General features: G+C 70.0%; 51 protein-coding genes, 3 tRNA genes, 1 other RNA gene and 13 pseudogenes (2 of these 68 cut by a window edge). 18 read left to right on the top strand and 50 right to left on the bottom strand.

Annotated elements, in window-relative coordinates:
* From dacB to QQK29_RS03165, 15 genes and pseudogenes are all read right to left on the bottom strand, one after another.
* On the bottom strand, positions 1-626 hold the 5' portion of the coding sequence (gene dacB, locus QQK29_RS03100) for a D-alanyl-D-alanine carboxypeptidase/D-alanyl-D-alanine endopeptidase (RefSeq protein WP_284297702.1). It extends 127 nt beyond the left edge of the window; the window shows 626 of its 753 coding nt (coding positions 1-626); it begins with the start codon at positions 624-626; its stop codon lies beyond the left edge, outside the window.
* Positions 623-1,474 carry a D-alanyl-D-alanine carboxypeptidase gene (locus QQK29_RS03105; protein WP_284297705.1) on the bottom strand — a complete coding sequence of 284 codons (852 nt, stop codon included), beginning with the start codon at positions 1,472-1,474 and terminating at the stop codon, positions 623-625. Before QQK29_RS03105 ends, dacB begins: the two co-directional genes overlap by 4 nt.
* Positions 1,475-1,522: 48 nt before the next feature.
* Positions 1,523-2,506 (bottom strand): Gfo/Idh/MocA family protein, encoded by a 984-nt coding sequence (locus tag QQK29_RS03110; protein WP_284297707.1) that lies wholly within the window; start codon positions 2,504-2,506, stop codon positions 1,523-1,525.
* Between the two features lie 46 nt (positions 2,507-2,552).
* Entirely contained in the window at positions 2,553-2,870 is a 318-nt protein-coding gene (locus QQK29_RS03115; protein ID WP_284297709.1) for a hypothetical protein, read from the bottom strand.
* 695 nt (positions 2,871-3,565) lie between these two features.
* Positions 3,566-4,225, bottom strand: a complete 660-nt coding sequence (locus tag QQK29_RS03120; protein ID WP_284297711.1) for a GAP family protein — start codon at positions 4,223-4,225, stop codon at positions 3,566-3,568.
* Positions 4,226-4,260: 35 nt separating this feature from the next.
* Positions 4,261-4,336: transfer RNA gene (locus QQK29_RS03125), tRNA-Thr, on the bottom strand.
* 91 nt (positions 4,337-4,427) lie between these two features.
* Positions 4,428-5,354: an alpha/beta hydrolase gene (locus QQK29_RS17710; protein ID WP_348533787.1), complete on the bottom strand. Its 927-nt coding sequence runs from the start codon at positions 5,352-5,354 to the stop codon at positions 4,428-4,430.
* A gap of 62 nt (positions 5,355-5,416) precedes the next feature.
* Entirely contained in the window at positions 5,417-5,977 is a 561-nt protein-coding gene (locus QQK29_RS17715; RefSeq protein ID WP_348533788.1) for a hypothetical protein, read from the bottom strand.
* Positions 5,974-7,128, bottom strand: a complete 1,155-nt coding sequence (locus QQK29_RS03135; protein ID WP_284297713.1) for a DNA polymerase III subunit delta' — start codon at positions 7,126-7,128, stop codon at positions 5,974-5,976. Before QQK29_RS03135 ends, QQK29_RS17715 begins: the two co-directional genes overlap by 4 nt.
* 9 nt (positions 7,129-7,137) lie before the next feature.
* The gene (gene tmk / locus QQK29_RS03140; RefSeq protein WP_284297715.1) at positions 7,138-7,770 is read right to left on the bottom strand and encodes a dTMP kinase; all 633 of its coding nucleotides are present in this window, start codon (positions 7,768-7,770) and stop codon (positions 7,138-7,140) included.
* A gap of 1 nt (position 7,771) precedes the next feature.
* Positions 7,772-10,473 (bottom strand): annotated as a pseudogene (gene topA, locus QQK29_RS03145) (type I DNA topoisomerase).
* Between the two features lie 96 nt (positions 10,474-10,569).
* Positions 10,570-10,839 (bottom strand): helicase, encoded by a 270-nt coding sequence (locus QQK29_RS03150; RefSeq protein WP_284297717.1) that lies wholly within the window; start codon positions 10,837-10,839, stop codon positions 10,570-10,572.
* A gap of 82 nt (positions 10,840-10,921) precedes the next feature.
* A complete protein-coding gene (locus QQK29_RS03155; RefSeq protein ID WP_284297719.1) occupies positions 10,922-11,272 on the bottom strand; it encodes a TadE family protein in 351 nt (116 codons plus the stop codon).
* A complete protein-coding gene (locus QQK29_RS03160) occupies positions 11,250-11,441 on the bottom strand; it encodes a DUF4244 domain-containing protein (RefSeq protein ID WP_284297721.1) in 192 nt (63 codons plus the stop codon). The genes QQK29_RS03155 and QQK29_RS03160 overlap by 23 nt, the downstream gene beginning before the upstream one ends.
* Before the next feature lie 137 nt (positions 11,442-11,578).
* Positions 11,579-12,508 carry a type II secretion system F family protein gene (locus tag QQK29_RS03165; RefSeq protein WP_284297723.1) on the bottom strand — a complete coding sequence of 310 codons (930 nt, stop codon included), beginning with the start codon at positions 12,506-12,508 and terminating at the stop codon, positions 11,579-11,581.
* 92 nt (positions 12,509-12,600) lie between these two features.
* Between QQK29_RS03165 and QQK29_RS03170 the strand changes: the two genes are divergently transcribed.
* Positions 12,601-13,662, top strand: a complete 1,062-nt coding sequence (locus QQK29_RS03170) for a hypothetical protein (RefSeq protein WP_284297725.1) — start codon at positions 12,601-12,603, stop codon at positions 13,660-13,662.
* Between the two features lie 2 nt (positions 13,663-13,664).
* On the opposite strand, the gene QQK29_RS03175 is transcribed toward QQK29_RS03170, so the two are convergent.
* Positions 13,665-14,624 (bottom strand): TadA family conjugal transfer-associated ATPase, encoded by a 960-nt coding sequence (locus QQK29_RS03175; RefSeq protein ID WP_284297727.1) that lies wholly within the window; start codon positions 14,622-14,624, stop codon positions 13,665-13,667.
* A gap of 521 nt (positions 14,625-15,145) precedes the next feature.
* Here QQK29_RS03175 and acs point away from each other — a divergent pair.
* Positions 15,146-17,122 (top strand): acetate--CoA ligase, encoded by a 1,977-nt coding sequence (gene acs / locus QQK29_RS03180; RefSeq protein ID WP_284297730.1) that lies wholly within the window; start codon positions 15,146-15,148, stop codon positions 17,120-17,122.
* A 175-nt stretch (positions 17,123-17,297) separates the two neighbouring features.
* On the opposite strand, the gene QQK29_RS03185 is transcribed toward acs, so the two are convergent.
* On the bottom strand, positions 17,298-17,756 hold the full coding sequence (locus QQK29_RS03185) for a RidA family protein (RefSeq protein ID WP_284297732.1): 459 nt from the start codon (positions 17,754-17,756) through the stop codon (positions 17,298-17,300).
* Entirely contained in the window at positions 17,753-17,917 is a 165-nt protein-coding gene (sp36, locus tag QQK29_RS03190; RefSeq protein WP_284297734.1) for a Sp36 family protein, read from the bottom strand. The genes QQK29_RS03185 and sp36 overlap by 4 nt, the downstream gene beginning before the upstream one ends.
* Positions 17,918-17,970: 53 nt before the next feature.
* Here sp36 and QQK29_RS03195 point away from each other — a divergent pair, with 53 nt between their 5' ends.
* From QQK29_RS03195 to QQK29_RS03205, 4 genes and pseudogenes are all read left to right on the top strand, one after another.
* Entirely contained in the window at positions 17,971-20,109 is a 2,139-nt protein-coding gene (locus QQK29_RS03195; protein WP_284297736.1) for a transglycosylase domain-containing protein, read from the top strand.
* Positions 20,106-20,300: pseudogene (locus tag QQK29_RS18400) on the top strand (PASTA domain-containing protein); the annotation flags it as partial. The gene QQK29_RS03195 and the pseudogene QQK29_RS18400, both read left to right, overlap by 4 nt.
* A 182-nt stretch (positions 20,301-20,482) precedes the next feature.
* Positions 20,483-20,557: pseudogene (locus tag QQK29_RS18405) on the top strand (hypothetical protein); the annotation flags it as partial.
* Positions 20,548-21,518: pseudogene (locus tag QQK29_RS03205) on the top strand (metallophosphoesterase). The pseudogenes QQK29_RS18405 and QQK29_RS03205, both read left to right, overlap by 10 nt.
* Before the next feature lie 51 nt (positions 21,519-21,569).
* Here QQK29_RS03205 and QQK29_RS03210 read toward each other — a convergent pair.
* The 8 genes and pseudogenes from QQK29_RS03210 to QQK29_RS03245 all read right to left on the bottom strand — a co-directional run bounded on the left by QQK29_RS03210 (position 21,570) and on the right by QQK29_RS03245 (position 29,229).
* Positions 21,570-21,646: transfer RNA gene (locus QQK29_RS03210), tRNA-Pro, on the bottom strand.
* Positions 21,647-21,696: 50 nt separating this feature from the next.
* Positions 21,697-22,362 (bottom strand): thymidine kinase, encoded by a 666-nt coding sequence (locus QQK29_RS03215; RefSeq protein WP_284297740.1) that lies wholly within the window; start codon positions 22,360-22,362, stop codon positions 21,697-21,699.
* Positions 22,362-23,216: a response regulator transcription factor gene (locus QQK29_RS03220; RefSeq protein ID WP_348533908.1), complete on the bottom strand. Its 855-nt coding sequence runs from the start codon at positions 23,214-23,216 to the stop codon at positions 22,362-22,364. Before QQK29_RS03220 ends, QQK29_RS03215 begins: the two co-directional genes overlap by 1 nt.
* A gap of 93 nt (positions 23,217-23,309) precedes the next feature.
* A pseudogene (locus tag QQK29_RS03225) lies at positions 23,310-24,737 on the bottom strand (Rv2578c family radical SAM protein); the annotation flags it as partial.
* A 31-nt stretch (positions 24,738-24,768) separates the two neighbouring features.
* Positions 24,769-25,431, bottom strand: a complete 663-nt coding sequence (locus tag QQK29_RS03230) for a M23 family metallopeptidase (RefSeq protein WP_284297742.1) — start codon at positions 25,429-25,431, stop codon at positions 24,769-24,771.
* A 14-nt stretch (positions 25,432-25,445) separates the two neighbouring features.
* Positions 25,446-27,044: an ABC-F family ATP-binding cassette domain-containing protein gene (locus tag QQK29_RS03235; protein ID WP_284297744.1), complete on the bottom strand. Its 1,599-nt coding sequence runs from the start codon at positions 27,042-27,044 to the stop codon at positions 25,446-25,448.
* 244 nt (positions 27,045-27,288) lie between these two features.
* Positions 27,289-28,765, bottom strand: a pseudogene (gene mqo / locus QQK29_RS03240) (malate dehydrogenase (quinone)).
* Between the two features lie 38 nt (positions 28,766-28,803).
* Positions 28,804-29,229 carry a hypothetical protein gene (locus QQK29_RS03245; protein ID WP_284297746.1) on the bottom strand — a complete coding sequence of 142 codons (426 nt, stop codon included), beginning with the start codon at positions 29,227-29,229 and terminating at the stop codon, positions 28,804-28,806.
* A 54-nt stretch (positions 29,230-29,283) separates the two neighbouring features.
* Between QQK29_RS03245 and QQK29_RS18410 the strand changes: the two are divergent.
* Together QQK29_RS18410 and QQK29_RS03250 are read left to right on the top strand one after the other, a co-directional pair.
* Positions 29,284-29,472, top strand: a pseudogene (locus tag QQK29_RS18410) (MerR family transcriptional regulator); the annotation flags it as partial.
* 248 nt (positions 29,473-29,720) lie between these two features.
* On the top strand, positions 29,721-29,882 hold the full coding sequence (locus QQK29_RS03250; protein WP_284297748.1) for a hypothetical protein: 162 nt from the start codon (positions 29,721-29,723) through the stop codon (positions 29,880-29,882).
* 55 nt (positions 29,883-29,937) lie between these two features.
* On the opposite strand, the pseudogene QQK29_RS03255 reads toward QQK29_RS03250, so the two are convergent.
* The 10 genes and pseudogenes from QQK29_RS03255 to QQK29_RS18415 form a co-directional block, all read right to left on the bottom strand.
* Positions 29,938-31,007, bottom strand: a pseudogene (locus QQK29_RS03255) (aspartate-semialdehyde dehydrogenase).
* Between the two features lie 96 nt (positions 31,008-31,103).
* Complete coding sequence (locus QQK29_RS03260; RefSeq protein ID WP_284297750.1) at positions 31,104-31,301, bottom strand: hypothetical protein; 198 nt, start codon at positions 31,299-31,301, stop codon at positions 31,104-31,106.
* On the bottom strand, positions 31,292-31,489 hold the full coding sequence (locus QQK29_RS03265; RefSeq protein ID WP_284297752.1) for a hypothetical protein: 198 nt from the start codon (positions 31,487-31,489) through the stop codon (positions 31,292-31,294). The genes QQK29_RS03260 and QQK29_RS03265 overlap by 10 nt, the downstream gene beginning before the upstream one ends.
* The gene (locus QQK29_RS03270; protein WP_284297755.1) at positions 31,486-31,863 is read right to left on the bottom strand and encodes a hypothetical protein; all 378 of its coding nucleotides are present in this window, start codon (positions 31,861-31,863) and stop codon (positions 31,486-31,488) included. Before QQK29_RS03270 ends, QQK29_RS03265 begins: the two co-directional genes overlap by 4 nt.
* Entirely contained in the window at positions 31,860-33,479 is a 1,620-nt protein-coding gene (locus QQK29_RS03275; RefSeq protein WP_284297757.1) for an exo-alpha-sialidase, read from the bottom strand. Before QQK29_RS03275 ends, QQK29_RS03270 begins: the two co-directional genes overlap by 4 nt.
* 49 nt (positions 33,480-33,528) lie before the next feature.
* Entirely contained in the window at positions 33,529-34,104 is a 576-nt protein-coding gene (locus tag QQK29_RS03280) for a hypothetical protein (RefSeq protein ID WP_284297759.1), read from the bottom strand.
* Positions 34,092-34,568 (bottom strand): hypothetical protein, encoded by a 477-nt coding sequence (locus QQK29_RS03285; RefSeq protein WP_284297761.1) that lies wholly within the window; start codon positions 34,566-34,568, stop codon positions 34,092-34,094. The genes QQK29_RS03280 and QQK29_RS03285 overlap by 13 nt, the downstream gene beginning before the upstream one ends.
* Complete coding sequence (locus QQK29_RS03290) at positions 34,562-35,635, bottom strand: glycoside hydrolase family 43 protein (protein WP_284297763.1); 1,074 nt, start codon at positions 35,633-35,635, stop codon at positions 34,562-34,564. Before QQK29_RS03290 ends, QQK29_RS03285 begins: the two co-directional genes overlap by 7 nt.
* The gene (locus tag QQK29_RS03295) at positions 35,632-36,480 is read right to left on the bottom strand and encodes a carbohydrate ABC transporter permease (RefSeq protein ID WP_284297765.1); all 849 of its coding nucleotides are present in this window, start codon (positions 36,478-36,480) and stop codon (positions 35,632-35,634) included. Before QQK29_RS03295 ends, QQK29_RS03290 begins: the two co-directional genes overlap by 4 nt.
* 223 nt (positions 36,481-36,703) lie before the next feature.
* Positions 36,704-37,144: pseudogene (locus tag QQK29_RS18415) on the bottom strand (carbohydrate ABC transporter permease); the annotation flags it as partial.
* Between QQK29_RS18415 and QQK29_RS03305 the strand changes: the two are divergent.
* Positions 37,085-37,291, top strand: a complete 207-nt coding sequence (locus QQK29_RS03305) for a hypothetical protein (protein ID WP_284297769.1) — start codon at positions 37,085-37,087, stop codon at positions 37,289-37,291. The pseudogene QQK29_RS18415 and the gene QQK29_RS03305 overlap by 60 nt on opposite strands.
* Before the next feature lie 171 nt (positions 37,292-37,462).
* On the opposite strand, the gene QQK29_RS03310 is transcribed toward QQK29_RS03305, so the two are convergent.
* Both QQK29_RS03310 and QQK29_RS03315 read right to left on the bottom strand, forming a co-directional pair.
* On the bottom strand, positions 37,463-38,344 hold the full coding sequence (locus tag QQK29_RS03310; RefSeq protein WP_284297771.1) for an extracellular solute-binding protein: 882 nt from the start codon (positions 38,342-38,344) through the stop codon (positions 37,463-37,465).
* Positions 38,345-38,370: 26 nt separating this feature from the next.
* Positions 38,371-38,802, bottom strand: a pseudogene (locus QQK29_RS03315) (ABC transporter substrate-binding protein); the annotation flags it as partial.
* Positions 38,803-38,940: 138 nt separating this feature from the next.
* On the opposite strand from QQK29_RS03315, the gene QQK29_RS03320 reads away from it, so the two are divergent.
* From QQK29_RS03320 to QQK29_RS03345, 6 genes are all read left to right on the top strand, one after another.
* Positions 38,941-39,978 (top strand): LacI family DNA-binding transcriptional regulator, encoded by a 1,038-nt coding sequence (locus tag QQK29_RS03320; protein WP_284297773.1) that lies wholly within the window; start codon positions 38,941-38,943, stop codon positions 39,976-39,978.
* A 22-nt stretch (positions 39,979-40,000) separates the two neighbouring features.
* Positions 40,001-41,851, top strand: coding sequence for a glycoside hydrolase family 2 protein (locus QQK29_RS03325; RefSeq protein WP_284297775.1), 1,851 nt, complete (start codon positions 40,001-40,003; stop codon positions 41,849-41,851).
* 63 nt (positions 41,852-41,914) lie between these two features.
* Positions 41,915-43,081 carry an SPFH domain-containing protein gene (locus QQK29_RS03330; RefSeq protein ID WP_284297777.1) on the top strand — a complete coding sequence of 389 codons (1,167 nt, stop codon included), beginning with the start codon at positions 41,915-41,917 and terminating at the stop codon, positions 43,079-43,081.
* A 15-nt stretch (positions 43,082-43,096) separates the two neighbouring features.
* Complete coding sequence (locus QQK29_RS03335; RefSeq protein ID WP_284297780.1) at positions 43,097-43,492, top strand: hypothetical protein; 396 nt, start codon at positions 43,097-43,099, stop codon at positions 43,490-43,492.
* Entirely contained in the window at positions 43,474-44,442 is a 969-nt protein-coding gene (locus tag QQK29_RS03340) for a TFIIB-type zinc ribbon-containing protein (protein WP_284297782.1), read from the top strand. The genes QQK29_RS03335 and QQK29_RS03340 overlap by 19 nt, the downstream gene beginning before the upstream one ends.
* A gap of 9 nt (positions 44,443-44,451) precedes the next feature.
* Positions 44,452-44,721, top strand: coding sequence for a hypothetical protein (locus QQK29_RS03345; RefSeq protein WP_284297784.1), 270 nt, complete (start codon positions 44,452-44,454; stop codon positions 44,719-44,721).
* Between the two features lie 150 nt (positions 44,722-44,871).
* Here QQK29_RS03345 and QQK29_RS03350 read toward each other — a convergent pair.
* From QQK29_RS03350 to QQK29_RS18420, 6 genes and pseudogenes are all read right to left on the bottom strand, one after another.
* Positions 44,872-46,135 (bottom strand): annotated as a pseudogene (locus tag QQK29_RS03350) (aspartate kinase).
* 75 nt (positions 46,136-46,210) lie between these two features.
* Complete coding sequence (locus QQK29_RS03355) at positions 46,211-46,501, bottom strand: SemiSWEET family sugar transporter (RefSeq protein ID WP_284297786.1); 291 nt, start codon at positions 46,499-46,501, stop codon at positions 46,211-46,213.
* Positions 46,502-46,529: 28 nt separating this feature from the next.
* Positions 46,530-47,126, bottom strand: a complete 597-nt coding sequence (gene recR, locus QQK29_RS03360) for a recombination mediator RecR (RefSeq protein ID WP_284297788.1) — start codon at positions 47,124-47,126, stop codon at positions 46,530-46,532.
* 3 nt (positions 47,127-47,129) lie between these two features.
* Positions 47,130-49,315: pseudogene (locus tag QQK29_RS03365) on the bottom strand (DNA polymerase III subunit gamma and tau).
* Positions 49,316-49,360: 45 nt separating this feature from the next.
* The gene (locus tag QQK29_RS03370; RefSeq protein ID WP_284297790.1) at positions 49,361-49,858 is read right to left on the bottom strand and encodes a hemerythrin domain-containing protein; all 498 of its coding nucleotides are present in this window, start codon (positions 49,856-49,858) and stop codon (positions 49,361-49,363) included.
* Between the two features lie 178 nt (positions 49,859-50,036).
* Positions 50,037-50,306 (bottom strand): annotated as a pseudogene (locus QQK29_RS18420) (OsmC family protein); the annotation flags it as partial.
* A 63-nt stretch (positions 50,307-50,369) separates the two neighbouring features.
* On the opposite strand from QQK29_RS18420, the gene ffs reads away from it, so the two are divergent.
* Positions 50,370-50,466: signal recognition particle sRNA small type (gene ffs, locus QQK29_RS03375), an RNA gene on the top strand.
* A tRNA-Ser gene (locus QQK29_RS03380) sits at positions 50,464-50,548 on the top strand. The genes ffs and QQK29_RS03380 overlap by 3 nt, the downstream gene beginning before the upstream one ends.
* Before the next feature lie 189 nt (positions 50,549-50,737).
* Here the strand turns inward: QQK29_RS03380 and QQK29_RS03385 are convergent.
* The 4 genes from QQK29_RS03385 to QQK29_RS03400 form a co-directional block, all read right to left on the bottom strand.
* A complete protein-coding gene (locus tag QQK29_RS03385; protein ID WP_284297792.1) occupies positions 50,738-51,007 on the bottom strand; it encodes a hypothetical protein in 270 nt (89 codons plus the stop codon).
* Positions 51,008-51,964: 957 nt separating this feature from the next.
* Positions 51,965-53,248 carry a hypothetical protein gene (locus QQK29_RS03390; RefSeq protein ID WP_284297794.1) on the bottom strand — a complete coding sequence of 428 codons (1,284 nt, stop codon included), beginning with the start codon at positions 53,246-53,248 and terminating at the stop codon, positions 51,965-51,967.
* Entirely contained in the window at positions 53,245-53,544 is a 300-nt protein-coding gene (locus QQK29_RS03395; RefSeq protein ID WP_284297796.1) for a hypothetical protein, read from the bottom strand. Before QQK29_RS03395 ends, QQK29_RS03390 begins: the two co-directional genes overlap by 4 nt.
* The gene (locus QQK29_RS03400; protein ID WP_284297798.1) at positions 53,526-54,302 is read right to left on the bottom strand and encodes an ABC transporter ATP-binding protein; all 777 of its coding nucleotides are present in this window, start codon (positions 54,300-54,302) and stop codon (positions 53,526-53,528) included. The genes QQK29_RS03395 and QQK29_RS03400 overlap by 19 nt, the downstream gene beginning before the upstream one ends.
* A 62-nt stretch (positions 54,303-54,364) precedes the next feature.
* On the opposite strand from QQK29_RS03400, the gene QQK29_RS03405 reads away from it, so the two are divergent.
* Complete coding sequence (locus QQK29_RS03405; protein WP_284297800.1) at positions 54,365-55,003, top strand: hypothetical protein; 639 nt, start codon at positions 54,365-54,367, stop codon at positions 55,001-55,003.
* A 20-nt stretch (positions 55,004-55,023) separates the two neighbouring features.
* Here QQK29_RS03405 and QQK29_RS03410 read toward each other — a convergent pair whose 3' ends face one another.
* Together QQK29_RS03410 and QQK29_RS03415 are read right to left on the bottom strand one after the other, a co-directional pair.
* On the bottom strand, positions 55,024-55,650 hold the full coding sequence (locus QQK29_RS03410; protein ID WP_284297802.1) for a GNAT family N-acetyltransferase: 627 nt from the start codon (positions 55,648-55,650) through the stop codon (positions 55,024-55,026).
* Positions 55,647-56,197 carry the 3' portion of a saccharopine dehydrogenase family protein gene (locus QQK29_RS03415; RefSeq protein ID WP_284297804.1) on the bottom strand. 733 nt of this gene lie beyond the right edge of the window, so only the last 551 of its 1,284 coding nucleotides appear in the window; the start codon falls outside the window, past its right edge; the stop codon is at positions 55,647-55,649. The genes QQK29_RS03410 and QQK29_RS03415 overlap by 4 nt, the downstream gene beginning before the upstream one ends.

The following is a 56,197-nucleotide window of genomic DNA, read 5'->3' on the forward strand; positions in this document are numbered from 1 at the left end:
GCCGAGTTGAGGTAGCCCGAGAGCGTGTAGGCGGTGTCGATCCACCCGGTCTTCGCCCACACCTGGCCGCGGGCGACGGCGTTGTCGCCGCTGAACCGGCTCGCGAGGGTGCCGCTCTGTCCCGCGACGGGCAGGCCGTCGCGCACGACGTCGAGACCAGCAGCACCGTCGCGCACCTTGCGCATGAACTCGGTCATCGTCGACGCGGGAACCGCGTTGAGATCCGACAGCCCCGAGCCGTCGCGGATGGTGAGGCCGGTGGCGGGCACGTCGAACTGAACGAGCGCAGACGGAATCGCCTGCTGCAGCGACGCGGCCGATCCGTCCATGCCCGACTGCTTCGAGACGATGCGCGCGAGCATCTCGGCGAGGGTGTTGTCGCTCACCAGCAGCATCTGCTTGATCAGCACGCGCAGCGGCTGCGAGGTCACCTCGGCGAGCGTCGTGGAGCCGACGGCGTTGCCGATCGTGGTGTCGACCTCGGGGTCGACGACGTCGCCGGTGGGATCGGCCGCCTTGAGCGCGGCCACGAAGGCGGCCCCGGCACGGGCGATCGGGTCGGTCGAGCGCGGGCTCGTCGACGCGCGCGGGTCGGCCCGGTCGCCGTCGACCTGCAGCGCGGTCACCTCGGAGTGATACCCGGTGGTCTGCTCGGAGCGCTTCCAGCTGCTGTCCCACTTGTCGGCCGCGCTCCAGTAGCTCGCGTCGAGCACGACGTGCGTGATCGGCGTGCCGGGATAGCGCTGGGCGTACTGCGAGACGGCGTTCTCGGCGAGCGTCTGCAGCTTGGGCGCCCCGGGTAGAAGCTCTCCTGCCCCGCGGGCAGCGCCGACAGCGTCGCGTCGCCGCGGCCGACGAGCACGATCGTGCCGGGGCTCGACCCCTCGTAGACGCTCGTCGTGATCTGGAAATCCGGCCCGAGGCGCGCGATCGCGGCAGCCGCGGTGAACACCTTGAGCACGGATGCCGTGCGGGCCGGCGTGGAACCGCTGCGGTCGAAGAGCACATCTCCGGTGTCTGCTCGCACGACATATCCCTCGAGCGACATGAGTCGACCATCGGATGCCGGGCCCGCGACCGAGCAGGTGCGCAGGCGGTTGGCCGTGACGGGCTGGTCGGACACCGGGCGCGGAGGCTTCTCGGTCTCCGTGGGGCTGGTGACGGGCGCCGCGTCGGAGCGCGACGCCCACGCGACGCCCGCGAAGATCGAGCCGGTGCCCAGCAGCACGAACACGAGAGCTCCGGCCGAGACGATCCATGCGACGGGGTGCTTGCGCAGCAGCGCGGCGATGCCGCCCGCCTTCGGGGCGGGCGCACCGACGGGTGCGTCAGCGCTCGCATCGGCAGGAGAGTCGGCGGGCACGTCGACCGGCGCACCCGCGGGCACATCCGCAGGCGCCCCGCCCGGGGTCGCGGACGCCGCCTTCGCCGCTTCGCGGGCGGCACGGCGCGACATCGGTTGCTCGTCGGTCACCGCATCATGATAGCCAGCGTGCGCCCGAGTGCCCGGCTCCCCGACCGTTCATTCACCCGGGTAGCGCAGGCCGATCTGCCGCCGGATCTCGTCGAGGGTGCCCATGATCGCCACGCTCTGCTCGGGCGGCAGCACTTCCCCCGCCACGGTGCCCGCCGCCACGAGACGCTCGAGCTCGAATGCCTGGAACTGCATCCCTCGACCCGGTACCTCCTGCTCGAACCGCTCGATGACCGCATCCGAGGGGTCGATGAGCGAGAACGAGGTGGGGGTGTACCAGACGGGGTCGATCTGGATGCGGGCCTCGGTGCCGATGATGGCGGCCGTCGAGGGGCCGCGGGCGTCGAGCTGGGTGTGCAGCACCGCCTGCTCACCGCCGGGGTAGCCGAAGATGATCGCGGTCTGCCGGTCGACGCCGGTCGCGGTGGGCGAGGAGATCGCGTGCACGCTCGACGGAGCGCCGAACACATCCCATGCGAACGACACGGGGTAGATGCCGAGATCGAGCAGGGCCCCGCCGCCGAGCGCCGGATTCTGCAGGCGATGCTCGGGATTCACGGGCAGCTTCTGGTCGTGGTCGGCGAGCACTGCGCGCACCTCGCCGAGCGCACCGGAGGCGAGCAGCTCACGAACGCGCACCATGTGCGGCAGCCACCGGGTCCACATCGCCTCCAGCACCACGAGACCCTTCGCCGCCGCGAGGTCGACGACCGCGCGCGCCTCGGCGGCGTTGAGCGTGAACGGCTTCTCGACGAGCACATGCTTGCCGTGCTCGAGCGCGAGCCGCGCGCCCTCGGCGTGGAAGGGGTGCGGCGTCGAGACGTAGATCACATCGACCTCGGGGTCGGCCGCGAGCGCCTCATAACTGCCGTGGGCGCGCGGGATGCCGAACGCGGTCGCGAAGGCATCCGCGCTCTGCTGCGTGCGTGAGCCGACGGCCGTCACCGCCCGGTCGGTGAGGTTCAGGTCGGAGGTGAAGAGGCGGGCGATGCCCCCGGTGCCCAGGATGCCCCAGCGCAGTCGATCGGTCATGCCTTCAGCGTAGAGGCGCGACGCGGTCGCCTGACACCCGAAGGTCTCAGCAGCCACCCCAGCGCGCGGCCGCGCGCGTGAAGCCGTAGCCGTCGGCCGGAAGGCCGCCGTGCACCATCGCGAAGCAGATCACCACGCCGCCCGTCGAGCCCGCGTAGCTCGGGCGGTACAGCGACTTCTGGTGCGAGGCCGAGTTCCACCACTTCTGCGCGACGGTGGCCCCCGTGTTGCCGGAGCCGCCCGCGAGGTTGCCGTCGCATCCGACAGCGGGTGCACCGTCCGAGCGCGGGGTGCCGCTGTGGCCCCATGCGCTGTTGACGTCGGGGCTCGGGTCTTCCGCGATCCAGAACAGACGCTGCTCCATGCACGGGTCGTAGCGGAAGTTCGACATCGGCACCGGGTCGAGGCAGTTGGCGACCCGGATCGCGTTGTAGGTCGCCGCGAACGACTGCAGATCCGACGTGGTCGTTCCGCCGACGCCCCCGCGGAGGTGATGCCGGGCGCACCGCCGACCGATCCGCCGACGTTGCCCGGGCAGGCCTGGCCCGCTGCCTGGCGCGCTGCGACGCGCGCCGCGGTTCCGCCCCGCTTCGCCGCCGGCGTCTGCGGGATCACGATCGGCTTCGGCACCGGCTTCTGCGCGATGTGCTCCGAGTCGACCTTCAGGTTGCGGGTCTTCTCGGCCGCCGGGGCCATCGTCGGCGTCTCAGGCGCGAGCGTCACCGCGGCGAGAGCGGATGCCGTGTCGCCGATCCGCCCGGTCGTCGCGAGCGGCGAGGTGGCCGCCACCGGCAGCACATCGCCCTCGTCCGCGAAGGCGGAGGTACCGGATGCCGGTCCTCCGCCGCCGACGAACGGCAAGCCGAGAGCGAGCACGGCACCGAGTGCCGCCCCCACGAGAATCGTGCGCTTGACCACTCTTGAACCCCCAGTTCAAGAAGATTCCGTCTCCCCCCACAGGAGCCGGGTAGCGCTTCCCCCACAGGCTGCGCTACGCGTGTCAGGTTACGCCCGGCATTCCCGGCTGCCCAACCCCCTTCGGGGATGCCCTTCGCGGGGTCAGGCGAGCCCCGAGACGCCCTGACCGAGCAGGATCGCGCCGAACACGAGCAGCAGAATCGCCATGAGCACGGCGTTGTTGCGCTCGAGCCAGCCGCGGATGGCGGTGAGAACGGGCGCGGCGCGTTCCCGCATCACGGCCACAGTGACGAGCGGCGCCGCCACCCCGAGCACGGCGATCACCGTGTAGACGAGCGCCACCGCGAGGGCCGGCCCCGGCTCCGGGATGAGGCCGCCGATCACGAGGCCGGTCGCCGCACCCATGGCAAGCTCCTTGGGGTTCGCGATCGACAGCACGACGGCGAACCAGAAGGCGCGACCGGCCGAGATCCCCTCGAGGGATGTCATCCACCGCGGCGAGGTCGTCGTCGCGGAGCGGCGCACGAGCTTGCGCACGCCGACGATCGCGAGCACGAGACCGACCACGAGCTGCAGGATCGCCTCGAGCAGGGGCGGCATCCCGAGCAGCACGATCGCCTCGGCGAACAGCGTGAACACGGCGACCACGAGCACCACGCCGAGCACCCGCCCGGCGAGCAGCGCCGTGCCCCGTCGACCCGCATCCGCACCCAGCAGCACGACGATGATCGCGATGATCGGGGCGGGGCTGAGCGCGACCACGACCGCGAGCGGAAGCACCTGCCCGATCGCGTCCAGCATGACGCGATCCTAGGGGGCGAGCGGGAAAGAGGGGATGGAGCCGCCTGTGGGAATCGAACCCACGACCTTCTCATTACGAGTGAGACGCTCTGCCGACTGAGCTAAGGCGGCGCGCGCTGCATACAGCGGCACAGCGTTCGAGCATAGCCGAAGTTGACCGGCCGCCCGTACGCAGCTGCTGCTCAGCGGCGGATGCGACGGGTCAGCACACCGGGTCGGATGCCGGAACCCGCCCGTCGACGAGGAACGCGTCCACGACATCCGTCACGCACGTGCTCTCGCCGTAGGCCGTGTGTCCCTCGCCGCGATGCGTGACGAGGTGGCCGTTCTCGAGCTGCCCGGCGAGCGCCTTCGCCCAGACGTAGGGGGTCGCCGGGTCGTTCGTCGTGCCCACCACGAGGATGTCGGGCGACCCCGGCGCCGTGATGGGCGCCCGCTCGATGCTCGAGAGGAACGGCCACTGCGGGCAGAGTGTGCCGCCGTACGCCATCCAGGGACCGAACACGGGCGCCTCCTGCGCAAGCTGTGCCGCCTCGGTGCGCATCGTCGCCACGTCGCCGTCGCTCGGGTAGTCGAGGCAGTTGATGGCGAGGAAGGCCTCGCTGCCGTTCGAGCTGTAGCTGCCGTCGGCGTTGCGGTCGTTGTAGACGTCGGCGAGGAAGAACGCCGTGTCGGTCTTCCCTGCGCGCACCTCGGTGAAGAGGTCGTCGAGGTAGCTCCAGTTGCTCTCGTTGTAGAGCGGCAGGATGATCGCGCTGAACATCGTCGCCGCGCCGAGCAGGCGTCCGTCCTTGCCGGGCAGCGGATGCGCGTCGAGGTCACGCAGGAGCTGCGCGATGCGCGTGCGCGCGGCATCCGCACCACCCGTGAACGGGCAGTCGTCACGCGTGATGCAGTCGTCGAGATAGGAGGTGAGGGCGCTCTCGAAGCCGCGCGCCTGGGTGAGCGTCACGTCGAACTCGGTGGCCGCGGGGTCGATCGCGCCGTCGAGCACGAGACGTCCGGCCTTCTCGGGGAAGAGCTCGGCGTAGCGCGCGCCGAGGTAGGTGCCGTACGAATAGCCGAGGTAGCTGAGCGTCGTATCGCCGAGCGCGGCCCGCAACAGGTCGAGATCCCGCGCCGCGCTCACGGTGTCGATGTGACCGAGGAGCGGTCCGGTGTGTTCGAGGCAGCCCTGCCCGAAGTCGGCGTTCACCTGTTGCCGCGCGGTGATCCAGGCATCCGATCCGTACTCCCCGGAACGATGCCGTAGAGGTAGTCGTCGAGCTCGGCGTCGTCGTCGGTGCACGCGACCGGCGTCGAGGAGCCGACGCCGCGCGGGTCGAAGCCCACGACGTCGAACTCGCGCTGCAGCTTCTCGCTCGTGGCGAAGTCGATCGAGTCGCGGATGAAGTCGACCCCCGAGCCGCCCGGGCCGCCGGGGTTCACGAGCAGCGAGCCACGAGCGGTGCCACTCGTCGCGGGCTGGCGGATGAGCGCCAGCTCGATCGTGTCGCCGCTGGGGTCCGCCCAGTCCAGCGGCGCCGTGGCCGTCGTGCACTGCATGCCGTCGCCGCATCCCGTCCAGTGCAGCACCTGGTGGTAGAAGGGGGCGAGTTCCGCGGGCACGTCTTCCGCGGTCGGCGTCGAGGTGGTCGGCGGGCGCGGCGGCAGGAACCACGAGACGCAGCCCGCGAGCATGCTCGCTGCGGCGGCGAGGGCGAGGGCGACGAGCAGCGTCCGGGCGGTGCGCCCGGCGGTTCGAGGCCTCACCGGGTGCCCGCCGGGGCGCGGCGGATCGCGCGCACGAGCATCGCCTCGAGCGCGAGTGCAGGGGCCACGTTGCCCTCGATGCGGATGCGGGCCTCACTGATCGCGTCGAGCGTGGCGAGCGTCTGGGCGGGCGTGGATGCGGCGGCCGCCTGGCTCAGTTCGGCGTAGATCGCGAGGTTGACGGGCTCGAGCTCGACCCCGAGCTGCAGCAGCAGGATGTCGCGGTACAGCGAGAGCAGGTCGACGAGGATGCGGTCGATGCCGTCGCGCAGGCTGCGCGTCGCGCGGCGCTTCTGGTCTTCTTCGAGCGCCTTGAGCTGGGCGCGGAGCGCGGGAGGCACGGTGCCACCCGGGTCGACGCCGAGCGAGCGCAGCGCCTGCTCGCGCTCCTCGGCGTCACGGGTCTCGGTGATGGCCTTGGCATCCTGACCAGCGATCTCCAGGAACTCCGCGGCCGCGAGCACCGCCCCCGACACGCTGCGGATGCCGAGCGCGAGCTCCATGGTGCGGCGGCGGCGCGTGCGCGCGTGCTCGTCGGTGGCGAGCCGGTGCGCCATGCCGATGTGGGCTTGCGCCTCGCGCGCCGCGCGTTGCGCCTCGGGCAGGCTGATGCCGTCGCGGCGCGAGATCAGCTCGGCGACGTCGTCGACGCTCGGCACCCGCAGGCGCACCGTGCGTACACGCGAACGGATCGTCGGCAGCAGGTCGGCCTCGCTCGGCGCGCACAGGATCCAGATGGTGCGCTCCGGCGGCTCCTCAAGCGCCTTGAGCAGCACGTTCGACGTGCGCTCCGTCATGCGGTCGGCATCCTCGATGACCATGACGCGATAGCGACCCACGGCGGGCGAGAACTGGCTCGACGTGACGAGCTGGCGCACGTCGTCGATCTTGATGATGACCGCCTCGGTGCTGAGGACGGCGAGGTCGGGGTGCGTGCGGGCGGCCACCTGGGCGGCGGTGTGCTCGAGATCGCCCGGCACCTCCGCGCGTGCGAGCAGCTCGGTTGCGAAGGCGTAGGCGAGGGTGGAACGGCCCGACCCGGGTGGCCCCGTGATGAGCCAGGAGTGGGCGAGCCCGTCGCCTGCGGCCGCCGCGCGCACGGTGGCGATCGCCTCCGCCTGCCCGGTCAGCTCGTCCCAGATGCTGCTCACGATGGAAGGCTACGCGAGCAGGTCCGACACGCGTGCCCGGATGCGCTCGGCGAGCGTCTCGACGGGCTCGGTCGCATCCAGCACGAGGAAGCGGCCCTGCTCAGCGGCCGCGAGGGCGAGGTAGGCCTCGCGCACGCGGTGGTGGAACTCGGCCGCCTCCGCCTCGAGGCGGTCGTACCGGGTGCGGGCGTCGTCGAGACGCGCGCGCCCGGTCTCGATGTCGAGATCGAGCAGGATCGTGAGGTCGGGCAGCAGGTGCTCGGTGGCCCACAGCGACACGTCTCGCACCTCGGCGGGCTCGAGCACGCGTCCGGCGCCCTGGTAGGCGACGGACGAGTCGAGATAGCGATCCTGGATGACGATGTCGCCACGTTCGAGCGCGGGCCGCACCACGGTCGCCACGTTGTGCGCGCGGTCGGCCGCATAGATCAGGGCCTCCGCGCGGGGCGCGATGTAGCCGCGCCGATGCAGGATGATCTCGCGCAGTTCGAGCCCCAGCTCGGTGCCGCCCGGCTCACGTGCATGCACGACGGTGCGACCCTGCTGGGAGAGCCACTCGGTCAGCAGCGCCGACTGGGTCGACTTGCCCGATCCATCGCCGCCCTCGAAGGTGAGGAAGAGGCCGGATGCGGTGCCCGGCACCTCAGGCCTTCTTCTTCGCCGCGGGGCGCTTGGCGGGCGCGCGCTTGGCCTTCAGCTTGGCGGGTCCCTTGGCGCGCTTGTCGGCCAGCAGTTGAACGGCACGGTCGAAGTCGACGCCCTCGACGGTCTCGCCGCGCGGGATGGTGGCGTTCGTCTCGCCATCGGTCACGTATGGGCCGAACCGCCCGTCGCGGATGCGGATCGGCTTGCCGCTCGTGGGGTCGGCGTCGAACTCCTTGAGGGCGCTCGAGGCGCGACGGGCGCCGTACTTCGGTTGCGCGAAGATCTCGAGAGCCGCGGGCAGCTCGATCGTGAAGATCTGGTCTTCGCTCTCGAGCGAGCGCGAGTCGGTGCCCTTCTTCAGGTACGGGCCGTAGCGACCGTTCTGGGCGGTGATCGGTTCACCCGACTCCGGGTCCTCCCCCACGGTGCGGGGCAGGTCGAGCAGCTGGAGCGCCGTCGCGAGGTCGACCGTGGCCGGCTCCATGCTCTTGAAGAGGGATGCCGTGCGGGGCTTCGGGGCCGCGGCCTTCTTCGCGGCCTTCTTCTTGGGCTTCTCCTCGACGACCTCGCCGGTCGCGGCATCCGCGACGATCTCGGTGTCGGGCTCCGGCTCGAGCTCGGTGACGTACGGGCCGTATCGCCCGTCCTTCACGACGATCGTCTTGCCGTTCGCGGGGTTCTCGCCGAGCACGCGGTCGGTCACGATGGGCGCGTCGATGAGCTCGCGGGCCTTCTCGGCGGTCAGCTCGTCGGGGGCGAGGTCTTCGGGCACGTTGACGCGACGCGGCGTCTCGCTGCCGTCCTCCACCTCGAGGTAGGGGCCGTACTTGCCGACGCGCAGGGTGATGCCGTCGTCGATGCGGATGGAGTTGACGGCGCGCGCGTCGATGTCGCCGAGGTTGTCGACGATCTCGCGGAGCCCGGGGTGATCTCCTCCGCCGAAGTAGAACTGACCGAGCCAGTCGACGCGGTCGGCCTCGCCGCCGGCGATCTTGTCGAGGTCGTCTTCCATCTCGGCGGTGAAGTCGTACTCCACGAGCTCCGAGAAGTGGTCTTCGAGCAGGCGCACGACGCTGAACGCGATCCAGTTCGGCACGAGCGCTTGCCCGCGCGGGGTCACGTAGCCGCGGTCGATGATGGTCGAGATGATCGAGGCGTAGGTCGAGGGTCGCCCGATACCGAGCTCCTCGAGCGCCTTGACGAGGCTGGCCTCGGTGTAGCGCGGCGGCGGCGTGGTGTCGTGGCCCTTGGCCTCGAGTTCGGCGAGCGTGAGCGCCTGCCCTTCCTCGAGCGGCGGCAGCTTGGCGCTCGCTTCGTCGGCACTCGCGTTGCGCGCCTCGTCGCGGCCCTCCTCGTAGGCGGCCTGGTAGCCGCGGAAGGTGATGACCGTTCCGGATGCGGTGAACTCGGCGTGCGCGCCCTCGCCTCCGTCGGCCGCGATCGTGACGGTCGCGGTCGACCCCTTGGCGTCGGCCATCTGGGAGGCGACGGTGCGCTTCCAGATGAGGTCGTAGAGCTTGAACTCATCGCCGCGCAGCTGCGAGCTGAGCTCGGCCGGGGTGCGGAAGCTGTCGCCCGAGGGGCGGATGGCTTCGTGGGCCTCCTGCGCGTTCTTGGACTTGGACGCGTACACGCGGGGCTTCTCGGGAATCGAGTCGGCGCCGTAGAGCGTGACCGCCTGGCGCCGCGCCGCCTCGATCGCCTGCTGAGAGAGCGTCGTCGAGTCGGTGCGCATATAGGTGATGTAGCCGTTCTCGTAGAGCGACTGCGCGAGGCTCATCGTGGTGCGCGCCGAGAAGCGCAGCTTGCGCGAGGCCTCCTGCTGCAGCGTCGAGGTCGTGAACGGAGCGGCGGGGCGACGCGAGTAGGGCTTCGTCTCGAGCTTGGATACCTGGAAGCTGGCGCTCGGCGCGCGCAGTGCGTCGACGAGGGTGTCGGCCGCGCGTTCGTCGAGGGCGATCACGTCGGTCTTGAGTGCACCGTGGTCGTCGAAGTCGCCACCCTGAGCGACGCGGCGACCCTCGAGGCGCGCGAGCTTCGCGGTGAAGCTGGAATCGGCATCCGCGGGGGTGAGCTCGGCGACGAGATCCCAGTAGTTGGCGGATGTGAAGGCGAGTCGCTCGCGCTCCCGGTCGACGACGAGGCGGGTGGCGGCCGACTGCACGCGGCCGGCGGAGAGACCCGGTCCGATCTTGCGCCACAGCACGGGCGAGATCTCGAAGCCGTAGAGCCGGTCGAGGATGCGGCGGGTCTCCTGCGCGTCGACGAGCGCGGTGTCGATCTCGCGGGTGTTCTGTTCGGCGCGCTGGATCGCATCCTTGGTGATCTCGTGGAACACCATGCGCTTGACGGGCACCTTGGGCTTGAGCACCTCGAGCAGGTGCCACGCGATGGCCTCCCCTCGCGGTCTTCATCCGTTGCGAGGTAGAGCTCGTCGGCATCCTTGAGCGCGCGCTTGAGCTCGGCGACCGTCTTCTTCTTGCTGTCGGAGACCACGTAGTAGGGCTCGAAGCCGTTCTCGACGTCGACCGAGAACTTGCCGAGGCTGCCCTTCTTGAGCTCGGGCGGCAGGTTCTTGGTGTCGATGAGGTCGCGGATGTGGCCGACGGAAGCCTGCACCTCGTAGCCGTCGCCGAGGTATTGCGCGATCGTGCGCGCCTTCGCCGGCGACTCGACGATCACGAGCTTCTTCGTAGGCACGGGGCCTCCTCTTCTATCCGGAGCACACCATACACACAGAGTCCTGGCAGGACCTCGCATGGTTCCAGGTCTTTGGTCCCGGATGTGAGCTTCGCGTCACGGCGCCGGCCCGGCCCGCGATTCCACCGCGATCGGCAGGCCGAACCACGTCGCGGCGATCGTCACGCGGGCCTCCGCTCCCTCGAATTCGCAATCGGCGAGGGCCACCAGATGGGCTGCGGCCACCTCCGCCGCGAGCGCGCAGGGATCGCCCGGAACCACGCCGAGCAGCGTGTCGGCCGCCGCGAGCGCCGAGGCGTCGGCCGCCGCGACGACGCGCTGCGCGCGGCGAGCGCCGACGCGAGGCCGAGGGCGGCGAGGGCGCACACGAGGGTCATCGCCACGATCGCAAGCGCCAGCACCCCGCCGGCCCCTGTCTCGTCACGGATGCGGTCTCGCGCTGTCGCTCTCATCGTCCGCCGTCCAGCGCGCAGCTCTCGGCCGCGAGGCGCAGTCCCGCGACGGCGGCCGGGCCGCGAGCCGGCACCGTCAGGCGGGCGCACACGAGCTCGCCCGAGCTCCAGTCGGCCAGCACACTGCCGGGAGCGGCCCGGGAGACGCGGCCCTGCACCGCGCTCGTGCTCTCGCCTCTGCCAAGACCTCGCGCCGCATCCGCCGCGGCATCCTGCAGGCGCAGCTGCTGCGACCCGACGCCGACGGCACCGACGCAGAGCGCGAGCACGAGGGCGACGGCGGGCAGGGCCACCGCGAACTCGGCTGCGACGCTGCCGTCGTCGTCAGCCGGCGAACGCGAGCGCATTGCGCACGAGGTCGGTGAGGATCTGCTGCACCTCGGCGGAGCGCATGATCACGACGAGCAGGCCGGCGAAGCCGACCGCGGCCATGATGGTGATGGCGTACTCGGCGGTGGCGGCGCCGTCGTCGTGTGCGGCGCGTGCGGTGAGTCGGCGGAGGATGCGGGTTCTCATGGGGGCTCCTGTTCCCTCGTCGGCACGACGCATCCATGCTCGCGTTCCATGCGGTCGTGCGGTGAGCGGATGCGGCGATCCGTGGATAGTTCGTCACACCCCCGGCTGTGAAGAGTGCGTCGGGCCCGACGCGGCCGTCAGAACGCGGTGAGGGCGTCGCGCAGGATGCCGATCATGAGGGGCACGACGCCCAGCAACACGAAGCCCGGCAGGAAGCACACCGCGAGCGGTGCGAGCAACCGGGTGCTGAGCAGAGCGGCGCGCCTGAGCGCCTCGGTCACCGCGATCCGTCGAGTCCGCGCCGCCTCCGCCCGCAGGAGCGCGACGACGGGCACACCCGCCCGCACGGCGAACTCGAGCGTCGCACGCGCCGGTTCCGGGTGCACCGTGATGCCGCACCGACCCGCGGCATCGGAGACTCGCGCGAGTGCGGCATCCGGAGGCGCCCCGCCTGACATCGCGAGGGCGAGCAGCTCGTGGCCCGCGCCTGCGAGGGGATCCGCGACGCGCGCCGCCGCGACCAGGCGATGGTTCCAGCGCATGCCGAGTGTGAGCGCGAGAACCCCGAGCACTCCGGCCACGGCACCCGGCACGGTGCCGAAGATGACGCCGAGCGGGTCGGCGCCGATCAGCAGCGCCATGCCGATGCCTGCCGCGGGCAGTAGTGCGACGACGCGCGCCGTCGACACCGGGCCGGTGAGAGCGAGCTCGATCTGGCGATCGGCGTCGGCGAGCGCGCGAATCGCATCGGCCGCGCGCTCGAGCGTGGTCGCGAGCGGAGCGCCCGACTCCGTCGCGATGGCCCAGCAGGCCGCGAGGTAGCGCCAGCCTCGATCTGCAGCGGTGTCGCTGCTCGATGCAGCGCACAGCGCCTCGGGCACCTCGAGCGGGCTGGCGCACCGTGCGGCCTCGGCGAGCGGCTCGCTCGTCTCAGCGAGCGCACGGATCGCCGCGTGCGGATCCAGGCCCGCGCCCAGCAGGATCGCGAGCCGGTGCACGATGTCGGCCGTCTCGTCGAGCGCTGCCGCCGGATCGGGCTCTCGGCTCCGTGACAGCAGGCGGCCCACGGTTCGCACCACCCGGCTCGGTCGCCGGATGTCAACCTCGGAGGGCCCGGCATCCGTCATGAGAGTGACCCGATGAAGAGAAGAGGTACCCGATGAGAGCGATTGCCGCCGTGGCAGGCCTCGGACTCGTGCTCGGCCTCACCGCGTGCACCGCAGGGCCGCCCGGCGCGGGCGGCCCGCCCGACGCGAGCCGGCAGGCGGAGCCGACTCCTCATCCGCTGCTCGCTCTGGACTGCGACGAACTCGTCGACGCCGACGTGTTCCGCGCGGGATTCGGAGAGCCGCTCGGCGTGCGCGCGCCCTACGTGGAGGGGTACGGCGGCATGGGCAACGTCGCCACTGCGGCCCTCGCACTCGCCGGGGCGACGCGGTGCGCGTGGGGGGACGACGAGAGATACCTCGAGGTCGATGTGCTCCCCGCGGCGGAGACCGAATGGGAGCGGCTCGAGGCCGAGCTGCAGATGTTCCAACCGCAAGAGGGGGCGCACGGCGAGGCCGCCTGGTTCAGCTGCCGTCCGGGAGAACGCCCGGGGTGCCGGGCCGATGTGCTCGCAGGCCGCAACTGGGTCGCCGTCAACGCCTTCGGACTGGTCGATGTCGCCGCCCTCGACGCCGTGCTCGCTCCGCTTGTCGCGCGCGTCGCTGCCGCCGAGGTGGCGAATCCGGACTGGCCGGCACCGGCGTCGGTCCCCGTCGACTGTGCCGCGCTGCTGCCCCGCGAGGCCGTGCATTCGTCGATCGGCGATGACGTCGAGCCGTGGACGGACCGTGGGCCCGTGCTGTCGCAGACCCTCCGTCAGGCTGCGCTCGACCGGGCCGGCGCGGTGCACTGCGCCTGGCGGAACGGCTTCGGCTCTGCGACCGCGCGCACCGTCGATCTCGTCGTGCTGCCCGGCGGCGACCTCGTCTGGGACGCGCACTTCGCCGCACCCGTGCCCGAATGGGTCGAGCGCGAGAGCTTCGACGAGCTCGGCGATGCCGGATTCTCCGCCGTGCACACCTCGACGTTCACGGGCGCGATCGACGGCGTCGTCTCCACGCTTTCTCCGGGCGGAGCCTGGGTCGACGTATGGGCGAACGACGAGGCGCGTGACGACGACCTCGACATCGCGGTGTCGCTCGCGGGAACCGCCCTGCAGACGCTCGGCCCCTGACGTCACGTCGCCTCCGCGACCAGTCGGCCGCGCCGCGTGAGGGCCAATCGTCCCGCTTCGGCGAGCCTGCGCACGCCCTCGGCGTCTCGCTCGAGGTGCAGCACGGCGTCGATCGCACTCACCACTTGCCGGGCGAGCGCCTCGGGCGACCACCCGGCAAGCGCGCCGAGCGCCTCGAGCCGCGCGGGCACATCCCCGAGCGAGTTGGCGTGCACGGTGCCGGCTCCTCCGTCGTGGCCCGTGTTGAGCGCGATGAGCAGCTCCCGCAGCTCGGCGCCACGGCACTCGCCCACCACGAGCCGGTCGGGTCGCATCCGCAGCGCCTCGCGCACGAGGCGGTCGAGCCCGATCGCCCCGGCTCCCTCGAGGTTCGGCTGCCGCGCCTCGAGCCGGACCAGGTGCGGATGCGCGACGCGCAGTTCCGCCACGTCCTCGACGATGACGATGCGCTCGGTGGCCGGTGCACTCGAGAGCATCGCGCCGAGCAGCGTGGTCTTGCCCGATCCGGCAGCGCCCGTCACGAGCACGTTCGCGCGGCGCGCCACAAGCTCGTCGACGAGCGATCGCGGCACGCGCGCACAGAGCCCTGCGGACTCGAGGGCGGTGAGATCGAGGCTTCCCACCCGCGGAAGGCGGATCGACAGCACCGCGGCGTCCGGTGACACCGGCGGGAGCACGCCGTGCACGCGGATGCCGTCGCCCAGTCGCACGTCGACCGCCGGCGTCGCCTCGTCGAGGTGGCGGCCACCCGCCGCGACCATCCGGATGGCCAGTTCGCGCGCCTCACCCGGCGGTATGCGCAGGCCGGGCTCCACGCGGGCGCCGTCGCCCCGATCCGTCCACACCGAGCCGTCGGGGTTGAGAAAGACGTCGGTGATCTCGGCGTCGGCCACGAGGGCGGCGAGCGGCCCGAAGACGCTGCGGTCCGGCAGCCGTCGGGCACCGTTCCGCTCCGAAGTCATGCGTCGAGCCTGCCGCCCTCCGGCTGCCGTCCGCCCCGCCACCCCCGCATCCGTGCACAACCGGATGGAGCCGCCCCTGGGAAGGAGAGAGGACGCGGCCCGCGCGAAGCCGCACACGGCGCCAACGCGCCGCGGATTACCGCGGCGCCAGACAAACGCAGGCGGCGCACCCGCGCTGCGGATTATCGCAGCGCGAATAAGACGGAGGGGCGGCGCCCAGTTGGGGGAATTGGGCGCCGCCACGGCAGTGCCGCGATTGGGGGAATCGGTGGGGCACTGCGAAATCCGAGAGGTTACGCTCGGTGCCCCAGAGTCTACTGCACGGCGCGCCGCATGCAACGGAAGATTTTCCCCTGCTACGCACGGCGTCATCCATCCGTTCATCCGCCCGTACGCCACCGCTGGCCGACGCGTGCGGTCACGCCCCGGAACACGACCGATGAGTGCGGCTAGGATCGGAGCGTTCACCGGAGAATTCCGCGCGACTCCAGGCACGGTCGCGATTCGACACAAGGATGAAGATGTCCCAGAACTCGATCGACAGCCTGCTCACCGAGACCCGCCGCTTCGCGCCGGATCCCGGCTTCGCCGACGCCCGTGTGGCCGGCCCCGAGCTCTACGAACGTGCCGCGGCCGACCGGCTCGGCTACTGGGCCGAGCGTGCCCGCGAGCTGCATTGGCATAAGCCGTTCGAGACCGTGCTCGACTGGTCGGAGCCGCCGTTCGCGAAGTGGTTCGCCGACGGGCAGCTCAACGTCGCCTACAACTGCCTCGACCGGCACGTGCTCGCCGGCAACGGTGACCGTGTCGCCATCCACTGGGAGGGCGAGCCTGGCGATTCCCGCAGCATCACCTATGCCGAGCTCACCGCCGACGTCAAGCGCGCCGCCAACGCGTTCGCCGCGCTCGGCGTCGGCGAGGGCGACCGGGTGGCCATCTACATGCCGGTGATCCCGGAGGCCGTGGTCGCGATGCTCGCGGTGGCTCGGCTGGGGGCCATCCATTCTGTGGTGTTCGGCGGCTTCAGCGCCGATTCGCTGCGCGCGCGCATCGAAGACGCCGAGGCGAAGCTCGTGGTGACCGCCGACGGGGGTTACCGCAAGGGCAAGGTGTTCCCCCTCAAGGCGACCGTCGACACGGCGCTCGAGGGCGAGACGAGCGTCGAGCACGTCGTCGTGGTCAAGCGCGGCGGCAACGAGGTCGCCTGGACGGCGGGCCGCGACCTCTGGTGGGACGAGGCCATGGCCGACGCCGACCTCGACCACGAGGCGAAGGGCTTCGACGCCGAGAACCCGCTGTTCATCCTCTACACCTCGGGTACCACGGGAAAGCCGAAGGGCATCCTGCACACGAGCGGCGGCTACCTCACCCAGTGCGCGGCGACGCACCACGACGTCTTCGACCTGCATCCGGAGTCCGATGTCTTCTGGTGCACGGCGGACATCGGATGGGTCACGGGGCACAGCTACGTCGTCTACGGTCCGCTCGCCAACGGTGCCACCCAGCTCATGTACGAGGGCACGCCCGACACGCCGCACCCCGGCCGCTGGTGGGAGCTCATCGAGAAGTACAAGGTGACGATCCTCTACACGGCGCCCACCGCCATCCGTTCGTTCATGAAGCTCGGACGGCAGATCCCGCAGAAGTTCGACCTGTCGAGCCTGCGGCTGCTGGGCTCGGTCGGCGAGCCGATCAACCCCGAGGCGTGGGTCTGGTACCGCGACGTCATCGGCGGCGGCGACACACCGGTCGTCGACACGTGGTGGCAGACCGAGACGGGCGCGATCATGGTGTCGGCCCTGCCCGGCGTCACGACGCTCAAGCCGGGAAGCGCGCAGGTGCCGGTCCCGGGCGTGAAGATCGACATCCTGCTCGACGACGGCACGCGCGTCGACCCGCCCAACGGCGGCCTGCTCACGGTGCGCGAGCCGTGGCCGTCGATGCTGCGCGGGGTGTGGGGAGACCCGGAGCGCTTCGTCGAGACCTATTGGGAGAAGTTCCGTGACCACGGCTGGCGCTATTTCGCCGGCGACGGCGCGCACGTCGACGAAGACGGCGACATCTGGCTGCTCGGCCGCATCGACGACGTCATGAACGTGTCGGGCCACCGCTTGTCGACGACCGAGATCGAGTCGGCACTCGTGGGCAACCCGATGGTGGCGGAGGCCGCCGTCGTGGGCGCCTCGGATGACACCACGGGTCAGGCGGTCGTGGCGTTCGTGATCATCAAGGAGTCGCACCGCGCCGCGCACGACGACGAGGAGTTCGTGCAGCTGCTGCGCGCGCACGTGGCGCAGGCGATCGGCGCGATCGCGCGGCCGCGTGACATCTACCTCGTCACCGAACTGCCGAAGACGCGCTCGGGCAAGATCATGCGGCGTCTGCTGCGGGATGTCGCGGAGGGTCGCGCGATCGGCGACACGACGACACTCGCCGACACCTCGGTCATGCAGATCATCAGCGACAAGCTGCGCGCGGGAGCCCCCGCCGAGGACTGAGACCCTCCCCGCACCACCTGTCGAGTCCGCCCCCGCCTTCGCACGAGCGAAGCGGGTGGGCGGATTCGGGTGCGAGACGCTGGCATCGGGACTGGCGGGAGCGCATCGCCGAAGGCGATACGCGGGGGCATGCGGCTCGCACCCGAATCCGCCCAGCCGCGAAGCGGCCCGAGACTCAGGCGAACTCGAGCACGAGCTCCACTTCGACCGGCGAGTTCAGCGGCAGCACCGCGACGCCGACGGCGGAGCGTGCGTGCTTGCCGGCGTCGCCGAAAACCTCGCCCAGCAGCTCCGATGCGCCGTTGATCACGCCCGACTGGCCGGTGAACTCGGGATCGGATGCCACGAAGCCGAGCACCTTGACCACGCGCGTCACGCGGTCGAGCGAGCCGATGACGCTGTCGGCGGCGGCGAGGGCGTTGAGCGCGCAGATCCGCGCGTACTCCTTCGCCTCATCGGCGCCGACCTCCGCGCCGACCTTGCCGACGGCCGGCAGAACGCCGCCCGTCATGGGCAGCTGACCCGAGGTGAAGACGAGGTTTCCCGAGATGAGCGCAGGTACATAGGCGGCCACCGGGGGCACCACGGGCGGCAGCGCGAGTCCGAGTTCGGCGAGGCGGTCGTTGACGGTCATGCGTTGTCTCCTTCGGCGGGGCGCTTGAGGTAGGCCACGAGTCCCCCTTCGGGGCCGGTCACGATCTGCACCAGTTCCCAGCCCTGGGAGCCCCAGTTGTTCAGGATCGCGGTGGTGTTGTGGATGAGGAGCGGAGTAGTGAGATATTCCCAGGTCGGCACTTTTCGGGCTTCCGTTCAGCTATCGGGGAGCAGTCTTCCCGTACCCTGACCCTATGCCCGCTCAAGGAACCTCGGCTAGAAGTCTGCTCGGCGCAGGCGCCGGACTCATCGGCTTCAGCGCCATCGCCGGCCTCCTGGTGACCGTCATGGTGGCTCCCGCGATCGCCGTCACCGGCATGACGGCCAACAACTCCATCGGCGTCTTCCAGGAACTTCCGGACTTCATCGAGATCTCTGCGCAGCACCAGCGCAACACCTTCGTCGCCTACGCACCCGACGGCACCGAGGTGACGATCGCCAACTACTACGACCAGAACCGCGAGGAGGTCTCGCTCGACGCGATCGACGACGACCTCAAATGGGCCGCGATCGACGGTGAGGACCGCCGCTTCGAGGAGCACGGCGGCGTGGATGTGCCCTCGCTGATCCGCGCGGCACTCGGCCAGGCGACCGGCTCGAGCTCCTCGGGTGCGTCCACCCTCACGATGCAGCTCGTGCGCAACATCCTCGTGCTGAAGGCGGTCAACAACACCGAACTCAGCGAAGACGAGTACAAGGCGGCGATCGAGGCCGCGACCTACCCCGACCTGAACCGCAAGCTCAAGGAGATGAAGCTCGCGATCAGCCTCGAGAAGCGCTACACGAAGGACCAGATCCTCGAGGCGTACCTCAACATCGTGCTGATGGGCCAGACCACCTACGGCGTCGAGGCGGGCGCACAGCGTTACTTCGGCACCACGGCAGCGGATGTCACCCCCGCGCAGGCCGCGAGCCTCATCGCGATCGTGCAGAACCCGAGCAAGAACGGCCTGTACACCGCCGACAACTTCGAGGCCAACAAGAAGCGCCGCGACGTGATCCTGGGGTGGATGCACACCCAGGGGCACCTCGACAAGGCCGCCTACGAGGAGGCGCTCGCAACCCCGATCGACGAGACCACCGTGAGCCAGAACGCGCCGCGCAGCGGATGCGCGTCGGCCCCGGTCGAGTACCGCTTCCCCTGCGACTACGCCCTCAAGTCGATTCTCAACGGCGAGGTCGACTCCCTCGGCGCGACGAAGGAGCAGCAGCTCCAGCGCTGGCGCCAGGGCGGCCTCAAGGTCGTGCTCACGATCAACCCGTCGCTGCAGAGCTACGCGACGGGAGTCGTGAGCGAGATCGCGCCCGCCAACGAGACGCGTATGCAACTCGGCTCGGCGGTCTCGAGTGTCGAGGTCGGCACCGGCCGGATCCTCATCATGGCGCAGAACAAGACCTTCGACGACACCGGCGCAGGTGATCCGCTCACCACCACCGCCGTCAACTTCAACGGCGACATCCGGCACGGTGGATCCAAGGGCTTCCAGCCCGGATCGACCTACAAGCCGTACGTGCTGATCGCGTTCTTGACGGCCGGGCATGGACTGAACGAGACCTTCAACGCGAGCATCCGCTCGACGCCCATGGCGAAGTTCCAGGACAGCTGCAACGGTCCCTACGGCGGCCCCGACTACACCTACCGCAACGACTCTGGTGAGAGCGGCCTCTACAACGCCGTGCGTGGTACGGCGTACTCGGTGAACTCTGTGTTCGTGCAGATGGCCACCGAAGTCGATCTGTGTGACATCACCAAGCTAGCCACCTCGATCGGAGTGCACCGGGCGGATGGAGAGGCAGACGGTTCCGATCTGCTCTCGGGCCCGCCCGCGTGTGTGCTCGGCGGGTGTGACAACAACATCGCCCCTCTCACCCAGGCAAACGCCTATGCGGCCATCGCCAACCAGGGCACCTACTGCAAGCCCATCATCATCGACAAGTTCATTGCGGATGACGGCAGCGAGATCCCGGGTCAAGATGCGCAGTGCAGCCCCTCGCTCGTGACACCTTCCGTCGCCAACACCGCCGCGTACGCGATGGAGGCCGTCGTGAACGGTGGCACCGCGAGCCGGTCGAACCCGCGCGACGGCACCCCTACCTCGGCAAGACCGGTACCACGAACGACGCGATCCACACCTGGATGGTCGGCTCGTCGACCCGAGTCTCGACAGCGGTCTGGGCCGGGAACATCGACGGCAAGCAGAGCATGCGCAAGATTCGCGTCAACGGCAACTTCGGTGGCGACCTGCGTCACATCATCTTCAGGCCGATCGCCCAGGCAATCGACGGGCAGTACCCCGGCGGCGCGTTCCCGGGTCCCGACCCGGCGCTCATGAAGGGCGTGCAGGTGTTCGTGCCCGACGGTCTCATCGGCACGACACCGGAGGTCGCCAAGGCGGCCATCGAGCAGGCGCAGCTCTCCTACGAGGACGGCGGCCAGATGGATTCCGACCTTCCCGTCGGCACCGTCGTCGCGACCGACCCGGCAGGCGGCTCGCAGGTGTCGAAGGGCAGCATCGTGCGCGTCTACACGAGCAACGGGCAGGCCACCGCCGTGCCGGATGTCGTGGGGCCGAACCAGAACTTCAACGACGCGAAGAACCAGCTGCAGTCGGCCGGCTTCACCAACGTCACGCAGACGTGTGAGGAGTTCGACCCGACGCCACCGGTGAACCACTCCCCGGCACGCTCAACAACGTCGTCGCACAGAACCCCGCCGCGGGTTCCGTCGTCAACAAGAACAACCAGGTGACGTTGACCGTACGGAAGAACAGCTGCCCGTGACGAACGCGGGACGCGCGGTCGCCGGCGCGCTGGGCGTGACGGCGGCCGCGGGCCTCGCCACGCTCGCGTGGGGCGTGGTCGTGGAGCGCAACCGCTTCACGGTGCGCCACGAGACCCTTGCGGTGCTCGAACCGGATGCGCGGCCCATCACGATCCTGCACCTCAGCGACATGCATATGGCGCCGTGGCAGCGGATGAAGCAGGACTTCATCCGCTCGCTCGCGGTCTACGAACCCGACCTGGTGATCGACACCGGCGACAACCTGGGTCACATGGACGGCCTCGAGGGCGTGCGCCGCGCGCTCGAGCCGTTCGCCGGCGCGGCGGGCGTGTTCGCGCACGGATCGAACGACCACTTCGGCCCGATGTTCAAGAACCCCTTCGGCTACTTCCTGAAGTCGTCGGGGCGCGTCGCCAAGCGGGAGGCGGATCTCGACACGGCCGCCCTCAACAGCTTCCTCCACGACGAGCTGGGCTGGCTCGACCTCAACAACCGCGTGCACGCGGTCGAGATCAAGGGCACCCGCATCGAGTTCATGGGCACGCGCGACGCGCACCGCGGCTGGGATCGCCTCGGCGAGCTGCCGGGCGCTGTCGAGGAGATGCGCGAGAACGTCGAGTGGTCGAGCGATGAGCCGCGCCAGGTGCTCACGATCGGCGTCACCCACGCCCCCTACCGTCGCGTGCTCGACGCTTTCGTGAGCCAGGGGCCGACCTCATCTTCGCCGGCCACACCCACGGCGGCCAGGTCCGCATCCCCGGTCGCCCCGCCCTCGTGGCGAACTGCGACATCCCGCACGCGCAGGCGCAGGGTCTGTCGGTGTGGCGGGCGGGCGCCCGCAGCGCCTTCCTCGAGGTGTCGGCGGGTCTCGGCACGTCGATCTACGCGCCGGTGCGCTTCGCGTGCCCGCCGGAGGCGATCGTCATGACCCTCACACCGGTGCCACTCTCGGCTGGCTGAAGAACTGCTCGGCACATGAGAAAGGGCCGCCCGAAGGCGGCCCTTTCTCATTGGTCGGGGTAACAGGATTTGAACCTGCGGCCTCGTCGTCCCGAACGACGCGCGCTACCAAGCTGCGCCATACCCCGGTGCTGCCAACGGCAACCTGTCAAGGATACCCGATCCTGACAGCGCCCGATCACGTGAAGTCGGCGTCCGGCTCGTCGCCGTAGCTGAACTCCAACTTGGGGCGCCATCCGCGGTTCAGCACGCCGCCCGATTCCTCGAGATAGCACGCGCCGCACAGCGACTCGTAGGTCACCTCGGTTCCGTCGATCGCCACCTGATCGCCGTCGAACACGAAGCGGTCACCGATGCGACGGCCGTTGAACACCGCCTTGCGCCCGCAGCGGCAGATCGTCTTGAGCTCTTCGAGCGAGTGCGCGATCTCGAGCAGGCGCCGGCTTCCGGGGAACGCGACCGTCTGGAAGTCGGTGCGGATGCCGTAGGCGAGCACGGGGATGTCCTGCTGGATCGCGATGCGCAGCAGATCGTCGACCTGCTGCTCGGACAGGAACTGCGCCTCGTCGAGCAGGAGGCAACTGATGTCGCGGCCCCGCTCCTGCACGGCGCGTGCGCGTTCCGCGAGGAAGCGGTCGAGCAGATCCTCCGCGGGCGCGATCGTGAAGTCGACCTGCCGCACCACGCCGAGCCGCGAGACGATCGCGTTGTCGCCCTTCGAGTCGATCGCGGGCTTGGCGAGCAGCACCTCGTGCCCGCGTTCTTCGTAGTTGTAGGCCGCCTGCAGAAGCGCCGTGCTCTTGCCGGAGTTCATCGCTCCGTAGCGGAAGTACAGCTTCGCCACTACTCGAGGTATCCGTCCTCCGCCGCCCGGCGGATCAGTTCTGCCTTCTTGCCCGCCGGCCGCCCCACCTTCGCGTACTTCTCCCGAACCCGACGCAGGTAGGTCTTGGCCGTCTCGTATTGCACGTTCATGCGCTCGGCGACGGCGCTCGTGCTGTAGCCGGAGACGTACAGCTTGAACGCCTCCTCCTCGCCCGGGCTGAGCTTGGGTTTGAGGTGCTGCAGTGGAGCAGCGGATGCGGCGACGCGCGGGGTTCCGGCCTCGTCGCCCGCCTCGATGCCCATGACGCGCCGAGCGGCCGCCATCACGGCCGTCATCGACAGTGACTTGGACAGGAAGTCACTCGCCCCCGCCGCGAGCGCGCGCTCGCGCGCCTCGCGTGTATCGAGGCTCGAGAGCACGATGACTTTGGCGCCGGCCGCACGGCAGGTGCGCACGCGCGCCTCGATCGAGATCGCCTCCTTCAACTGGAAGTCGATGAAGACCAGGTCGGTGGGAAAGGCCGGGCTCTGCACGAGCTGCAGCCAGTTGGCGGCGCCGAGCACGACGTCGAAGTCGGGCGCATTGCGCTCGATCCAGGTGGTGAGGGTGTCGAGCAGCACCTCGTGGTCGTCGAGAATGGCCAGCCGCACGACCGCACCCCCGGTATCACCGCGCACCGGTGCCACGCTGAGGGTCGGGTTCATGACGTCGAGCCTACCGCCGAGAGCGCTCTCCGAACGCGGGAGGAGGTGCTGAATCCTGCACGTGTTGCCGTCAGAAAAGGGTCGGCTGCAGCGCCGCCGCCGCGGCCGGGCTGAGCTCGGCGGCGAGCGCACCGCTCCCCGCGCCGACGGGCGTGGCCGCGCTCCCATGGAACCGGTCGCCGGGTCGACATTCGGGCGTTCCAGACCGTAGCGGCGAAGCAGCGGTCGGATGCGGGCGGCGAGTTGTCGACGGTACTCCTTGGGGGCGTACGCCCCCGCCCCGTAGAGGGCCCGATACCGCGGAACGAGCTCCGGATGCTCGCGCGCGAGCCAGGCCGCGAACCACTCCTTCGCCCCCGGCCGGAGGTGCAGGGCGCTGTAAGCGACCCCGGTGGCCCCCGCATCCGCGATGCTCGCGAGCGCGCGCTCGAGGTGCTCACGCGAGTCGGTGAGGAAGGGCAGCACGGGCATGAGGAACACCGAGCACGGCAGCCCCGCCTCGCGCACGGCACGCACGGTCGCAAGGCGCGCTGCCGTGCTCGGCGCACCCGGTTCGATCGAGTGCTGCAGCTCGTCGTCGAAGACCGCGATCGACATGGCCGTCTCGACCGGCACCCGCTCGGCCGCGGCCTGCAGCAGGGGGATGTCACGGCGTAGCAGCGTGCCCTTGGTCAGGATGCTGAACGGCGTCTCGGATGCGGCGAGCGCGGCGATGATGCCCGGCATGAGCCGGTAGCGCCCCTCCGCGCGCTGATACGGGTCGGTGTTGGTACCGAGCGCAACGTTCGGGCGCTCCCAGCTCGGCCGCGCGAGCTCGCGCTCGAGCACCTCGACGAGGTTGACCTTGACGATGATCTGGGTGTCGAAGTCGCGCCCGGCGTCGAGATCGAGGTAGGTGTGGGTATTGCGGGCGAAGCAGTTGTGACTGATGACGCCGTTGGCGATGAAATCGCCCGTTCCGGTCGCGATGTCGATGAGGTCGAGGTCCGCTCCGAGATCCACGATGCTCACGACGGTGAGATCGCTCGAGGTCTTCACGGATTTTCCATCCATATTCAGCTTGCGCGTGATCGCCGGCTGAACGACGCCGTTCAGGTATCTCCGGCGATAATCCGGTCCTCGCGAGACGGGAATGGCTCCTCGCCCCATCCCGAACCCCATCAGTCGGTTGTTGCCGGTGAGATACGGGCGTTGGTCAGGCCGCGCCGCCGGTTCCACGTACTTCCACCCGCGCTCCGTCAGGAATCGATGATCTCCGCTCGCGGTGAGCACCGTCCCGTCGGCAAGCTCGATCCGGAAGGCGCGCTTCCGCGTGGCCCATTTCGCCTCGACCGTCGTACGCACGTATCGGCGATACCGTCCGCGAGACTCCGTTCCGTAGATCTCGTCCCCCACCTGCACGTCGCTGAGCAGCTTCTCGCATCCATCCGCCATCAAGATCATGGTGTCGGGCGCCAGGCAGAAGACACACTGGTGGCTGCAGCCGCGGTAGGGGTTGATCGTCCAGCCGAACGGGAGCGACTTCGCGGCGCCGGGCACGTGGTTGAGCGCCGACTTGGCGAGCACCTCGTGGAAGGTCAGCCCGGCGAACTCGGGCGTCTGAACCGAGCGCACCAGGTTGTTGAGACGCGCGAGGCCGGGCAGCGCGTCCTCTGCCTCGACCCCCAGTTCCTGCCCGCTCCACCGCATCCAGGTATTCGAACATGCGTTCGATTCTCTGTCAAGCGGGTTCGACGAGCGAGCCCTCACCGGGCACCGCGAGGTGTCGCTCGACCCACGTTCCGTCTCTCGCGCGCTCGCGGAACCGGCGGAACACGAACGGCAGACCACGCGCGGATGCCATGTCGACACGGTCGGCCGCCTGCAGATGCACGTGGGGTTCCGTGGAGTTGCCCGAGTTGCCGCACTCCGCGACGGGTGCCCCGGCCTCCACGCGGTCTCCGGGCTGCACGCGGATGCTGCCCCGACGCAGATGCACGAGCGCGACGCACCTGCCATCGGGCCGGCCGATGATGAGGTGATTCCCCGCGATAGCGACGACCCCCGCCCGCACGCGCGCCGCCTGGCCCAGCGCATACGGCAGCAGCGTGAACGGCGAGCGACGCGCCTCGTGATCGGGCTCGCCGTCATGCACCACGAGCACCTCCCCCGCGATGGGCGCGAGCAGCATCCGTCCGAATCCGACGAAGCGCTCGGGCGGCTCCGAGGCGACGAGCGCTCGCAGCGACGGCGCGGCCGAGCGGCCGCGATCGTCGACTCCGACGAGATCGATGGCGTAGCGGGTGCCGAAGAGCTCCGTGCCGTGGCTCGGCACTCGACGCGCCGGGCTGTTCTGCACGAGCCACCGCCCGGGGCCCGGCAGCTCCACCACGATCGCGTCCACCTCTCGATGCTGGCTCATGCCGCGACCAACGAGAGCTCGGGCCCCTCCCAGCGGCGGCGCAGCCAGCGGTCGTGGCTCGCCACGACGACCGCCCCCGGGTACGCGCCGAGCGCCTCCTCGAGCTCGGTCGCGAGTGACAGCGAGAGGTGGTTCGTGGGCTCGTCGAGCAGGAACACGTGCGGTGGCCGCGCCACGATGAGCGCGAGCGCCGTGCGCCGCTGCTGCCCGATCGAGAGGCGGCCCACCGGGCGATCGAGGTCGCGCTCCGCGAGCAGGCCCAGGCCCGCGAGGGGCAGCTCGGCCGCGCGTCGTTCGCCGAGAGCCCGATCATAGAGCTCACGCGGGGTGCACGACGGGTCGCTCCACCGCACGTCCTGCTCGAGCGCCGCGATCCGCAGGCCCTTTCTGCGATGCACCCGTCCGGCATCGGGAGCGATGCGCCCGGCGAGCACGCCGAGCAACGTCGACTTGCCCGCACCGTTCGGTCCCGTCACCAGCAGCCGCGCATCCGGAGCCAGTTCGAGGCCATCGAGCGCAAGGCGCCCCTCGACCCGCGCGTCCTCGAGCGTCACGAGCGGCTCGTCGCCGTCGAGCACATGCGAGCCGGCCGGAATTCCGACGAAGCTCAGCGAGGGCGGCGGCTCGCCGACGCGCGAGTCGCGCAGTTCGTCGAGACGCACGGAGGCGTTCCGGATGCGACGCGCCACCTGACGCTCGCGGCCCTGGCCCTTGAGATACCACCCGAACTTCTCGTTGTCGGGTCGGGAACGGGTCAGCCGCATCGAGCTCGCGGTCGTGGTCACGACAACCTCGAGCCGAGCCTCCTCGTCCCGCTCCTCCGCGAACCGCGCCTCCCAGCGCGCCCGCTCGGCCTCCTTCGCCGCGAGGTAGTCGCTGTAGCCACCGCCGTAGCGTGTGACGCCCTCGGATGCCGCGGGGTCGATGTCGACGAGCCCGGTCGCCACCTCGTCGAGGAACGCGCGGTCGTGGCTCGCGAACAGCACGGGCCCGCCCCACTGGCGGAGGCGGGTCGCGAGGAACGCGACGGCCGCGTCATCGAGATGGTTGGTCGGCTCGTCGAGCAGCAGGGCATCGGGTCGCGCGAGCAGCAGCGCCGCGAGTGCGACGCGACTGCGCTGACCACCCGAGACCTCGGCGACCGGGCGATCGAGGCTCAGGTGACCGACGCCGAGGCCGTCGAGCACCTCGTCGCGACGCGCATCGAGGGTCCACAGCTCGGCCGCCTCGGCCCGCGCGAGCAGTGTCGCGTACCGATCGGCAGCATCCGGGTCCTCGCCCGCGAGCGCCTCCCCCGCCGCCTCGAGCTCGCGTTCGAGGCGCCGCAGTTCGCCCAGCTCGTTCTCGATGATCGCGGCGAGCGGCGCATCCGGGTCGGCGCGCACCTCCTGGCGCAGCAGCGAGGTGGCCTCGGGGCGCTCGACGCGTCCGGCATCCGGTTCGAGCTCGCCGGCGAGGATGCCGAGCAGGGTCGACTTGCCTGCGCCGTTCTCACCGAGGAGGCCGATGCGGTGGCCTGGGCCGATGCTCAGCGAGAGGTCGGCGAACACGCGGCGGTCGCCGAAGGAGATGCCGATGGCGTCGGCACGCAGCATGGAGGAAGGGGTATAGGGGTATCGCAAGGTGGGTGATCCGATCCGCTCGACCCTCGGATGCGAGGGGAGACGAGCCCCGCCGGGCGTCGGCCACGGGCGCGGGGATGGTCGGAGTCACAACTTCACGAGAGACGAACCTAGGCGGCTCGGCGCGATGTGTCAAACGCTGCAGCGCCTCACGGGAAGCGCCAAGGATGCCTGCCGCGTCGCGTGAAGCGCTACAGCGTTTGGCCCGACGACAGCGTCAGACCGCGAGGCCCAGCGTCTTCGCGGTGTCCTTCAGCTCCTTGGTGGCGACCTTCGGCTTCTCGGAGAGGGTCGTCCCGTAGGAGGGGATCATGCGCTTCAGCTGCGGCTCCCACGCCGACAGCTGCTGCGGGAAGCATGTCGCGAGCACGTCGAGCATGATCGGCACGGCCGTCGAGGCGCCCGGGGATGCCCCGAGCAGACCCGCGATCGTGCCATCGCCCCCGCGACCACCTCGGTGCCGAACTGGATCACGGCCTTGCCATCCGCGCCGCGCTTCATGATCTGCACGCGCTGGCCCGCGGTGATCCGGTGCCAGTCGTGCAGCTTCGCGTTCGGCGCGAACTGCTGCAGCACGGCGTGCTGCTTCCTGCGGGATGCGAGCACCTCGGTCACGAGGTACCAGACGAGGTCGAGGTTCTTGAGGCCTGCGCCGATCATGGTGCCGAGGTTGTGCCAGCGGATCGAGGCGAACAGGTCGAACCACGACCCGGTCTTGAGGAACTTGGGGTGAAGCCCGCGTAGGGCCCGAACAGCAGGCTCGCCTGACCGTCGACGACGCGCGTGTCGAGGTGCGGCACCGACATGGGCGGCGCACCCACCGAGGCCTTGCCGTACACCTTGCCGTGGTGTTGCGCGACGAGCTCGGGGTTGTCGGTGCGCAGGAACTGACCGCTGATGGGGAACCCGCCGTAGCCACGGATCTCACGGATGCCCGACTTCTGCAGCAGGTGCAGCGCCGCCCCGCCGGCTCCGACGAACACGAAGCGCGCCGTGAGCTCGAACGGGGTGTTGCCCACCACGTGACGTCCGCTGATCCGCCAGGTGCCATCCTTCAGGCGCTTGAGTCCCGTGACGCGACGCTCCACGAGCACCTTCGCGCCGTGCTCCACGAGGCCGTCGATGAGGTTGCGGGTGAGCGATCCGAAGTCGACATCCGATCCGCCCACGATGCGCGTGGCCGCGATCGGCTGGCTCTTCTTACGGCCCGGCAGCAGCAGCGGTGCCCACTCGCGGATGACGCGCGGGTCTTCCGTGTACTCCAGCCCCGGGAAGAGCGGGTGGCCTGTGAGCGCCTCGTAGCGGCGGCGCAGGTAGCCCACGTTGTTCTCGCCCCACACGAAGCTCAGGTGCGGCACGGGGTTGATGAACTTCGCAGGTTCGGGCAGCAGCCCCTCCGACACGAGGTACGACCAGTACTGCCGCGACACCTGGAACTGCTCGTTGACCTGCACGGCCTTCGAGATGTCGATCTGCCCGTTCTTCTCGGGCGTGTAGTTCAGCTCGCACAGGGCGGAGTGGCCGGTGCCCGCGTTGTTCCACGGGTTCGAGCTCTCCTGTGCGACATCGGGCAGGGCTTCCAGGAGGGTGATCGACCAGCTCGGCTCGAGCTGTTGCAGCAGCGAACCGAGGGTGGCGCTCATCACTCCGCCGCCGATGAGGACGACGTCGACGGGTTCAGACACGCCCTCCATCTTATGTCGGGCGCTGCGAGCCGCTTGGGACCGAGGTCCTAGAGAAGCTGCGCGACCCCGCCCACGATGAGCCCGATGCCCGCGGCGGCGAGGCCGACGGTCAGCGAGCCGGCGCCCACCCACAGCAGCACGAACGCCCGGCCTGGGCGCTCCGGATCCCGCCCGAGCACCGAGAGGAAGAACCCGGCAGGCATGAGCAGCGCCGCCACCGGGATGCCGAAGCGGCCCACGAGGTCGAGGGCGAGCGGCAGGGTGACGGTGTCGAGCAGCGGGATGACGGCGACGCTCAGCACGAGCAGCACCGCGGCGTGAGCGTGGCCGGCGCGGAAGAAGTTCTTCTGCAGGGTGTTGGCGGGAAAGGCGCCCCGCGCCACCCGCGTGAGGAACCAGCCCCCGGTCTCCACCGTGATGAGGCTCAGCAGCAGGGCTCCCAGCAGGATCGTGGTCCATGGTTGGATTGTCATGGTATCCAATATTAGATACTGTCGCTATCTAATGCAAGGGGTTGCCCGATGCTGATGTCCGAGCTGTCCGCGCGCACGGGCGCCCCCGTGCCGACGATCAAGTTCTACCTGCGCGAGGGGCTCCTGCATCCGGGGGTCGCCCTCTCGCAGACCCGCTCGGACTACGACGCGAGCCATGTGCGACGCATCGGCGTCATCCGTGCCCTCACCGAGACGGTCGGCCTGAGCGTGCAGCAGGCGCGCGGCGTACTCGCCGTGATCGACGACCCCGGGCCCTCGCTCTACGACGCCTTCGGCGCCGCGCTCGCGCAGCTGCCGCCCACGGTTCCGGAAGCCGAGGATTATCCGCGAGCCCGTGCCGTCATCGAGCGGCTCGGCTGGGCCTACGAGCCCCGCCACGTCGCGGTGCGCCAACTCGAGCAGGCGCTCGCCGCTGTCGAGGCGATGGGCATCCCCCTCGATGACGAGCGACTCGCCGCCTACGCGCCCCCGTGCGCGCGATCGCCGAGTACGACATCGCGCACGTGCCACAGGACCCGGACGCCGCGATCGAATACGCCGTGCTCGGTACCGCCGGGCACGAACCCGTGCTCGCGGCACTCCGACGCCTGGCGCACCAGGACCTCGCGCGCGGGCGCGCACGCGCGCGCTGAACGGCTCCTCGACCGGCGGATGTGCGGCGGCGCGGACGGAGCCGGCCGACCAGGCTCAGGCCAAGGCGGCGGTGAGCTTCGCGGCGGCGAGCTCGGCGAGCTGCACCGCGTTGAGCGCCGCACCCTTGCGCAGGTTGTCGTTCGAGATGAACAGGGCGATGCCCTTGCCGTCGGGCACCGACTGGTCCTGGCGGATGCGGCCCACGAAGCTGGGATCCTGTCCCGCCGCCTCGAGAGGGTTCGGGATGTCGGCGAGCTGCACCCCGGGAGCCTCGGCGAGCAACTCGCGCGCCCGCTCGGCGGTGATGCCGTTCGCGAAGGTCGCGTTGATCGAGAGCGAGTGGCCGGTGAACACCGGGACGCGCACGCACGTGCCCGAGACCAGCAGGCCCGGCAGCTCGAGGATCTTGCGCGACTCGTTGCGCAGCTTCTTCTCCTCGTCGGTCTCGTCGAGGCCGTCGTCGACGATCGAGCCCGCGACGGGCACGACGTTGAAGGCGATGTTGCGGGGGAACTTCGCGGGTGCGGGCAGCTCGACCGCGCCTCCGTCGGTCACGAGACCCATCGCATCCTGGGCCACCGCGGCCTCCGCCTGCGCGAGCAGCTCCTCGCCGCCGGCGAGGCCGCGCCCGACACCGCCTGGTAGGTCGACACCACGAGTCGTTCGAGGCCGGCCTCGGCATCGAGCACCTTGAGCACCGGCATGGCGGCCATCGTGGTGCAGTTGGGGTTCGCGACGATGCCCTTCTTGGCCTCGTCCATGGCGTGCGGGTTGACCTCGGAGACCACGAGCGGCACCTCCGGGTCCATCCGCCAGGCGCTCGAGTTGTCGATCACGAGCACGCCCGCGGCCGCGAAGCGCGGGGCCTGCACCTTCGACATCGTGGCGCCCGCCGAGAAGATGGCGACGTCGAGCCCGGTGGGGTCGGCCGTGGCGGCATCCTCGACGACGATGTCCTCGCCACGGAACGGCAGCGTCGTGCCGGCGCTGCGCTCGGATGCGAAGAAGCGGATGTCGGAGATCGGGAAGTCGCGCTCCACGAGGAGGCGACGCACGACAGCGCCGACCTGACCGGTGGCGCCGACGACGCCGAGACGAATGCCCTGGTTGCTCACCTGGCCCATGGTACCGGGGAGCGGATGTGGTTACCGGCCCGCGGGCGGTCACCGACCGCGGGAGCGGCGGGAGGACCGGGGAGCCGGCCCGCCCGCCGCAGGAAGTCACCCCTTGCTGACGCCGAACTCGCGGAAGTCGGCTGCCGCGATCATCGTGCGCACGCCTGCGGCGCCGGTCGAGGTACAGCCGGCGTCGGTCACGCCCACGCGCACCTGATCCCAGGACGTGGTGCGCTGCGCCGTCGCGGTGATCGAGCATCCGACGACGCGGAGCGTCACGTGGTACCAGGCGTTCAGTTGCACGCCCCCGGCACCACGTCGTCGGCGAGCGGTGTCCAGCTGCCGTCCGCCTTGCCGAGCGAGAGCCGGCTCGTCGATCCGTCGACGCCCGCGAAGTAGCCCGTGTAGGCGTCGGGGCCGACACCCGGCGAGCTCGTGCGCGCGAGCACCCCCGCGTTGCCGCTCGGGGCTGTGAGGCTCGTGAGCTTCACGTCGCTCGAGACCGTGTAGGCGTCACCCGAGGAGGAGAGAGCAGCTTGGGCCCGTCGGTGCCGCCCGCCGACTGGCGCTCGATGCCGCCCGTGGTCGACCAGGTGCCGCCGTAGGCCGCCCAGCCGGTGCTGGCACCCGATGCCCAGGCGTCGCTGTAGGCGGCCGCGGTGGAACTGCCCGCCGCGGTCACCTGCACGTTGCGGAACGACGCCGAGGTGAGGTGGGTGCGCAGACCCGCCTGACCGGAGGCGAGGCATCCGCTGTCGGTTGCGGTCGCGGTGGTCGTCGCCGTGCCCGCGTCGGTCTTCAGGATCGCGGTGATGGTGCAGCCGACGATCGACGCCTTCAGGTGGTACCAGGTGCCGGTCGTCACGCCCCCGAGACGGTCTGTAGCGCGAGCGAGGCCCAGTTGTTGTTCTGGCGCCCGATGAAGAGCGTGCCGTTCGTCTCGACGCCGACGTAGTAGCCGGCGTGGCTGTCGGCGCCCACCGCGGGTGCCCGCGTGCGCAGCAGCACGCCGGCCTGGCCCGTCGTGTCGAGCCGGAGGTCGGTGTCGATCGTCACGTCGGTCCAGCCGGTCGAGCCGACGAGCGACTTCGGCCCGGCGGTGGCGCCGCTCTGCGAGTAGACGCCTCCGCTCACCGCCCAGCTGCCGCCGTAGGTCGACCAGCCCATGTCGTTGCCGGAGTCGAAGGGCGCGTAGAGCGGCAGGGTGCCGATCGGGCCGATGCCGAAGCGCACGTCGCAGCGCGTGTTGGAGCCGGAGACGAAGCGCGGCGTGACCATCATGATCGCCGAGCCGGATGCCGTGGGCACGATGCTCGGGCTGTAATTGGCGCAGTGCTTGCCGGGGCCGTTGTTGTAGTCGCCGGTCGGGTCGATCGTGAGCGGCGCCGAGACGGCCTCCCACGCTCCGACGCCGAGGTTGGTGTTGACGAACACCACGCGACCCGTCTCGGGACGCACGACCGTCGTGGGCCCGTCCGAGCCGGTGACGACCCGCTGCCCCGACATCACGAGGGTGCCGTTCGGGCCGCCGCCCGGCATCCAGGCGAGGGCGGGGGTGTGCAGCAGCTGCCTGCCGTCCGCCGTCTGCACGAGGGTGCCGAGGTCGGTCGGCAGGCCCCACGAGGCGCCGTCCGGCGAGATCTTGAGGTACACCCGGCAGGTCTGGTCGGCGTTTCCGACCGAGTCGCGGCACAGCTCGTAGCCGAGCGCGTAGCTGCCGTTGGGCAGCTTGCGCACGATCGGCATGCCGGGGCGCGAGCTGCTGTCGCCGATGGCCACGACATCCACGGGGCTGCCCCAGGTGGCGCCGCCGTCGGAGGAGGTCACCATCACGAGCTTCTGGCTGTAGCCGGATGCGCGTAGCCGCTCGTCGGAGAAGTGGCAGGCGAGCTTGCCGTCGGCGTTGACGGTGATCTCCGGCTCCCAGAGGCCCGTGGACACGGTGTTCGGCGTGCCGGACTTGGTGACGCAGTTGCCGCGCTGGCTCCAGGTGGCGCCGTAGTCGGTGCTGATGAAGGTCTGCACCTCCTGGTAACCCCAGTTGGCGTTGTCCCAAGCGTTGCCGGCGGCGATGATCGTGCCCGCGGCGAGGCCGCCGGTGGCCTGCGGCAACTCGTACATCGAACCGAAGTAGATGCCCCAGCCCGGCGTCGGCGAGTAGAGCGTGCTGAGCACCGACCAGGTGCGTCCGCTGTCAGTGCTGCGCTTGATCACCGAGTGGGTGCGCACGCCCGTGTCGTTGATGCTGTACATCACGAGCAGATCGCCGCGGTGGGCGGGGTCGGCACTCGAGGCGAGACGGATGATGCGCGGGTAGTCGTTGTTCTCGACACCGGACGACGACGTCGGCGCCGCGACGACCGATCCGGGCGAGGCGGATGCGGCGGTCGGCGCGGCGAGGGTCGCGACGACCGTGAACGCCGCCGCAAGGGCGGCGATGCCGCGGAGTGGACGTCGCCGCCCCGCTGCTGACTTCTTCATGACTTGCGCTCCTTTTCTCATCGTCGAGACGGGCGATCGCCGTCTCGCGTCAGGGGTGCACGGTGTCGTTCGGGTCGACGTGCAGCTCGTGCACGTACAGCTCGGCGTCGACGGCTCGGATGCCGACGCGGCCGATCAGGTGGGGCAGGGTGTCGTCGTGGTCGATTGCGGGTGCGCCGTCGACCTCCACCGCGAGACGCGAGCCGGCCGCGCGCACCACGAGCCGGTGTCGGCCTCCCGGGTCGAGCGGCGCCGTGAGCGGATGCTCGGCGAGCACCCGCTCGTCGTAGCCGTGCCGGGCGAGTACGACGCGCTCGGCGTGCAGCTGCACCGAGTAGCCGAGCAGGAAGTGGATTCCGAGGCGCGTGTCGTCGCCCTCGCCACCCTCCGAGAGCTCGCTCGCCCGCAGCAGCAGGTCGCCGTGGCCGCCGGGTCGCGCCTCGACCGAGAGCTCGGCCGTGACCACGAGGTCGCCGAAGGAGCCCGCATCGACGGTGCGCTTCTCGAAACCGGATGCCGTGAGCGGCCCGAGCTGCAGCGCGCCGCCCCGGGCGGCGGCATCCGTCACGGTCACGAGCGTCAGCACGGGGTGACCCGCGCGCGCCTCGACGGTCAGGGTTCGCACGGCATCCGCTCCCCGCTCGCCGCGGTCGCCACCGGGAGGGCCAGGCGCACGACGCGGCCCGCCTCGGGCACGCGCACCGCGCGGGGTTCTGCGCCGTCGAGACCCAGCACGAGCTCGTCACCCGTCGTGAAGACACCGGTGAGGTGCACGACGGGCTCGAGGTCGCGCTGCAGGTGCAGGCGGTAGTCGAGGCGCGCCCCGGGTGCGAGAGCGACCGAGCGGTAGACGGCATCCGGCGTCTCGCGTACGAGTTCGGCGGCGCCGGGCGAGAGCGTCGCCCAGAAGCGGCCCGGAACCGGCACGACCGCTTCCCGGTCGGCATCCGCTTCCGTCGCGGCTGTCGCCGCGCAGTGCCCTATATTTACGTCGCCGAGCACCCGGATGCGGAACCCACCGGACGCATCGAGGGGCACCGCGAACTGGTCCCGTCCGTCGAGGGCGAGCCTCAGCTCGGCATCTACCACGACGACGCGCCAGCAGTGCAGTGCCTCGTGCGCGAACGTCGCGGGCAGGGCCGCACGGGCGAGCTCTGCCCAACACGAGGAGGCGATGACGGCCCCCGTCGCGCGATCCACCCGCACCGCGAGCGGCTCTCCCCGGCGGGCTCGAGCGCGATGCCGTAGCCGTCGGCGCCCGCCTCGGGCGTGAGGTTGAGCTCGGCCGTCACGAGCGCTCCGAAGACGGGCGACAACTGCCCCGTCCACACGGCATCCGGTGCCGGGGGGACCGGAGCGGAGGTCGACGGCCCGAGCACCTGGATCGTGCGGTCGTTCGCCACCTGGCGGTCGATGTCGAGGTCGCGCGAGGCATCGGCATTGAAGTTGTGGAAGACGATGTAGTTCGACACGAGGTCGGGGCCACACACGCTGCTCGAGTGGCCGAGCCCCGTCGTCGGGCCCTCCGTGCTCACCAGCACCGGGTTGAGCGGATCGCTGCGCCAGCCCCGCAGCGGATCGTCGCTGAAGGCCGCGTCGATGCGGTAGCCGCGGCTCAGGTAGTGGTTGCCGGTGAGCGTCATGACGTAGCCGTCGCCGCGGCGGGTCACGAAGGGACCCTCGGTCCAGCCGTTCATGTGCACGCCTGTCAGCACGGGCTCGCCGAACTCCGTGGGCGAAGCCATCTCGCAGCCCCAGATCCCCTCGTCACCGGCCCAGTAGAAGTACCAGCGGCCGTCGTCGTCGATGAGCACGTTGCCGTCGATCGCGTGCCCCACGTTGCCGGTGACCGCATGGAAGGGGCCGGTCGGCGCATCCGCGCGGAGCACGTAGTGGCCGTGGCCCGAGGGCGAGGTGTACATGAAGAACGCACCGTCGGCGTAGACGACCTCCGGGGCGAAGGGCACGAGGCCGGGAAACGCGTCGGGGGCGATCGTGGGCCCCTCCAGCGTCCACGACACGAGGTCGTCCGAGCTCCAGCACCGCACATCCGGGTTCGTCCCGTACAGGTAGTAACGCCCGTCATGCCGCAGCACGAAGGGGTCGGCGAAGTCGCCGTCGCGGGCGATGGGGTTGCGATAGAGCGGCACGGTCATCCCTTGATCCCGCTGAAGGCGAAGGAGTCGACGAAGTAGCGCTGCATGAGGGTGAACAGCAGGATCACCGGCAGCACGGCGATCACCGACGCCGTCATGATCATCGGGTAGTCCGTCTGGTCCTTGTAGTACGAGCTCATCGAGGCGATCACGAGCTGCACGGTGGAGTTCTCGGGCGAGTTGGTGAAGATGAGCGGCCCGATGTAGTCGTTCCAGGTGGCCATGAAGACGATGATCACGTTGGCCGCGATCGCCGGCTTGCACAGCGGAAGGAAGATGCTCCAGTAGATGCGCAGGTAGCCGGCGCCGTCGAGCTTGGCCGCCTCGAGCAGCTCGGAGGCGAGCCCGAGCATGTACTGGCGCAGGAAGAAGATCATCGTGACGTTGCCGAGCAGCCCCGGCACGATGAGCGGAAGCAGGGTGTCGATCCAGCCCAGCTGCACGAACACGAGGAACTGCGGGATGATCAGCACGACCATCGGGATCATGATCGTCGCGAGCAGGGCGACGAAGATCCTGTCCTTGTGCGGGAAGTCGAGCTTCGCGAAGGCGAACGCAGCCATCGTCGACGAGAAGGTGCCCACCGTCACGACGAGCACCGTCACGATGACGCTGTTGAGCAGTCCGACGGCGAGCGGGGCGACATCCCAGACCTCGAGATAGTTGGCCCAGTCGATCGGGTCGGGGATCCACTCGGGCGGGAAGGTGAAGACGAGCCGCGACTCCTTGAGCGAGGTCGTCACCATCCAGAGGAACGGCAGCACCATCGTGAGCGCACCGAGCAGCATGAGCGAGAACGCGATGACGGTTCCCGTGCGCCGCGCCGCGACATTGGTTCTGGTCATGGTCGTCACTCCCCCTCGTAGACCCAGCGCCGCGAGAGACGGAACTGCAGCAAGGTGAGCGCAAGCACGACGAGCGCGAAGAAGAAGGCGGCAGCCGAGGCGAGGCCCAGCTCACCGGAACCGAAGGCCTTCTGCCAGACGTAGTAGGTGATCGTCGCCGCGCTGTACTCGCGCCCCCGTCGGAGGTGAACAGCTGCACCTCGACGAAGGTCTGCAGCGAGCCGATCATGCCGACGACCGTGAGGAAGAAGATGCTCGGCGTGAGCAGCGGCAGGGTGATCTGGAAGAACATCCGCACAGGGGATGCCCCGTCGAGGCGGGCCGCCTCGTAGTAGACGTCGGGGATGTTCTTGAGCGCCGCGAGCATGTAGATCGAGGTGATGCCGATCATCTTCCAGATGATCATGATCACGATCGTGGGCTTGATCCATGCGGGGTCGCCCAGCCAGTCGGGCCCCTGGATGCCGACGGCACCGAGCGCCTGGTTCACGAGCCCGTACTGGTAGTTGAAGATCCACTTCCACAGCACGACGAGCGCTACGACAGACGACACATAGGGCAGTAGGAAGAGCACGCGGAAGAGCGTGCTGCCGGGGGTGCGGCGGTGACTGCCGAGCGCGAAGAGGATCCCGAAGAGCAGGTAGAAGGGGATTGGGATGAGCATGTAGAGCGTGTTGCCCGCCGCGATCCAGAAGTACTTGTCGGTGAGGAACTCGACGAAGTTGTCGAGCCCGACGAAGTCGCGGGTGTCGCGGATGGAGTTCCAGTCGGTGAACCCCGCGTACACGGCGATCCCGACCGGGATGAGTGAGAACAGGATCACCTGGAGGGTGATCGGGGTGACGAATGCGAGACCCCAGATCCGCTCGCGGCGGTTGAAGCGCCGCGTCGGTCGGGCGGTGGTCGTGGGCATCAGGGGCAACCTCCTGCAGGGGCGGGGTGCGCGACCTCTCGGCCGCCCACCCCGCCGGGTTCGGCGAGCCTACTTCTTCTGCTCGGCGATGCCCTTGTCGAGCAGGTCCTGCATCTCGCCCTGCACGGATGCCGCGTAGTCCGCCGCGGACTGCTCACCCGACTGCACGCTCGCGAGGTTCGAGTTGAAGAGCGTGAACCAGTCGCTGTTGAAGGTGTAGGTCTGCGTGGCACGCCGACCGTAGTCCTCGAGGATGCGGATGAACTCGGCCTTGTTGGCCGGCGGCTTGTCGGTCGTGAGCCACTCGTCCTTCGCCATGTCGATGAGGTTCGGGATCGCCTGCCCCTTCTCGATGTTGGTGCGCTGGGCGTCCTCGTTGAATGCGAGGAAGGCGGCGAGGTTGGACGCGGCCTCCTGATGCTTGCTGCCGTTCGCGACCGCGAAGCCGATGCCCCCGTACCAGATGGCCTCTTCGCCCGTCTTCGGGCTCACCGGCCAGGGCATGATGTCCCAGGTGAACTTCGCGTCGTTCCACAGGCTGCCCTGCGCCCAGGTGCCGACGCCCGTCATCGCGAGCTTGCCGCTCACGAAGCGGTCGTAGTCGCCCTGCGAGCTGAGCTCCTCGGGGCTCGGCGCGACACCCTCGACGAGGTTGAGGTCGGCGGTCCACTGGAGCGCCTCGGTGAACGCGGGATCGGTGACGGTCACCTCGGTGTGGTCGGCGTTGAGCCAATCGGCGCCGTTCGACCAGACCGCCGCCTCGAGCGAGTAGGGGCCCGAGCCGTAGACCTTGTCGGCACCCTCGCCGCTCGTGAGCTTCTTCGCGGCGGCGACGTACTCATCCCAGGTCCACGGCGCATCCGCTGTGGGAGCCGTGATGCCGGCCGCGTCGAACATGTCCTTGTTGTAGGCGAGGCCGAAGGCGCTGATGTCCTTGGGCAGGCCGTACACCGCTCCTCGCCCGGCGTCGTGCCGTCGTAGCGGTACATGTCGATCGCTTTCGCCCAGACGTTGTCGGCGTCGAACAGCTCGTTGTCGTCGACGAACGCGCTCAGGTCGGCGATGACCCCGGCATCCGCGAAGGGCATGACCTTCTCGGGCTGGAGGTAGAAGACATCCGGTGTCTTCTTGCTCGCGATCATCGTCTGGAGCTTGGTGGCGAAGTCGGCCGCCGGCACGGTGACGTAGTCGACCGTGACGTCGGGGTAGGCGTCCTCGTACTGGTCGATCATCGTCTTGAAGGTGGCGATCTCCTCGTCAGAGCCCCACCCCATGAAGGTGATGGTCTGCTTGCCGGAGTCGGCCGGTGCGCTCGTGCAGCCGCTCATGACGAGCGCGGCGGATGCGGCGATGGCGACTGCGGCAGCAATGCTGCGTTTGGTCATCTCTGTCTCCTCTGTGGCGGGCATCCCGGCTGTCGCTTCGGTGCGGAGCGAGCCGGTCGTCGTCGACCGGACGGGGGTGCTCGGTTGCGGTGGACGCTAATCTATAGCGCTGTAAATGTCAACGGAAATCCCCCGGCGCGTCGCGGACCCTAGGATGTGCGCATGGCGTCGGGGAGCAGATCGGCCGGGCGCGTCCGCCTCAAGGACGTGGCCGACCGCGCGGGCGTGTCGATGAAGACCGTCTCGAACGTCGTGCACGACTACGAGTTCGTCTCGCCGCAGATGCGCGAGCGCGTACAGGCCGCGATCGACGAGCTCGGCTACCGCCCGAACCTCACCGCCCGCCGCCTCGCTACCGGCAAGACGAGCATGATCGCGCTCGCCCTTCCCGTGGTCGACCAGCCCTACTACGCCGAGATCGCGCGCTACATCGGCGAGGAGGCCGAGCGGCGCGGCTACCGGATCATCGTCGAACAGACCCTCAACGGCGTCGAGGCGGAGCGCGCCGTCATCCGCGACCGCGAGGAGGGCCTCGTCGACGGCGTGATCTTCCATCCCGTGCGGATCGGAACGCTCGAGATCGCCCGCCTTCGGCCCGGAACGCCCATCGTGCTGCTCGGCGAGTCCGCACGCCCGCTGACCACCGACCACGTCATGATCGACAACACGCAGGCCGCCCGCGACGGGGTGGAGCTGCTGCTCGCCGAGAACCGGTCCCGGATCGCCTTCCTCGCGGATGTACGGGGCGACATCACGGAGTCGACCCACTTGCGTCTGCTCGGTTACCAGGAGGCGCTGCTGACGGCCGGCATCCAGCCCGATCCCGAGCTCGTGCTGCGCAGCGACGGGTTCACGATCGAGGACGGCGTGGCAGCGATCGCCGCCGCGATCGAGCGCGGGATCCACTTCGACGCCGTGCTCTCTCGTGACGACACCTTCGCGATGGCTGCACTGCGTGCCCTGCAGGCGGCCGGCCGCTCGGTGCCGGATGAGGTCTCGGTGCTCGGCTGGGACGACACGGTGCTCGCGCACTCCAGCACGCCGGCGCTCTCCGCGATCTCACCCGACAAGTTCGCGATCGCCACGACGGCGCTCGACCTGCTCGAGGATCGCATGAAGGGCTACGAGGGTACCGGGCGCCACCGGATCGCGCCGTACACGATCATCGAGCGCGGCACCACGGCGGCTTTACAGCGCTAAAGAATGCCCTATGCTTCCGGGCATGACGGAAGCCACGCCGATCCCGAGCATCCACGACGGTCACCACCCGCGCCCCCAGCTCGTGCGCTCGCGCTGGGCCGAGCTCTCGGGCCCCTGGCGGTTCGCCTTCGACGACGCCGACGAGGGGCTGGCGCGTGGCTGGCAGCACGACCCGGAGGCGATCACCGGCACGATCACGGTGCCGTTCCCGCCCGAGTCGGAGGCCTCCGGGGTGCACGACCCCGGCTACCACCGTGTGCTCTGGTACCGCCGCACCGTGACCGCCGACGAGATCGCGGCATCCGGCCACGCCGCCGGACGCCGGCTCGTGCTGCACTTCGGCGCCGTCGACTACCGCGCCGACGTGTGGGTCGACGGATCGCACCTCGCCCGCCACGAGGGCGGCCACACGCCGTTCTCGGTCGAGCTGCCCGGCGACGGCCCCTTCGAGCTCGTGGTGCGCGCCGAAGACGACCCGCACGACCTCGCCCAGCCGCGCGGCAAGCAGGACTGGGAGCTCGAGCCGCACGTCATCTGGTACGCCCGCACGAGCGGTATCTGGCAGCCGGTCTGGCTGGAGTCCGTGCCGCGGCAGCGCATCGAACGCCTCTCCTGGCGGCCGAGCGTCGCGGATGCCGAGGTCGCCGTCGGCATCGAGCTCGCAGCTCCGCCCGCGCCGGGCACGCGGGCGCGCATCCGGCTCTCCCTCCAGGGCGAGCTGCTCGCCGAGCACACCGCCCTGCTCACCCGCGCCGACGGGGTGGTGCGGGTCGCCGTCGACGCGCTACGCAACGGCCAGGCGCAGGACGACTACCTGTGGTCGCCCGAGCGGCCGACCCTCGTCGACGCGGAGGTCGAGCTGACGGCCCCCGGGCACGACCCGGACCGGGTGGCCTCGTACCTCGGCTTCCGCGAGGTCGGGGAGGCGGGCGGCCGGTTCCTGCTGAACGGGCACCCCTACGAGGTGCGCGGGGTGCTCTCGCAGGGCTACTGGCCCGCGTCCCACCTCGCGGCGCCGGATGCCGAGGCGCTGCGCGCCGAGGTCGAGCTCATCAAGGAGCTCGGCTTCACAACCGTGCGCGTGCATCAGAAGGTCGAGGATCCGCGCTTCCTGTCCTGGGCGGATCGCCTGGGGCTGCTCGTCTGGGAGGAGATGCCGAGCGCCTACGAGTTCACCGAGACATCCGTCGACCGTCTCACGCGCGAGTGGATGGAGGTCGTGCGACGCGACGCCTCGCATCCCTGCATCGTCGCCTGGGTGCCGCTCAACGAGAGCTGGGGCGTGCAGCACATCGCCGCGGACGCGCGGCAGCGCGAGCTCACGCGCACCCTCTATCACCTCACGAAGAGCCTCGATCCCACACGACTCGTGATCTCCAACGACGGCTGGGAGCACACCCGCTCCGACCTGTTCACGGTGCACGACTACGAGAACGACCCCGCGCGCCTGCTCGCCTCCTACGCGACGGAGGAGGACGCCCGGCGCACCCTGGAGGGCATCGCGCCCAACGGCCGCCGGATGCTCGTGGGCACGCCGGAGGAGACCCGGGAGACAGCCGCTCGGGCGGTGATTCTGAGCGAGTTCGGCGGTGTGAGCGTGCTACAGCAGGAGCCCGGATCGTGGGGCTACCGGGTGGTGTCGTCGAACGAGGAGCTGGAGCGGCACCTGACCGCCCTGTTCGCGGCGGTGCAGCGGAGCGAGGTCCTCGCCGGGTGGTGCTACACCCAGCTCACCGACACCCTGCAGGAGAGCAACGGCCTCACCGACGCACAGCGCGTGCCGAAGGTGCCGGCGGAGCGCATCCGGGCGATCGTGCGCGGCCTCTCCGGGCCGCGATCCGACGAGCCGGAGGGCAGCGGCCCCGCCGGATGATCGGGTAGGTCGATGACACCTTCGCCCGCTACTCTGACCTGAACACACCCGAAGGAGTGACACGTGGGCTTCATCCAGGCATTCACCGGCGCGCTGGGCGGAACGTTCGCCGAACAGTGGATCGACTTCTACACCGTCCCGAACGTGCAGCCCACGGCTGCACTGTTCCCGGTCGTGAAGAAAGAGACCGACGCGGGCCGCGGATCCAACACCAAGGGATCCGACAACATCATCACCAACGGCTCGAAGATCGTCGTGCCCGAGGGCTACGGCCTCATCACTCTGCAAGACGGCGAGATCACCGGATTCGTCGCCGAGCCCGGTGGCTACATCTGGCAGTCGGATGACGTGAACAGCCAGTCGTTCCTCGCCGGGAACGGCTTCCTCAGCCCCGTCATCAAGCAGAGCTGGGAGCGTTTCAAGCGTGGCGGCATCCCCGGCTCCCAGCAGCTGGCGCTGTACGTGAGCCTCAAGGAGCTGCCCAACAACCGCTTCGGCACCCAGAGCGAGATCTACTGGGATGACGCGTGGCTCGGCACCCAGGTCGGCGCGCTCACCCGCGGGTCGTACACCCTGCGCATCGTCGACCCGATCCTGTTCGTGAAGAACTTCGTTCCGGCCACCTACCTCACCGGCGGCCAGGTCTTCGACTTCACCGACCTCAACAACGACGCCTCGACGCAGCTGTTCAACGAGGTGGTGTCGGCCCTGTCGCCGGCGTTCTCGAAGTACACCAACGATCCCGCAAAGGGTCGCATCACCCAGATCCAGTCCGACTCGCTCGGCTTCGCCAAGAGCCTCGCGGCCGCCGTCGAAGAGGGCTACGACTGGAAGGCGAATCGCGGTCTCGAGATCGTGTCGACCGCGATCATCTCGATCGAGTACGACGCCGACACGACCGAGCTGCTCTCGAAGGTCAAGCGCGCCGATGCGCTCTCCGGTTCGCGCGGCAACTCGAACCTGCAGGCCTCGGTCGCGCAGGGCATCGAGTCGGCCGGCTCGTCGGAAGGCGGCGGCGGCAACCTGCTGGGCGTCGGCATGGCGGCCGGATCGCTCGGCGGCCTGGCAGGGCTGCAGCAGCCCGTCACCCCGGCACCGGCGGCGCCGTCGGCGGCGGCTGCGGCAGATGACCCGATGGCCAAGCTGACGCAGGCCAAGCAGATGCTCGATGCGGGGCTCATCACGCAGGAGGACTACGACGCCGTCAAGGCGAAGGTGCTCGGCGCGTAACGCAGCCCGCAAGCGATGACCGACCCGAACAGTCCCCAGCAGCCGCTCCCGCCCGCGGTTCCGCCGGTTCCTCCGGCGGGGCCCGCGGCGGGGTCGGCCGCGGCGCCGCCTCCCGCGGCACCGCCACCCGCACCTCCCGCGGCACCGGCGCCTGAAGCGTCGCCGCCCGAGACCTCGCTGCCCGAGGCGCTTCAGCGTGAGCCCGCACCGATCGACACGACCAACGCGAAGGGCGACGGCCTCACCAAGTGCCCCCGCTGCGGCTCCGCCGAGATCGGGCCCGTGCCCGGCACCGACAACCTGCGTTGCGCCTTCTGCCGCTTCGAGTGGACGGCGGCGAGCTTCATGGCGAGCGTCGGATTCGACTCCCCATCGAGCAGCTGCAGGGCACGGTGCTCACCACGGGCGTGAGCGACATCGACGAGCAGGCATCCCACATCGTCACGATCAAGTGCCAGGGCTGCGGCGCCGAGGTCGTCATCAACACCGAGAGCCAGCTGCAGGCGCGCTGCCACTGGTGCCGGCAGACGCTGTCACAGCAGACGCAGATCCCGAACGGGGCGGTTCCGGATGCGGTGCTGCCGTTCCACCTGACGCATGCGCAGGCGGTCGAGCAGGTGCGCAAGTTCGCGAACAAGCGCCGCCTGTTCGCGCTCAAGAAGTTCAAGCAGGAGTTCACGCCCGAGAACGTCGTGGGCGTCTACATGCCCTACCTGCTCGTCGACGGCAACGCCCACGCCGACATCGCCGGTTTCGGTGAGATCAAGACGCGGCAGTACCAGCGCGGGTCCGATAACAACAAGACCACCTACTACGACGCCGACGTCTACCAGGTCACGCGCAGCTTCGATTTCACGGTCGACGACCTCACGATCGAATCGTCGTCGGCCCGCGCGAACCAGAACACGAAGCAGAACACGAACAACGTGATCAACACGATCCTGCCGTTCGACACCAAGAATGCCGTCAGGTACGACGCCAACTACATGGGCGACTTCACCTCCGAGAGGCGCGACCTGAACGTCGAGGAGGTCATGCCGGTGGCACACAGCCAGATGCTCAGCATCGCGCGCCAGAAGGCGACCGATTCGACCCGCTACGACCGCGGCCTCCGGTGGGAGAGCGAAGCACTCGAGCTCAAGGGCACCCGCTGGGTCGCGGTGCTGCTGCCGGTGTGGCTCTACTCGTACTACGAGAAGAAGTCCGACGGCAGCGCCTTCCTCCACTACATCGCGGTCAACGGGCGCACGGGCGAGACGATGGGCAGCATCCCGGTGAGCGTGCCCAAGCTGCTGCTCGTGGCGCTCACCATCGGCACGGTGCTCGAAGGCATCGCCATCGCGATCGTGGCGAACTTCTAGGAGGCCCGGATGCTCGAACTCACCACGCTCATCGTCGCCGCATCCGACAGCGACTGGCCCGGCTGGCTGCTCGCCGCAGGCCCCGTCGGAGCCGCCTCGTTCTACTGGGCCGTCTGGATGGCGTATCGCAACACGAACAAGAGCCACTCCTACGAGCGCGAGACCGAAGTCGTCGTCAGCAACATGACCGGCGGCGACGTCAAGGTCGGCGAGAACAACGGCACCCGCAACCGCTGGATCCAGGGGCGCAACGACGACAAGCCGCGTCAGCGGCTGTGATTCTAGGCGCCGCGATAATCCGCGGCGCTGCGCCGATTCCGGGCACGAGCGCGGTCGCGCCCGGAATCGAGTGCGCACACGGCCGAGCTGCAGCTCCGGTGCTTGAGGAACGCCGCGCCGCAGGCGTGACACATCTTGAAACCGCCGTCACTACCTTCCGGTTCCGGCGTAGACCACAGCTTCCGCGTCGCCGTCGAGACCGAAGGCCGTGTGCACGACGCGCATCGCGTCGGCGAGGGTGTCGGCTCGCGTGACGACCGAGATGCGGATCTCGGAGGTGGAGATCATCTCGATGTTGATGCCCGCATCCGACAGCGCGCGGAACAGCTGCGCCGAGACGCCCGAGCTCGTGCGCATTCCCGCCCCGACCACGGCGAGCTTGCCGATCTGGTCGTCGTACTGCAGCGCCGCGAATCCCGCCTCGGCCTGACCGGCACGCAGCACGGTGAGCACCTTCTCCCCTCGGCCTTCGGCAGGGTGAACGAGATGTCGGTGACGCCGGTGGATGCGGCCGAGACGTTCTGCACGATCATGTCGATGTTGGCGCCGGTCTTGGCGACGACCGAGAAGATCTCGGCGGCCTTTCCGGGCACATCCGGCACACCCACGACGGTGATCTTCGCCTCGCTGAGGTCGCCGGCGACACCCGTGATGATGGGCTCTTCCACGGAATCTCCTCCACCTGGTTCACGACCCAGGTGCCTTCGTTGTTGTTGAACGATGAGCGCACGTGCAGCGTCACCCCGTGGCGACGCGCGTACTCCACGGCGCGGATGTACAGCACCTTCGCTCCGGCCGCGGCGAGTTCGAGCATCTCCTCGCTCGTCACCCGGCTGAGCTTGTGCGCCTTCGGCACGACGCGCGGATCGGCGGTGAAGACGCCGTCGACATCGGTGTAGATCTCGCAGACCTCGGCTCCGAGAGCAGCCGCGAGCGCGACGGCGGTGGTGTCGGAGCCGCCGCGGCCGAGGGTGGTGATGTCGCGGCTGTCACGATTGAAGCCCTGGAAGCCGGCCACGATCGCGATCGCGCCCTCGTCGAGCGCCTCGCGCACCCGACCGGGGGTGACATCCACGATGCGTGCGGCGCCGTGGCGCGCATCCGTGATCATGCCCGCCTGGCTGCCGGTGTACGAGCGCGCTTCGAACCCCATATCGCGGATGGCCATCGCGAGCAGGGCCATCGAGATGCGCTCGCCGGTGGTGAGCAGCATGTCCATCTCGCGGGGGTCGGGAATGGGCGACACCTGGTGGGCGAGGTCGATGAGCTCGTCGGTCGTGTCGCCCATGGCGGAGACGGCGACGACGACCTCGTTGCCCGCCTTGCGGGTCTCGACGATCCGCTTGGCGACCCGCTTGATGCTCTCGGCGTCAGCGACGCTCGAGCCGCCGAACTTCTGCACGATCAGGGACACGGAAGGGCACTCCAGAGGGGAAGAGGACTCCGTCATCCTACCGAGGGGCGTATGCCCCTCTGTTCCGTCGCCGTGCTACGCCGGCGCAGGTGTCGAGCGACCGTGCTCCGCGCGGCGGAAGAACACGAACGCCGCAACCGTGAAGGAGTTGACGAGCACAGCGATGATGTTCCAGAGCACGACCGAGGTCGAGCCGATCAGAGCCCCATAGACCACCCAGAGCACCTGGAAGCTGCCGGTGATGGCCGCCATCCGCGGGTTCATGCCCCGGCTGGATCGGCGGCGCACCATCGTGATGAGGTCGGGGAGAGCGGCGAACGTCGTGCCCTCGCCCGCAATCAGCCCGATGATGATCGTGAAGTCCATGGGACCTCCTCGAGGTGTCTCGGTACTGCTATTCGACCACCCGACGGCCCTCGAATGCGCGTCCGAGTGTGACCTCGTCGGCGTACTCGAGATCGCCCCCGACGGGGAGCCCGGATGCCAGACGCGTCACCCGCAACCCGGGCTGCACGAGCAGGCGGGTGAGATAGGTCGCGGTGGCCTCACCCTCGAGGTTGGGGTCGGTCGCGATGATGACCTCGGTGACGTCGGTCGACGCGAGTCGCTTGAGCAGTTGCGGGATGCGCAGGTCGTCGGGGCCGATCCCGTCGATCGGGCTGATGGCGCCGCCGAGCACGTGATAGAGCCCGCGGAACTCCCGCGTGCGCTCGATCGCCACGACATCCTTCGCCTCTTCGACGACGCAGATGACGGCGCCGTTGCGGCGCGGGTCGCGGCAGATCCCGCAGGTGTCCTGTTCGGAGACGTTGCCGCACACCTGGCAGAAGCGAACCTTCTCACGCACCACCGTGAGGATCTCGGCGAGCCGGGTGGTGTCGAAGCTCTCGGTCTGGAGGATGTGGAAGGCGATGCGCTGCGCCGACTTCGGACCGATGCCGGGGAGCTTGCCGAGCTCGTCGATGAGGTCCTGGACGATTCCCTCGTACACGCGTTACGCCCCGCCGTCGGGCTCGGCGGTCGCTGCGGCCGGAGTCGCCGCGGGGGCGGGCTCGGGCTCCTCCACGAGACGCACCGGGCGATCGCTCGGGTTCAGCTGCACCTCTTCGATGAAGCTCGCCTTGAGCACCTCCCGCACGACCGCCTCGCCGTAGCGACCGGGACGGTTCGGGTTCGAGGGCGGGCGCGCACCCTGTGGCGCCCGCGTGGACGCTGAGGCCTTCGGTCGGGCGGGGGCACCGCTCGGCGCGTCGTCGGCCTCGACGGGAGCCGCAGGCTCGGGCTCCTCGTCGGGCGGCGGCGCGTCGTCATCGTTCGGCGGCGGGGCGTCGTCATCGGATGCGGGCGCGCCGTTGGGTATCGCGGTGACGTTCCAGCCGGTGGCCGCGGACGCGGGCGTGGGGGCCGTCGCGGGGGCCGGCGTGGATGCGGATGCCGATGCCGATGCGGGTGCTTGGGCCGAGGCTCCGGATGCGGCTCCTTCGACGCGCGCGATGAACTTGACCCGCACCCCCAGCACCTGGAGGATCGCCTGCCGGAGGTGCTCGCTGACGCTCTCGCCCGCGCCCTGCGCCTGACGGAAGCTCTGCACGTCGTTATCGCTCGGGAAACTCAGCGTGAGCACCTCGCTCGCACTGTCGTAGGCACGCGGGGTGGAGGTGTAGACGACCATCCACGAGCCGCGCTTGATGCCCTGCACGACATCGAGGATCTCGGGCCACGCGTCGCGCAACTGCTGCAGGGTGACGGCGGTCGGCGTCGCCGGTGCCGCCGGGGTCTTCGCGGCGGGGGTCTTCGCGGCGGGGGCGGCGGCGGGCTCGGCGGGGGGCGGCTCGGCGGCGGTTTCGAGACGCGCCGCCCCGTCGGGTCGGCGCTCCTCAACCACCTGAGCAGCGGCAGCGGGGGCGGGGCGCTCGGAAGCGGGCGCGGGGCGCTCGACAGCGGGGGTGGGGCGCTGCGCGGCGGGGCGCTCAGCGACCGGGGCCGGGCCCTCGACCGCGGGAGCCGCATCCGCTCCCTCGATGCCGATGCGCCGCTCGAGGCGCTCGACTCGCGCGAGGGTGCCGCGCGCGGAGTCGTCGGCCGCGGGCACGAGCAGCCGTGCAGCCATGAGCTCGAGATGCAGGCGGGGCGAGGTGGCGCCCGTCATCTCGGTGAGCGATGAGTTCACGACGTCGGCGGCGCGCGACAGCTCGACCGTGCCGTATGCGGCGGCCTGGTGCTGCATCCGCTCGATCTCGTCGGCCGGCACACCGCGCAGCACGGCACCTGCCTCGTCGCGGGTGGCCGCGACGACGATGAGGTCGCGCAGGCGCTCGAGCAGGTCGTCGACGAAGCGGCGCGGGTCCTGCCCGGTCTGGATGACGCGGTCGACGCCCGCGAACACGCCTTGCGCATCGCGCGCCGCGAGCGCGTCGACGATCTCGTCGAGCAGGGCACCGTGGGTGTAGCCGAGCAGCGCGACGGCGCGCTCGTAGCGCACCGTGGCATCCTCGGAGCCGGCGATGAGCTGATCGAGCAGCGACAGGGTGTCGCGCACGGACCCGCCGCCGGCGCGCACGACGAGCGGCAGCACGCCGCCCTCGACCTCGATACCCTCCTCGCCGCACAGGTGCTGCACGTAGTCGAGCATCTGGGCGGGGGCACGAGCCGGAACGGGTAGTGGTGGGTGCGCGAGCGGATCGTGCCGATGACCTTCTCGGGCTCGGTCGTCGCGAAGATGAACTTGACGTGCTCGGGCGGCTCCTCGACGAGCTTGAGCAGCGCGTTGAAGCCCTGCGGCGTCACCATGTGCGCCTCGTCGAGGATGAAGATCTTGTAGCGGTCGCGCGCCGGCGCGAAGGCCGCCCGGTCGCGCAGGTCGCGGGCGTCGTCGACGCCGTTGTGGCTCGCGGCGTCGATCTCGATGACGTCGAGCGACCCACCGCCGTCGCGCGCCAGCTCGCGGCAGCTCGCGCACTCGCCGCACGGGGTGTCGGTGGGCCCCTGAGCGCAGTTGAGGCAGCGCGCCAGGATGCGCGCGCTCGTCGTCTTGCCGCACCCGCGCGGACCCGAGAAGAGGTATGCGTGACCGACGCGGTCGGTGCGGAGCGCGGTGCGGAGCGGATCGGTCACCTGAGCCTGACCGATCAGTTCGGTGAACGTCTCGGGTCGGTAGCGACGATAGAGGGCGGTGACCACGGGTCCAGAGTAGTCGGCGGCGCCGACCTCGGCCCGGCCGACGTCCTAGAGCAGCGCGGTGCGGCAGACCCATCCGTCTGGCATCCGTCCGGATGCCAGGAACGTCGCGAGTTCGGCCTGCTCCTCGGGATCGAGTGCGGGCTGAGCGCGCGGGTAGATCACGGGCTCCTCCTTCGCGTTGTGGCTCTCGAGCAGACCGAGCAGTTCGAGGCAGTCGCCTCTCAGCTGCTGCGGCTCGCCGTCGGCGAGGCGCGCCTCGAGCTCGTCCATCGCGCGCCAGATCGCGCCGTGCTCGCGCAGCATCACTTGGATCGGGATGCCGAGGCCACCGGATGCCAGGGTCGGGAAGACGAACTCCTCCTCGAGGTAGATGTGGCGTCGCAATGCGGCCATGGCATCCAGGAGCGGCGTCGCGTCGGCACCCTCTCCGTTGTGCAGGTTCGCGAGGTAGCGCTCGATGCCGCCGTCGATGTCGTGGTGTTCGCGCGTGAGCAGGGCGGCGAGGTCGAAGGCCTCCCCCGCCGCGGCATCCGTGTCACTCATCGCGGATCACTCGTCCAGTGCGGCCGAGACGGTGACCTCGGCACCCGCGAACAGGCGCGAGATGGGGCAGAGGGCGGCGGCCTCGTCGACCGCGGTCGCGAAGCCTGCGGCATCCATGCCCGGAACCCGCGCATGCACGTCGAGGTGCGACCCGGTGATCGTGGGCAGCCCCCACGTCGGCGAGCGTCACGGTCGCCACGATGCGCAGCTCGTCCGGTGTGACGCCGTGCTCACCGAGCCGCAGTGCCAGCGCCATCGAGAAGCACGAGGAATGGGCGGCCGCCGCGAGCTCCTCGGGGCTCGTCTTGCCGTCGGGGCGCACGGTGCGCGAGCCCCGCGTGACGCCGAAGCCGTCGAGTGCCGTGCTGCTGGATGCTCCGAGCACACCGGACCCTGCCGTGAGGGATCCGCTCCAGGTGGTCTGTACGCTGCGTTCTGCAATGCTCATGTTCCTCAACGTAGACCCGGCGCTCGGCGCGCCACCGGGCCTTTAGTACCAGCTAGACTCATGGTCGGCTCCCCGCGTGGCGCCATCCAGGCCAACTCCCCCAGGGCGGAAACGCAGCAAGGGTAACCGGGCTCTGGCGGGTGCGCGGGGGTCCTCAGGAGGATTCGCCTAGTGGCCTATGGCGCACGCTTGGAAAGCGTGTTGGGTGAAAGCCCTCGGGGGTTCGAATCCCCCATCCTCCGCTCATGTGTGAAGCGGGCCGCCCGAAGGGTGGCCCGCTTCACACATGTCCGGGCGCGGTGGAGTCGAACCCTTGGGTGGGCGCGCGCCGCCGGAGGCTCCGCGCGCGGCACAGCCGCGGGTGCAGAGGCGGTGGGACGAATCCCGTCCTCGTCCCATCTCCATGCTCAACTGCGCGTGCGGCTCCGATCTCAGCAGCGCCGAGCCGATCGGCCATGTAGACGGCGCGCAGGCACCGCTTTCACAAGTGCCGAGACGGCCTCCCGCACGTCGTCCGAATGCCAGAAGACGTCTTCGGCGATGACGCGGAACGTCACGAGACCCTGTTTTGCTGCCGCCAGGTCGCGGCGCCGGTCATTGCGCTGAGCCTCCCAGCTCGCGTGATGTGCCTCGCTGTCGCATTCGATGATGAGCCATCCGTCGACGAGGAAGTCGACCCGCCCGACCCCGGGGATGGTCACCTGACACTCGACGGAGCAGCCGATGGCGCGGAGGATGAAGCGCAACAGCGACTCCGCCCCGGACTCGGCGCGTGCATCGAGCAGCCGACGCAACCTCGGAAGCGACGGGGAAGCGCCGTGAAAAGCTCGTCCAGATCATCGGGGTGCAATAAGCCGAGGTGCAGCGCCGAGTCGAGCGTGGCGATGGCCGCGCGAGGGTTCTGGCCCATCACGGCGTCGTAGAGCGCGTCGATCGGTTCGACGGCGAGCGCATCGGGGTGCGGGGTGCGCAATAGCACACGGCGATGGATGCGGTGGGGCCTGCCGAGCGGCGGAATCCGCGAGCTGGAGCGCACCACGTGCACCTCGAGTCGATCCGTCGCCAGCACGAACACACCGCGGCGCGCGAGCTCGGATGTGCCGGTCAGTCGACCGAGAAGGCGGCCCGCGTCGACAACATCCGCATGCGTTCCTGCCGGCGTGTAGGCGCCCGCACGGAGCCGAAGCAGCCGCCCGGACTGTACCGCGGCCCGGATGCGGCGCTTGGTCCAGCCGCGAGCGAGCAGCTCCCTCGTGCGGGTGAGGGATGGCGGCTCTTGCATGCCACCAGGCTCCAGAAGCGGAGCGAGCCGCGCTCGCGGGATGGCCTGTTCAGTGGAGAATCTGCGAGCGGGCCACGTGTGGACGACAGGTCGGCGAGCCGTTGCTCGGGATGCGGGTGCGGCCGTTCGCGTGCCACCTACATGCTCAATCGCCCATTCGGCCCTGTTTCCGGGCGCGCCGTGCGAGTCCGCCATGTAGACGGGACGCAACGCCGCCGCGACGGCTGTCGCGAACCCACCTACGCCGGGCAACGCTTGAGCAGCCTCTCCAGCGGTGACATGTCCCATCTACATGGGGAACCGGCACGCCGAGCCGCCGTGGCCGATCCAGTGGCAGTCGGTCATGGAGGAGGGACGCCGCGCGCCCCGCAACCGCTCAGTACCCCGAGGTGGCCCGCACCCGCTCCAGCAGCACCGGCCCCGTGCGGTCGAAGACCCGGCCGCCCAGCGCGACACCCGCCACCGCGACGCCGACGCCGATCAGCAGCCCGACCACGAGCGCGAGCCACGACCACACGGCCGCGCCCGTCACGACGGCGGCGATCGCGAGCGCGAGCGCGGGCGCCGTCAGCACGCCGGCCATCAGGGTGAAACCCATGAGCGCGAGCCCGACCCAGAAGCTCTGTCCCGGCACCCGCTTGAACACGTTGTCGCCCGACGCCGGCACCGGGATCACGAGGTACGCCGAGCTGAGCGCGCAGATGCCGAGCCCCGCGAGCAGCGCGCCGAGTCCGCATCCGAGCACGGCGGGCAGCAGCAGCCACTGGCCTGACAGCCCGACCGTCACGACCGTCACGACCACCACGAGCGGTGCCCCCGCCGTGAGGGCACCGAGCAGCCGCCCGGCGCGATCGTCGCGCCCGCGGATGCCGGTGGCCAGCAGCGTCGAGAACGCCGAGCCGTCATACGACACGTCGGCGTACGGCACGAGTCCGAGCAGCAACGCGGGCAGCACGACCACGAAGGCGAAGATCGGCGTCTGCACCTGCCAGCCGAGCGCGAAGGCGAGCAGCACAGGCAGCACGGCGACGATCACGAGGTTGCGCAGGTAGCGCGGGTCGCCGAGCCAGTAGCTGAGCGAGCGCGCCCAGCCGGCCCCCGTCGGCCCGGTCGGCGCGAGGCCGATCCAGCCGAGCCTGCCGGATCTTCCGCTCACGGCCCGGCGCTTCGGTGACACGGATGCCGCCACCACGTTGCGCCGCCACAGCAGCCACAGCGCCGCGAGGGTGGCCACCGCGATCCCGAGCTTCACGAGCCCGACCCACAGTTCCCCGTCGGCGAGGTCGCCCGGAACCGCCCAGACGGCGCCGACGGGCGTCCACGACAGCCCCGCGATGAGCGCGCCCACGCGATCGGTGTCGAGCCCGCCGCGGTCGCCGAGCACGCTCAGCAGCCCCGTCACGATGGGGCCGGCGAGCACGAGCACCCCGAAGCCGAGGAGGCCGAGCACATTACCGAGTCGTCCGCGGCCCCGCGACGAGAACGACGCGACGGTGCGTGATGCGACGACGCACGTCAGCACGCCGATCGGCAGGCACACGACGCTCGCGAGCAGCGCGACGGGCCAGCTGCCCGAGGCGACGAGCCCGACGAAAGCACCGAGCGTCGTGACGATGCCCGGGATGCCGCACACGCCGACGAGGGTCAGCGCGAGCATCACCTGGCGCGTGCTGAGCGGGAACGGCGCGAGCTGCTCGGCCTCGATGGTCGTGTCGACGCCTCCCGCGAGCAGGGGGCGATGCTCCAGCCGACCACGAGAAGGGCGCCCCCGAGCGTCACGACGCTGTGGGTGGCATCCACCCCCGAGACCCCGATCAGGAACAGCGCAGCGACCACCACGAAGAGCCCGCTGAGCGCCCCGATGATACCGAACACGAACCCCACGAGCTGCCACGGGCTGCGCGTGAGCATGTTCGCGAGCAGGCGGTACCGCAGCCTCAGGACTGTCGCAACCACGCGGGCCCCTCCGCGTGCGTGCGCCCGCCGACGAGTTCGAGGAACCGCTCCTGCAGGCTGGAACCGGCCCGCACCTCCGCGACGGGTCCGGCGACGAGCACCCGCCCGTTGGACACGATCGCGACGTGGTCGCACATGCGCTGCACGAGATCCATCGAGTGGCTCGAGACGATCACGGTGCCGCCGCTCGCCGTGTAGGAACGCAGCACGTCTTCGATGTTCGCGGCCGAGACCGGGTCGACCGACTCGAACGGCTCGTCGAGCACGAGCAGGCGGGGTGCGTGCACGAGCGCGCACGCGAGGGCGACCTTCTTGGTCATGCCGGCGGAGTAGTCGGCGACGGCGACGCCGGCGGCCTCGCGCAGGTCCATGAGGTCGATGAGGTCGGCGGTGCGCGCCACGATCTCGTCCCGCGGCAGTGAGAAGAGGCGCCCCGTGTAGGCGATGAGCTGCTCGCCGGTGAGCCGGTCGAACAGCCGCACCCCGTCGGCGAGATTGCCGATCATGCGCTTCGCGGCCGTCGGGTCGCTCCACACGTCGACGCCGTGCACGGATGCCGTTCCCGCATCCGGGCGCAGCAGTCCCGTCGCCATGGAGAGCGTGGTGGTCTTGCCCGCGCCGTTCGGTCCGACGAGCCCGTAGAAGGAGCCGGTGGGTACTGCCAGATCGATGCCGTCGACTGCCAGTTTCGCGCCGAAGCGTTTGACGAGCCCCCTCAACGCGAGTGCGGGCGCGGCGTCCGGTGCGCGGTGTGGCATGCGGTAACGCTAGAGCATGCGAGCTCTCGATCCGGTCACACCGCGTGCCCTAGGGTGATGCCGTGACGGCCGTGGATGGGGCACAGCGGATGCGGGTGCACGTGCGCCCGAAACGTTCGCTGCTCGGTGAGGCCTTCGCCGCGATCCTGCTGGGCACGACCCCCATCTTCGCGGTCGTGTACTGGTTCACCTCGACGCACGGTGGCATGGAGCTGGCGATCATCGTGCACGCGGTGGTGATCGCGATCGGCCTGCTGCTCGTGTGGCGGCAGCTGCGCGTGTTCTGTGCGGTCACCGACGACGAGCTCGTCGGCAACGGCATCTTCACGCCGCTCGTGCGGGTCAAGCTCGCGTCGATCCGACGCGTGCAACTCGTGCCCACCTACCTCGGTGCCGCCCCCGAGCCCGTGCTGCAACTGCTCGTGACGGGCGATGAGGGCCGTCGGCTGTTCCGGATGCGCGGGAACTTCTGGCGGGCATCCGATCTGCGCGAGCTCGCCGCCGCCCTGCCGGTGCCCGCGGAGGAGACGCGCGAGGTCATCACGATGAGCGAGTTCTTTGTGGGCTACCCGGGTTCTGCCTACTGGTTCGAGAACCGACGCCCGCTGCAGGTGGCGATCGCCACCGTGCTGCTGCTCGTAGCGCTCGCCGCCGCGGTCTGGATCATGAACCTGCTCGGGCTGCCGATCCGCTTCCTCTGAGCCCGAGCGGGGCGGCCCCGCTACGGGCGCGGCGGGATCCAGCGACCCAGCAGCGGGCCCTTCGGGCTCGACGAGGGCAGATCGACGAAGCCGACCGCGGCGTAGAAGGCGCGCGCGGGGGTGTTCGCCGGGTCCATCGAGAGGTGCACTCCCGGCACGCCCGCTTGGGCGAGCGTGGGGATGAGCATGTTCTCGATGAGGGCCCGCCCGTACCCACGACCCTGCGCGGACGGGAGCAGGTCGATGTGCAGGTGCGCGGGGTACTCGTCCACCTCGGGCACGATCAACACCTCGGGGTCGTAACCGCGCTGCACGAGCGACTCCTCGTCGGAGTAGGGTTCCTCGGGCGTCGGGTAGCGTTCGGCGAACCAGGGCGTCCACTTCTCGCGCCACCACTGCACGAACCGCCGGGTGCGCGGCACCGCCACGAGATAGCCGACCGGGCCGTCGCCCTCGTCGACCACCCACGCCCACTCGGGTGATGCCGTCACATACGGTTCGAGGAACAGGTCGGGCAGCAGGTCGTCGGTGGACCAGCGGCCCGTCGCATCCCCTCCGGCAGCGCCCGTGAGCACGCAGATCTCGCGCAGGCGCGCCAGATCCTCGTTGCGGTACGGACGGATGCCGGCGTCGCCACGTCCGCTCATCGCACCTCTCCCGCGGTGCGCTCCTCGAGCCCCCACGCCTGCCCGTATCCGCCCTCGGCCTCAGGGCGCGCCATGAGCTCGAGGAACGGCGCGGCCTCGAACGCCTCGGGCCCGAGCACCCCGGTGCCCGACCACACGCCCGTCGAGAGCAGCTCGAGCGCGATCACCGGGTTGAGGGCCGTCTGCCAGACGACGCACTGGCTCTCGTACTCGGCCATCGTCCACTCGTTGTCGCTCACGTGGTAGAGGTACACCTCGCGTGGGGCGCCGTCGACGCCCGTGCCGGTGACCCACACGCCCGCGCAGGTCTTGCCCGTCATCCGCGGTCCGATCGTGGCCGGGTCGGGCAGCGCCGCCGCGACCACGTCGCGCGGCGCGACCTCGACGGGCCCGTTCGCGCTGCGCACCCGGATCGGCGTCGTCTTGTCGAGTCCGAGCAGGTTGAGGGTCTTCAGCACGCCGATGAACTCGTCGCCGAGCCCGTACTTGAAGGTCACCCGCTTCGCGTCGAGGAAGCGCGGCATGAGCAGCACCTCCTCGTGCTCGA

The sequence above is a fragment of the Homoserinibacter gongjuensis genome, from assembly GCF_030161875.1.
Lineage (GTDB): Bacteria > Actinomycetota > Actinomycetes > Actinomycetales > Microbacteriaceae > Homoserinibacter > Homoserinibacter gongjuensis.

What these genes read in the sequence shown, in the direction of transcription:
- QQK29_RS03185 (WP_284297732.1), bottom strand. Translation starts at nt 17,756, where the DNA reads ATGACCGTCAACGACCGCCTCGCCGAACTCGGACTCGCGCTGCCGCCC.
- QQK29_RS03290 (WP_284297763.1), bottom strand. Translation starts at nt 35,635, where the DNA reads ATGACCGTGCCGCTCTATCGCAACCCCATCGCCCGCGACGGCGACTTC.
- QQK29_RS03400 (WP_284297798.1), bottom strand. Translation starts at nt 54,302, where the DNA reads ATGCCACACCGCGCACCGGACGCCGCGCCCGCACTCGCGTTGAGGGGG.
- QQK29_RS03335 (WP_284297780.1), top strand. Translation starts at nt 43,097, where the DNA reads ATGACCGACCCGAACAGTCCCCAGCAGCCGCTCCCGCCCGCGGTTCCG.
- QQK29_RS03220 (WP_348533908.1), bottom strand. Translation starts at nt 23,216, where the DNA reads ATGGGAGCGCGGCCACGCCCGTCGGCGCGGGGAGCGGTGCGCTCGCCG.
- QQK29_RS03195 (WP_284297736.1), top strand. Translation starts at nt 17,971, where the DNA reads ATGCCCGCTCAAGGAACCTCGGCTAGAAGTCTGCTCGGCGCAGGCGCC.
- QQK29_RS03110 (WP_284297707.1), bottom strand. Translation starts at nt 2,506, where the DNA reads ATGACCGATCGACTGCGCTGGGGCATCCTGGGCACCGGGGGCATCGCC.
- QQK29_RS03355 (WP_284297786.1), bottom strand. Translation starts at nt 46,501, where the DNA reads ATGGACTTCACGATCATCATCGGGCTGATTGCGGGCGAGGGCACGACG.
- QQK29_RS03245 (WP_284297746.1), bottom strand. Translation starts at nt 29,229, where the DNA reads ATGACAATCCAACCATGGACCACGATCCTGCTGGGAGCCCTGCTGCTG.
- QQK29_RS03160 (WP_284297721.1), bottom strand. Translation starts at nt 11,441, where the DNA reads ATGAGAACCCGCATCCTCCGCCGACTCACCGCACGCGCCGCACACGAC.
- QQK29_RS03320 (WP_284297773.1), top strand. Translation starts at nt 38,941, where the DNA reads ATGGCGTCGGGGAGCAGATCGGCCGGGCGCGTCCGCCTCAAGGACGTG.
- QQK29_RS03235 (WP_284297744.1), bottom strand. Translation starts at nt 27,044, where the DNA reads ATGCTGCGTGCCGACGCCATCGGCATCTCCTTCGGCGACCGCCGCGTG.
- QQK29_RS03170 (WP_284297725.1), top strand. Translation starts at nt 12,601, where the DNA reads ATGAGAGCGATTGCCGCCGTGGCAGGCCTCGGACTCGTGCTCGGCCTC.
- QQK29_RS03275 (WP_284297757.1), bottom strand. Translation starts at nt 33,479, where the DNA reads ATGAAGAAGTCAGCAGCGGGGCGGCGACGTCCACTCCGCGGCATCGCC.
- QQK29_RS03115 (WP_284297709.1), bottom strand. Translation starts at nt 2,870, where the DNA reads ATGGAGCAGCGTCTGTTCTGGATCGCGGAAGACCCGAGCCCCGACGTC.
- QQK29_RS03345 (WP_284297784.1), top strand. Translation starts at nt 44,452, where the DNA reads ATGCTCGAACTCACCACGCTCATCGTCGCCGCATCCGACAGCGACTGG.
- QQK29_RS03325 (WP_284297775.1), top strand. Translation starts at nt 40,001, where the DNA reads ATGACGGAAGCCACGCCGATCCCGAGCATCCACGACGGTCACCACCCG.
- QQK29_RS03295 (WP_284297765.1), bottom strand. Translation starts at nt 36,480, where the DNA reads ATGACCAGAACCAATGTCGCGGCGCGGCGCACGGGAACCGTCATCGCG.
- QQK29_RS03175 (WP_284297727.1), bottom strand. Translation starts at nt 14,624, where the DNA reads ATGACTTCGGAGCGGAACGGTGCCCGACGGCTGCCGGACCGCAGCGTC.
- QQK29_RS03410 (WP_284297802.1), bottom strand. Translation starts at nt 55,650, where the DNA reads ATGAGCGGACGTGGCGACGCCGGCATCCGTCCGTACCGCAACGAGGAT.
- QQK29_RS03370 (WP_284297790.1), bottom strand. Translation starts at nt 49,858, where the DNA reads ATGAGTGACACGGATGCCGCGGCGGGGGAGGCCTTCGACCTCGCCGCC.
- QQK29_RS03120 (WP_284297711.1), bottom strand. Translation starts at nt 4,225, where the DNA reads ATGCTGGACGCGATCGGGCAGGTGCTTCCGCTCGCGGTCGTGGTCGCG.
- acs (WP_284297730.1), top strand. Translation starts at nt 15,146, where the DNA reads ATGTCCCAGAACTCGATCGACAGCCTGCTCACCGAGACCCGCCGCTTC.
- QQK29_RS03155 (WP_284297719.1), bottom strand. Translation starts at nt 11,272, where the DNA reads ATGCGCTCGCGTTCGCCGGCTGACGACGACGGCAGCGTCGCAGCCGAG.